Annotated in this window: 32 protein-coding genes; 18 read left to right on the forward strand and 14 right to left on the reverse strand. The window is 48.1% G+C overall.

The window, feature by feature from the left end; genetic code table 11:
- Window positions 1-537: 537 nt before the first annotated feature.
- The 9 genes from AB1797_02025 to trxA all read left to right on the forward strand — a co-directional run bounded on the left by AB1797_02025 (window position 538) and on the right by trxA (window position 25,140).
- Window positions 538-1,029: a DUF5618 family protein gene (locus AB1797_02025; GenBank protein ID MEW5766392.1), complete on the forward strand. Its 492-nt coding sequence runs from the start codon at window positions 538-540 to the stop codon at window positions 1,027-1,029.
- A 195-nt stretch (window positions 1,030-1,224) separates the two neighbouring features.
- Window positions 1,225-5,061, forward strand: coding sequence for a fibronectin type III domain-containing protein (locus AB1797_02030; GenBank protein MEW5766393.1), 3,837 nt, complete (start codon window positions 1,225-1,227; stop codon window positions 5,059-5,061).
- Window positions 5,062-5,550: 489 nt separating this feature from the next.
- Complete coding sequence (locus AB1797_02035) at window positions 5,551-9,447, forward strand: FlgD immunoglobulin-like domain containing protein (protein MEW5766394.1); 3,897 nt, start codon at window positions 5,551-5,553, stop codon at window positions 9,445-9,447.
- Window positions 9,448-9,689: 242 nt separating this feature from the next.
- Window positions 9,690-10,817, forward strand: a complete 1,128-nt coding sequence (locus tag AB1797_02040; GenBank protein MEW5766395.1) for an ATP-binding protein — start codon at window positions 9,690-9,692, stop codon at window positions 10,815-10,817.
- 8 nt (window positions 10,818-10,825) lie between these two features.
- A complete protein-coding gene (locus AB1797_02045; protein MEW5766396.1) occupies window positions 10,826-11,026 on the forward strand; it encodes a hypothetical protein in 201 nt (66 codons plus the stop codon).
- Between the two features lie 522 nt (window positions 11,027-11,548).
- Window positions 11,549-22,171: a fibronectin type III domain-containing protein gene (locus AB1797_02050; GenBank protein MEW5766397.1), complete on the forward strand. Its 10,623-nt coding sequence runs from the start codon at window positions 11,549-11,551 to the stop codon at window positions 22,169-22,171.
- Window positions 22,172-22,610: 439 nt separating this feature from the next.
- Window positions 22,611-23,567, forward strand: coding sequence for a hypothetical protein (locus AB1797_02055; protein ID MEW5766398.1), 957 nt, complete (start codon window positions 22,611-22,613; stop codon window positions 23,565-23,567).
- 113 nt (window positions 23,568-23,680) lie between these two features.
- On the forward strand, window positions 23,681-24,610 hold the full coding sequence (locus tag AB1797_02060; protein ID MEW5766399.1) for a PorV/PorQ family protein: 930 nt from the start codon (window positions 23,681-23,683) through the stop codon (window positions 24,608-24,610).
- 200 nt (window positions 24,611-24,810) lie between these two features.
- Window positions 24,811-25,140: a thioredoxin gene (gene trxA, locus AB1797_02065; GenBank protein MEW5766400.1), complete on the forward strand. Its 330-nt coding sequence runs from the start codon at window positions 24,811-24,813 to the stop codon at window positions 25,138-25,140.
- A gap of 12 nt (window positions 25,141-25,152) precedes the next feature.
- On the opposite strand, the gene tsaD is transcribed toward trxA, so the two are convergent.
- The 5 genes from tsaD to AB1797_02090 form a co-directional block, all read right to left on the reverse strand.
- Complete coding sequence (tsaD, locus tag AB1797_02070; GenBank protein MEW5766401.1) at window positions 25,153-26,181, reverse strand: tRNA (adenosine(37)-N6)-threonylcarbamoyltransferase complex transferase subunit TsaD; 1,029 nt, start codon at window positions 26,179-26,181, stop codon at window positions 25,153-25,155.
- Window positions 26,154-27,083 (reverse strand): thiamine pyrophosphate-dependent enzyme, encoded by a 930-nt coding sequence (locus tag AB1797_02075; protein MEW5766402.1) that lies wholly within the window; start codon window positions 27,081-27,083, stop codon window positions 26,154-26,156. Before AB1797_02075 ends, tsaD begins: the two co-directional genes overlap by 28 nt.
- Before the next feature lie 21 nt (window positions 27,084-27,104).
- Window positions 27,105-27,893, reverse strand: coding sequence for a chordopoxvirus fusion protein (locus AB1797_02080; GenBank protein ID MEW5766403.1), 789 nt, complete (start codon window positions 27,891-27,893; stop codon window positions 27,105-27,107).
- A 207-nt stretch (window positions 27,894-28,100) separates the two neighbouring features.
- On the reverse strand, window positions 28,101-29,279 hold the full coding sequence (gene porA / locus AB1797_02085; protein MEW5766404.1) for a pyruvate ferredoxin oxidoreductase: 1,179 nt from the start codon (window positions 29,277-29,279) through the stop codon (window positions 28,101-28,103).
- A gap of 15 nt (window positions 29,280-29,294) precedes the next feature.
- Window positions 29,295-29,708 (reverse strand): hypothetical protein, encoded by a 414-nt coding sequence (locus AB1797_02090; protein MEW5766405.1) that lies wholly within the window; start codon window positions 29,706-29,708, stop codon window positions 29,295-29,297.
- On the opposite strand from AB1797_02090, the gene AB1797_02095 reads away from it, so the two are divergent.
- Entirely contained in the window at window positions 29,673-29,798 is a 126-nt protein-coding gene (locus tag AB1797_02095) for a hypothetical protein (GenBank protein ID MEW5766406.1), read from the forward strand. The genes AB1797_02090 and AB1797_02095 overlap by 36 nt on opposite strands.
- Here the strand turns inward: AB1797_02095 and AB1797_02100 are convergent.
- The 8 genes from AB1797_02100 to AB1797_02135 form a co-directional block, all read right to left on the reverse strand.
- Window positions 29,795-30,097 (reverse strand): 4Fe-4S binding protein, encoded by a 303-nt coding sequence (locus tag AB1797_02100; protein ID MEW5766407.1) that lies wholly within the window; start codon window positions 30,095-30,097, stop codon window positions 29,795-29,797. The two genes, AB1797_02095 and AB1797_02100, sit on opposite strands and share 4 nt — an antisense overlap.
- Complete coding sequence (locus AB1797_02105; GenBank protein MEW5766408.1) at window positions 30,098-30,694, reverse strand: 2-oxoacid:acceptor oxidoreductase family protein; 597 nt, start codon at window positions 30,692-30,694, stop codon at window positions 30,098-30,100. It lies immediately after the preceding gene.
- Between the two features lie 61 nt (window positions 30,695-30,755).
- Window positions 30,756-31,646 (reverse strand): polyprenyl synthetase family protein, encoded by an 891-nt coding sequence (locus AB1797_02110; GenBank protein MEW5766409.1) that lies wholly within the window; start codon window positions 31,644-31,646, stop codon window positions 30,756-30,758.
- 628 nt (window positions 31,647-32,274) lie between these two features.
- Window positions 32,275-32,682, reverse strand: coding sequence for an NIL domain-containing protein (locus AB1797_02115; GenBank protein MEW5766410.1), 408 nt, complete (start codon window positions 32,680-32,682; stop codon window positions 32,275-32,277).
- A 2-nt stretch (window positions 32,683-32,684) separates the two neighbouring features.
- Entirely contained in the window at window positions 32,685-33,842 is a 1,158-nt protein-coding gene (locus AB1797_02120; GenBank protein MEW5766411.1) for a homocysteine biosynthesis protein, read from the reverse strand.
- A 45-nt stretch (window positions 33,843-33,887) separates the two neighbouring features.
- Window positions 33,888-35,195 (reverse strand): M48 family metalloprotease, encoded by a 1,308-nt coding sequence (locus tag AB1797_02125; protein MEW5766412.1) that lies wholly within the window; start codon window positions 35,193-35,195, stop codon window positions 33,888-33,890.
- A gap of 257 nt (window positions 35,196-35,452) precedes the next feature.
- A complete protein-coding gene (locus tag AB1797_02130) occupies window positions 35,453-37,180 on the reverse strand; it encodes a proline--tRNA ligase (GenBank protein ID MEW5766413.1) in 1,728 nt (575 codons plus the stop codon).
- 230 nt (window positions 37,181-37,410) lie between these two features.
- Complete coding sequence (locus AB1797_02135; protein ID MEW5766414.1) at window positions 37,411-38,478, reverse strand: glycosyltransferase family 9 protein; 1,068 nt, start codon at window positions 38,476-38,478, stop codon at window positions 37,411-37,413.
- Window positions 38,479-39,170: 692 nt separating this feature from the next.
- On the opposite strand from AB1797_02135, the gene AB1797_02140 reads away from it, so the two are divergent.
- The 8 genes from AB1797_02140 to AB1797_02175 all read left to right on the forward strand — a co-directional run bounded on the left by AB1797_02140 (window position 39,171) and on the right by AB1797_02175 (window position 46,787).
- Window positions 39,171-39,302: a hypothetical protein gene (locus AB1797_02140; protein ID MEW5766415.1), complete on the forward strand. Its 132-nt coding sequence runs from the start codon at window positions 39,171-39,173 to the stop codon at window positions 39,300-39,302.
- Window positions 39,303-39,360: 58 nt separating this feature from the next.
- Window positions 39,361-40,077 (forward strand): ATPase domain-containing protein, encoded by a 717-nt coding sequence (locus tag AB1797_02145; protein ID MEW5766416.1) that lies wholly within the window; start codon window positions 39,361-39,363, stop codon window positions 40,075-40,077.
- A 122-nt stretch (window positions 40,078-40,199) separates the two neighbouring features.
- Window positions 40,200-40,565, forward strand: a complete 366-nt coding sequence (locus AB1797_02150; GenBank protein ID MEW5766417.1) for a hypothetical protein — start codon at window positions 40,200-40,202, stop codon at window positions 40,563-40,565.
- Window positions 40,566-40,675: 110 nt separating this feature from the next.
- The gene (locus AB1797_02155; protein MEW5766418.1) at window positions 40,676-42,055 is read left to right on the forward strand and encodes an ATPase domain-containing protein; all 1,380 of its coding nucleotides are present in this window, start codon (window positions 40,676-40,678) and stop codon (window positions 42,053-42,055) included.
- Between the two features lie 20 nt (window positions 42,056-42,075).
- The gene (locus AB1797_02160; GenBank protein MEW5766419.1) at window positions 42,076-43,221 is read left to right on the forward strand and encodes a PAS domain-containing protein; all 1,146 of its coding nucleotides are present in this window, start codon (window positions 42,076-42,078) and stop codon (window positions 43,219-43,221) included.
- Between the two features lie 132 nt (window positions 43,222-43,353).
- The gene (locus AB1797_02165) at window positions 43,354-43,638 is read left to right on the forward strand and encodes a nucleotidyltransferase domain-containing protein (GenBank protein ID MEW5766420.1); all 285 of its coding nucleotides are present in this window, start codon (window positions 43,354-43,356) and stop codon (window positions 43,636-43,638) included.
- Window positions 43,635-44,087 carry a hypothetical protein gene (locus AB1797_02170; GenBank protein ID MEW5766421.1) on the forward strand — a complete coding sequence of 151 codons (453 nt, stop codon included), beginning with the start codon at window positions 43,635-43,637 and terminating at the stop codon, window positions 44,085-44,087. The genes AB1797_02165 and AB1797_02170 overlap by 4 nt, the downstream gene beginning before the upstream one ends.
- Before the next feature lie 540 nt (window positions 44,088-44,627).
- Window positions 44,628-46,787: a helicase C-terminal domain-containing protein gene (locus tag AB1797_02175; GenBank protein MEW5766422.1), complete on the forward strand. Its 2,160-nt coding sequence runs from the start codon at window positions 44,628-44,630 to the stop codon at window positions 46,785-46,787.
- A gap of 134 nt (window positions 46,788-46,921) precedes the next feature.
- Here the strand turns inward: AB1797_02175 and AB1797_02180 are convergent.
- Window positions 46,922-47,228: hypothetical protein (locus AB1797_02180; GenBank protein MEW5766423.1), on the reverse strand; the 307-nt coding region annotated here is incomplete at its 5' end.

The following is a 47,228-nucleotide window of genomic DNA, read 5'->3' on the forward strand; positions in this document are numbered from 1 at the left end:
GGCACGAAGACACGAAAATTTGTGTCTCTGTATCTCCGTGGTGAGGTGAACGGTTACTATTTCAGGTAACTACTCAGGAAGATAAACTGAAGGCGATAGAAGGGGGGAAATTGTTTCCGGGGGGGGGATATGTTGAAAAAAATAAACACTGCTTAAAAAAATAGACACGTCCGTATGAGATCAGTGAGGGCAGATAGTTGCACTTATTTTACCCTCAAAAAATCAATTAAATGTTGTTTTTTTTGAACACGAGAGGGAAGGGGAAAATGAGGAAAAGAAGGGATAATTTAAAAATTTATCATCCGTAAGTTTTTGTAAATCAAGATATTGCAGTAGAGGGGTTAAGTTTTTGACCGGATTCTAATTAGTTGGCATAAAATTTGCTATACTAAAAAGAAAAGGGGTTAGTGTCTCCTTAACCCAAGAAGGTATCTCACGATCACTGGCACCTAAGACTAATACAAACTACAGCTATCATCCTACCAGCGATTCCTGAAACGAAAACACCAGTCATCTCGGAAAGTAACCGTTCAGCACATGAGGCTGGATGCTCGATCCTCGATGCTGGTAAAGAATCCAGTATCCAGAATCGAGCATCGAGTTTGTGCCTTAGTGGCTGAACGCCTACAATTTATTTATATGAAAGAGGCATTAAGATATCTGGATAATGCAAAGGAAATATTAAAGTCTATCCCAAGAGAGAACAATACATATACAGACATCAAACCGGTTAGAGAGGTCTTTGGTGTTGCCTATCTTGCTATTCTTGAGGCAATAAACTGGTATCTTATAGAAAAGAAGGGCTTTACAAAAAAGGAACTACCAAGATCAATAGATGCTTATAGGGATGCATTAAAGAAGCATCTATCAGTCCATGATGGGAAGTTAATGATAGAATTTGAGAAGCTCTATGATGGCCTACATATAGCAGGTTATTATAGGGGGCTTATTTATGATACCCAGGCAGTTAAGGATTATCTGAAGGCAACAAAAGCCTTTATTGAGAAGATAGGAGGAGGTATTTTTTAAACCAATTGCTTTTTAGAATATAACTCTTAGAAGAAAGGAGGGGCTCTATCAAAATGAAAACAAGAAGGGAACCGTATTACGGTCGGGCGCCTTAGGGGTAAGGTGGGGTAGTGACCCATTTCTGGAAGTGCGGAATGCAAGTTGGAAAGGGGGTAAGAGAGAACCCCTTAACCTTAAAAAAAGAAGGAGGTTGTAATGACCGATAAGCCAAAAAATTTTTTGATTTCAGCCGTAGCGTTAGCCTCAGTGCTGATATTAGTAGGCGTAGGTTTGGCCCAGGCGGATGTAAGTAATAAGATCATCTGGCAGCAAGATCAGAATCTGGTTCCTGATACTAACTGGGACCTCTATGCCATGACCAACAATGAGAGCGACTCAACCCAAAAGACCGACTCGGCTAATACCAATGAAATCCATCCTTCAGCGGCCTATGATGGGTCAAAGGTCGTTTATGCTAAGTGGGATGGGACAGAGTACGATATTTACTATAAGACGAACGGCGGGGCAGAGACTAAGATAATTGACAACGGTCAATACCCGGCCCTGGGACCCTGTGATCAGGTGGCTTTTTGTCGCAACTTGATGATCTATACCTGTGATCTATCTGGAGGTAACCTATCAGGTGCGAAGGGTGTCGCGGCTGGAAATAATCAATGGCCTTCCATCTCTCCGGACGGCACCTATATCATCTTTGGGACCGATGAAACCAATGACAATCTCAACTGGGAGATTTATTCCATGAACTTCGATGGGACTGGCCTGACCAACCTGACGGTCAACGCGGCTAACGACATCGATCCAGCCTATAGTTTTGACGGCGCCCAGATTGTCTTTGCTTCCAACCGACTTGGTAACTATGATATCCACACGATGCCTGCCGGTGGGAGCCCCACCCCCACTCAGGTCACTACCAACACTGCGGTGGACCAGTATCCTTTTTATTCGCCTGATGGGAGCAAGATAGTTTTCACCTCTTACCGTGATGATAACAAGGGTGAAATCTACACCGTTCCCAGCGGTGGCGGCGCTGTAACGAGATTAACCACCAATAGTTACCATGATCGGTATCCCACCTGGGGAGGCACGGCCAGTGCGCCTGCTGCGCCCACTAATCTTGGCTTAAGTGATGTCACCGACAACTCCATTAAACTCACCTGGACCGACAACTCCTGTAATGAGGATGGCTTTAAGGTGAAGAGGAGCACGGATAATGTAACCTTTAGCGATGTCCTGGATACCCCGGCTTTATCCGGAAAGAACAACGTAATAGACTGGACGGATACGGGCGTGCTTAAGTGCACCCACTATTACTATTATGTCCAGGCTTGGAATGGGCAAGGCACGGCCAATTCCTCTACGGTGGATACCTCTACGCTCGACACCGTCCCGGCCGCACCCACCGGTCTTACAGGCACTACCTCGTGTTGGACCTGTTCGGATACCACCATTAGCCTTAGTTGGACCGACAATGCCCCCACCGGTGGTTGTAATGATGAGGACAGCTTCTCGATTTGGGCCGCCATAAGTGGTAACCCCCTCACCATAATGGATACGGCTCCCCAACACGTAGGGACGGGAGCGGTTACTGATCAGTGTTTTGAGGGGTTAACTTTGGACACCTGGTATGACATCAGGGTGAGCGCTGATAATCAATATGGTTTCTCAGATCTGTCGGATACGATTACGATTCCGACCAAGCCGGCACCACCGTCTGGCTTTATGGCAAATGCCCCGGCGGCTGATAGTAATGGTTGGCGCCAGATCGATCTCAGTTGGTCTGACGTCTCGACGATCAACGATGGTTACTACATTCAGAGGTATATTGTCCAGGGGACGGCAGCTAATGACCCGGTGGAGACGTGTCCGTGTAGTACTTGCGATACGGCTACTCACTACGTCCCGGATGGCTCGGCCATCAAGCTGGTGGGTACGGCTGTTGACAGCTATCCTGATAGTATAGGTCTTTTGCCCAAGACCTGTTACTATTACCAGATAAGGGCTTATGTTGAGTATTACAACGGATCAGATACGACGGAAGCCACCTGCCATTGGGAGGATTCTAATTGCACCAACACCACGGATACGAATCCACTACCACCGTCTGGGCTTTCACTCTCAGAGGTGGATACGGATTCCATCAAGATCAGTTGGACGGACAATTCCGGAACCTACTACTACCAGCAGGAGGACAGCTTCACGGTTTACAGGACGGTTAATAACACCGGCGCCATTGAGGTGGCCGCTCAGGCCGGGAGTGGATCAACCGTAAGCACGACTGATACAGGTTTAACACCGGGAACCCAATACTGCTATACCGTGAGCGCCTGGAATAGTATCAGCGAGGATACAGCTACGGCCACAGTCTGTGCTACTACCTGCGAGACTGACCCGAATAAACCCACCGGCCTCAGCAAGAACGTTATCTCATCCAGCCAGATCGATCTGAGCTGGACCGACAACGCCGATAATGCGGACACGGATGAAATCTGGGCCAGCCAGGATGGAGGCGCATGGGCCAAACTGGGTGATACCACTTCTCTGGTTGCTGCCCTGCCCGCCACTAACACTTACTCGGCGACAGGCCTGGTTGGAGGCAGTAACTACTGCTTTAAGATAACGGCAGTGGCCGACAATACAGGAGGGTGTAGTCCCACGCAACTTACTTCTGACTCGGATTCAGCATGTGCCAGCACCAACGTCTCCAATATTTGGGTTGACGGTCCGAGCAATAATGGCGCTTCTGAGTGCGGACACGATACTGATGGTATACAGGTACCCAGCCAGTTTAGTACTAGGGTGAAGCTGGATTACGTGAAGGATCTGAATACCATCCAGTTCGATGTCACCTATGACAACAGCGTGGTGGAAACCGTATCGGTAAGCCTGGGTAGTAAGTTCAGCGGAGCCTCCATGGTATATAACGATGTTCCGGGGACAGTGAGCGTTAATATCCATATACCGGGTGGTCCCCCACTTCCGAAGGTTGATTGCCCCACGGGATGTGATGTCATCACCTTAGTGCTTAAGACGGTGGCTGGCCTCGCGCCTGACACCTGGACCTTGCTGGATGTAATAAACACCCAGATGTCCGATAATACGGCCCACCCGATCACGGTGGTGAGCGAATGCGGTGACACGCTATATGTGCCGGTGGGGGCTGGTCCCCTACTGGGTGATGCCAACTGTGATGGTGATACCGACGTCACGGATGTAACCTATATGGAATACGCCCTCGTGGGTGACCCTGCCTATCCGGTCTGCAACGTCTTTAACCTGGATACTACAGGGAATGGTGAGTTTAATGAGAATGACATCACCTGTCTGCAGAGGCTGCTGATTGGACTGGATTGCAGCGGCCTGCTGGCTCCGACCCAGTTCCCCGAGGCAGCTACGGGAACGGTCAGAGAGGTGGCCTTTATGGTTGAAGGCATAGCCGACTTAGACGTGGCCTACCTGGATGTAAGCTATGGTAAAGGTATCCAGATCACGGGTATCACGGCTGGAGACCTGACCAAAGGCGCCACGCCGATCTTCAACCTCGAGGACGGCCGGGTACGGATGATCCTGAATATGGCCGGTGTGAGCGGGGTAAGTGGCTCAGGTTCTATCTTCAAGGTCAGCTTTGTAGGCGAGGGAGAGTTCTCCATAGATCAGGTCGCCCTGGGCAGCGCTGAGGCCGATCTTATTTCGGCGGATGTGACCGCGCTGATCGCCGGCGAAGTGATCAAGGCTATTCCTACCAGGACGAAGCTCTACCAGAACTTCCCCAATCCTCTCAATCCAGAGACCTTGATTCCTTTTGATCTGGCTACGGAGGCCCAGGTAACCATCAATATCTACAACCTGTCCGGCCAATTGATCAGGACCTTGGATCTGGGCAAGCGGGAGGCCGGTTCTTATGTAGACAAGGATAAGGCCGCCTTCTGGAATGGAAGAGACAATGCCGGTGCGGAGGTATCCAGCGGCGTCTATCTCTACCAGATCAAGGCGGGTGATTTCACCTCGACCAGGAAGATGATAGTCCTGAAGTAATGGGGGACTGTCACTGTAGGAAGCTGGTGGTGGGTTTATCCACCACCAGCATCGATAAACCAAAGACCCCGGCGCTTCTCTTAGAAGACCGGGGTCTTTGGTTGTAAGGGGTAGTGATCGTCTTTAGCGTGAGATTTTGCTTGTGCCATATCCCGAACTATAAGTAATGTAATCGTTCACCACAGAGACACAGAGACAGGGAGAATGATTTTAGATTTTTCTCCGTATCTCTGTATCTCCGTGGTGAGGTGAACGGTTACCAGATAATTTCTATCTTGACAAGGCTGTAGGGGCACGTTGCAACGTGCCCCTACAGTAAGGGCGATTAGCGAATCGTCCTTGCAAAAGGAGGAGGTAGGGGCGAATAATTATTCGCCCCTACTAAAGAGACTTTACCCATAAATACTAACGTGACAAGGCACTATTGACCCCTAATCCAAAACCAATTTGAAAGGGGATGAGCGAGACTCTTACCCTCTGGAGGTTGTAATGACCGATAAGCGAAAGAAGTTTTTGATTTCAGCCGTAGCGTTAGCCTTGGTGCTGATATTAGTAGGCCTAGGTTTGGCCCAGGCGGATGTAAGTAATAATATCATCTGGCAGCAAGATCAGAATCTGGTTCCTGATACTAACTGGAACCTCTATACCATGACCAACAATGAGAGCGACTCAACCCAAAAGACCGACTCGGCTGATACCAATGAGGTCCATCCTTCGGCGGCCTATGATGGGTCAAAGGTCGTTTATGCTAAGTGGGATGGGATACAGTATGATGTTTACTATAAAACGAACGGCGGTCCAGAGACTAAGATAATTGACGACGGTCAATACCCGGCTTTGGGACCCTGTGGTCAAGTGGCTTTTTGCCGTCGTAAACTTACTGGGGGTGTCTGGTGGTGGGGGATCTATACCACTAATCTATCTGGAAGTGGCCCAGATGGTCCGTATTATGTTTTCTGGGGTGCAAATCATCAATGGCCTTCCATCTCCCCGGACGGCAAGTATATCATCTTTGCGACCGATGAAGAGGGGGACAATGATAACTGGGAGATTTACCAGATGGACTATGGAGGGGGTGGCGAGATTAACCTGACTAACAACTGGGCTAACGATATCGATCCGGCCTATAGTTTTGACGGCACCCAGATTGTCTTTGCTTCCAACCGAAGTAATCCTGATAACAGTAGTAACTATGATATCTACACCATGCCTGCCGGCGGGAGCGGCAGCCCCACTCAGGTCACTACCAACACTGCGGTGGACCAGTATCCTTTTTATTCTCCTGATGGGAGCAGGATAGTTTTCACCTCTTACCGTGATGATAATAAGGGTGAAATCTACACCATTCCCAGCGGTGGCGGCGATCCCGTCAATGTAACAAGATTAACCAACAATAGTTACCATGATCGGTATCCCACCTGGGGAGGCACGGCCAGTGCGCCTGCTGCGCCTATTAATCTTACCTTAAGTAATGTCGCCTACGATTCCATTAAACTCACCTGGACCGACAACTCCTGTAATGAGGATGGCTTTAAGGTGAAGAGGAGCACGGATAACGTAACCTTTAACGATGTCTGGGATTTCCCGGCTGTATCCGGAAAGGGCACCCCCCTGGACTGGACGGATACGGGCGTGCTTAAGTGCACCCAGTATTACTATTATGTTCAGGCTTGGAATGGGGTAGGCACGGCCAATTCGTCTACGGTGGATACCTTTACGCTCGACACCGTCCCGGCCGCGCCCACCGGTCTGAAAGGCACCACCTCGTGTTGGACGTGCTCGGACACCACCATTAGCCTTAGCTGGACCGATAATGCCCCCACGGCTGGTTGTAGTGATGAGGACAGCTTCTCGATCTGGGCCTCAATCAGCGGCGGCGCCCTCACCATAATAGATACGGCTCCCCAACACCCGGGGACCGGAGCGGTTACTAACCAGTGTTTTGATAACTTAGAGCCAGACACCCGGTATTCCATCAGGGTGAGCGCTGATAATCAATATGGTTCCTCAGATCTGTCGGATACGATTGTGATTCCTACCAAGCCGGCACCACCGTCTGGCCTTATGGCAAATGCCCCGGCGGCTGATAGTAATGGTTGGCGCCAGATCGATCTCAGTTGGTCTGACGTCTCGACGATCAACGATGGTTACTACATTCAGAGGTATATTGTCCAGGGGACGGCCGCTAATGACCCGGTGGAGACCTGTCCGTGTACTTGCGAAAAGGCTAACTATGTCCCGGATGGCTCGGCCATCAAGCTGGTGGGTTCGGCTCTTACGGACTATCCTGATAGTATAGGTCTTCTTCCCAAGACCTGTTACTATTACCAGATAAGGGCTTATGTTGAGTATTACAACGGATCAGATACGACGGAAGCCACCTGCCATTGGGAGGATTCTAATTGCACCAACACCACGGATACGAATCCACTGCCACCGTCTGGGCTTTCACTCTCAGAGGTGGATACGGATTCCATCAAGATCAGTTGGACTGACAATTCCGGGACCTTCTACTACCAGCAGGAGGATAGCTTCACGGTTTACAGGACGGTTAATAACACCGGCACCATTGTGGTGGACGCTCATGCCGGAAGTGGATCAACCGTAGACACGACTGATACAGGTTTAACACCGGGAACCCAATACTGCTATACCGTGAGCGCCTGGAATAGTATCAGCGAGGATACAGCTACGGCCACAGTCTGTGCTACTACCTGCGAGACTGACCCGAATAAACCCACCGGCCTCAGCTTGCAGGTCAAGTCATTCAGTCAGATCGACCTGACCTGGACTGACAACGACGATAGTGCGGACACGGATGAAATCTGGGCCAGCCAGGATGGAGGTGCCTGGGCCAAGCTGGGTGATACCATGCCGGTTGCCGCGGGCGCCACTAATACTTACTCGGCGACAGGTCTTGTCGGAGGTAGTAACTACTGCTTTAAGATAACGGCGGTGGCCGACAATACAGGAGGGTGTAGTCCCACGCAACTTACTTCTGACTCGGATTCAGCATGTGCCAGCACCAACGTCTCCAATATTTGGGTTGACGGTCCGAGCAATAATGGTCCTGAGGAGTGCGGGGGCGGTGAGGATGAGATACAGGTGCCCAGCCCGTTTATTAATACTACTAATACTAAGGTGAAGCTGGATTACGTGAAGGATCTGAATACGATCCAGTTCGATGTCACCTATGACACCATCGAGGTGGAAACCGTATCGGTAAGCCTGGGTAGTAAGTTCAGCGGAGCCACCGCGGTATATAACGATGTTGAGACACCGACAGGCCGGGCGCTGAAGGTTAATATCCATATACCGGGTGGTAGTCTCCCACTTCCAAAGGTTGATTGCCCCACGGGATGTGAGGTAATCACCTTAGAGGTTAAATTCGCGGGCGTCAGCCCCCCGTGGGGGGCATCTCTGGGAGTGGAAAACACCCAGATGTCCGATAATACTGCCCAACCGATCACTGTTGTAGGGGAATGCGGTGATTTTCTATATCTATGGGTATATAATCCCCGCCCGGGTGATGCCGACTGTGATGGTGATACCGAGGTTGCGGATGTAACCTATATGGAATATGCCCTCGTTGGCCACCCTGACTATCCGGTCTGCAACGTCTTTAACCTGGATACTACAGGTAATGGTGAGTTTAATGAGAGTGACATCACCTGTCTGCAGAGGCTGCTGATCGGACTGGATTGCAGCGGCCTGCTGGCTCCAATCCAGTTCCCAGAGATAGCCACGGGAACGGTCAGAGAGGTGGCCTTTATGGTTAAAGGCATAGCCGACTTAGACGTGGCCTACCTGGATGTAAGCTATGCTAAAGGTATCCGGATCACTGGTATCACGGCTGGAGACCTGACCGCAGGCGCCACGCCGATCTTCAACCTGGAGGACGGCCGGCTGCGGATGATCCTGAATATGGCCGGTGTGAGTGGGGTAAGTGGCTCAGGCTCTATCTTCAAGGTCGGCTTTGTAGGCGAGGGAGAGTTCTCCATTAATCAGGTCGCCCTGAGCAGTGCTGAGGCCACGCTTATTGGGGCGGATGTGACCACGATAATAACCGGCCAAGTGAGCCGGGCTATTCCTACCAGGACGAGGCTTTACCAGAACTTCCCCAATCCTCTCAATCCAGAGACCTTGATTCCTTTTGATCTGGCTACGGAGGCCCAGGTAACCATCAATATCTACAACCTGTCCGGCCAATTGATCAGGAGCCTGGATCTGGGCAAGCTGGCGGTCGGTTCTTATGTAGACAAGGAGAAGGCCGCCTTCTGGAATGGAAGAGACAATGCCGGGGTGGAGGTATCCGGCGGCGTCTATCTCTACCAGATCAAGGCCGGTGATTTCACCTCGACCAGGAAGATGATAGTCCTGAAGTAATGAGGGACTGTCACTGTAGGAAGCTGGTGGTGGGTTTATCCACCACCAGCATCGATAAACCAAAGACCCCGGCGCTTCTCTTAGAAGACCGGGGTCTTTTGCTGTAAGGGGCAGTGATCGTCTTTAGGGTGAGATTTTGCTTGACATCTCCCCAACTATTTATTATAATAAGTAATCAATATTAGCTTACCATTTAGTAAGCACTATTAAAGGTAAACAAAAGATGCTTACGGGAGAGGATAATGACGCAGCTTCCATTCCCTACAGGGGTTCCAGTCACGGGAGAAGACTTAATAGGTCGAGAAAAGGATGTGGCGGATATTTGTGATCTGGTAAAATTAGGGCAGAGTGTAATTCTTATTGCCCCTCGGAGATTTGGAAAAAGTTCTGTTTTACTGGAAGTCCTTCGGCGTTTGAAAGGGGCGGGTGTTTTGGTGGGGTTAGTGGATTTGTTTGATGTCTTATCTAAGAAGGAACTGGCTGAGAAGATTGTTGATTCAACCCTTGAAAATGTTAGGATTAAGCATTTTATTCGTCAGTTAAAGGAGGATGTAGTTAATGCCCTGAAGCAGATTGAAATAAAGCAGACCATTTCTGAGTTTGAATATACCATAGCTTTTTCAAATATGCAGAGAGACGAGAATGAGCTTCTGGAGAGTAGTCTGGACTTTCCTGAGGAATTTGCGGTCAAAAAAGGCAGACGGCTCGTCTTTGCTTATGATGAATTTTCCGATTTAGTCAAGTTAAACGGAGAATCCCTGTTAAAAAAGATGAGGGCTAAGTTTCAGAGGCACAAGAATGTTTCCTATATCTTTTCCGGGAGTCAGGAGAGTTTGATGAATGAACTCTTTTTGGGTAAGAGCAGCGCTTTTTTTCGATTTGGCAGGATATTTCGTCTAAAAGAGATACCTTTGGGGGCCTTTGCCAGATATATAGGTGACACATTTTCTAAATTAAAGATTAGAGTCCAGGATGAGTTGATTGACAAGATATTAGGCCTGACAGGGTGTCATCCTTTCTACACTCAACTTTTATGTCAAACTATCTACCTGGCGGTTAAGGGAGAGAAAGCTAAGGTGGATGAGGCGGATATAAAAGAATGTCATTACCGGGTAATCTTAGGCGAGAAGGCTTACTTTGAGGACCTTTGGAATAGATTGAGGGAAAGAAAATATGCCCTTTTAGTGTTAAAAAGTGTGGCCTTAGAAGAGGCGTCTCCTTATAAATTGGGACTTAATAAACAAACTGTTTATCGAGCCTTAACAAATTTAGAACGTCGGGGTTACATTTATCGGGGGGAAAACGGTAACTATCGAATGGTGGATCCTTTCTTTCGAGATTATCTTAGATTTCGCCGGCAGGAGCAGTAGGGGCGAAGGTGATAGCCAATAGGGCATTCTTCCCTATTGGCTATTGGCTCTTTAACCCAAAAGGACCAAAAGGACTAAAAGGACCAAAAGGACTAAAAGGACTAAAAGGACTAAAAGGACTAAAAGGACCAAAAGGACCAAAAGGACTAAAAGGACCAAAAGGACTAAAAGGACCAAAGGGACTATTGCCTATTGCCTTTGTGTCTTAGAGCCTTACTGGCTGAATAGTTACAAATAAAAAAGGAGGGAGATGAATGCGGTCGAAGGCTAAGCTTCATCTGGATGAGGGAGTTTGAGATAGGGAATAGATAGAATAAGAGACAAGAACTCTTACAATCATTGGTGTTTATTTACAGGTGGTATAATCTCCACTTTGATAAATAGTTGACGAAATATTTCCCTCCCCAAGTTAACTGAATTTTACATATCCCTGAAAGATAAAAGCAGGTAAATAGGCTGAAGGCTGAAGGCTTTTAGGAATAAATGCGGAGAACAGATGATTAGCCTTCAGTCTTCAGCCTATTTGCCTGAATAGTTACAAAAAATTTATAGATAGTTGGCACAAAAATTGCTGTATCAATAAGAGGCAGGGAGTATCGAGCATCGAGGATCGAGCATCGAGCTCCGAATTAGAAGGGGAGGCTGATTAATGAAGATTAAGGCAGGGAGTATCGAGCGTCGAGGATCGAGCATCGAGCATCGAGCTCCGAATTAGAAGGGGAGGCTGATTAATGAAGATTAGAAAACCGACGATAATAGCTACCTTATTCTTAACTTTAGGGGTCATTTTTGGTTTAGGGATAGGCGATGCCGAGGCAGGCGTCAATGTCACCTTTAACCCCTCCCGCACGGCTCTCTCACCAGGAGAGACCTTCTGGGTCACCGTGGATGTGGATCAGGTTGACAGCCCTATGTCCAGTGTCCATCTTAATGCCGTGGAGTTTGATGCCACCCGTCTTGAGGTCAAGGCTTACGAGGTGGGAGATCTGATGACCAGACCAGGGACCTATGTAGGCGGTTATGTTGACAATGAGCCAAATTGGCAGGGGAAAGGCTACGCTAACCTTCTTGTCCGTGAGTCGGGAACTTCTCCGGTGGGCGTCACCGGGTCCGGCTCGGTGGTCAAGGTAAAGTTTCAGGTAAGATCTGGGGTTAGCGGAACCGCCAAGATAGGTCTGACGGCAGAGCCTCAGAACCCTCTTGTTTCCTACAGGATTTTTCTAAAGGAGGTCTCTGGTAAAGAAATACCGGTCGATTCTATAACGCCTACTACGGTTCAGATTATGGGCCCACCTTCGCCGCCAACCAATCTGACGGCCACCACCGTGTCGAGCAGCCAGATCAGACTAAACTGGACAGACTCCTCGGATAATGAGGACGTCTTTGTTATTGAAAGGAAAGCTCCCGGGGCGTCATCCTATAGTGAAGTGACTACTGTCTCTGCTAATACGGAAGAATGGTTTGATACGGGTTTAGCTCCCAACATTCAATATTGTTACCGGGTAAAGGCCCGTAATGCGGTGGGTGATTCAAATGCCTCCAACGAGTCATGTGCCACCACCCAGGACGTGGCCCCCTCCAACCCTACCGGGCTGACGGCTACCTCTAAATCAACCAGTCGAATCGATCTGGCCTGGAATGATCTTGCTAATGAGGCGGGCTATGCCATTCAGGCCAGAACAGCCACAACTTCCTTTGCCGACATAGATACTGTTTCGGCCAACACCACTTCTTACTCTCATACCGGCCTTTCTACCAATACTACTTACTATTACCAGATACGGGCCTTTAATGCTATTGGTGTTTCCGGGTATTCCTCGACCGCGGAGGCCACCACTTACGATAATCCGCCCACCGCACCAACCGGCCTGGTTCTTTCCGGTGTTACGGCTAACAAGATAGATTTCAACTGGACGGATAATTCAAATAATGAAGCCGGCTTTGAGATCGAAAGAAAGACAGAGACCCAACCCTCTTACAGTTTGATAGATACGGTGGGCGCTGGAGTAACCAACTTCAGCAACACCGGCCTTGATCCTAATACCCATTATTACTACAGGGTCAGGGCCTGGAGTGTGAATATCGCCGGAGATAAGAATTGGTCCCCTTATTCCAATGCGGCTGATACCACCACCCTAGATATCCCACCTAATGCCCCCAGCGGATTGAGGGCCACCCCTAATTCAAGCAGCCAGATCACCCTTGATTGGACCGATAACTCGAATAATGAAACCGGTTTTAAGATCGAACGCCGAACAGCCGCTACCTCCTTTACGGAAATAGGCGCTTCTTCAGCTAATGTGAATCAATTTATTGATACAGGTCTTTCTCCAAATACAATTTACTACTATCAGGTCAGGGCCTATAACAACGCTGGGAATTCAGGTTATTCTAATACGGCCTTGGCTACGACTAACGATGTCCCACCTGCCCCACCCGGCAACCTCCAGGCGGCGGCTATTTCAGACAGTCGAATTGATCTTTTTTGGGCAGACAACTCCGGTAATGAGGATGGCTTTATTATTGAGAGGGGTTCGGCTGAGGGCGGTCCTTTTTCTAAGGTTGGCGAGGTAGATACGGGAACAACTACTTACAGCAATACGGGGCTTACTCCCAGAACCACTTATTACTACCGGGTAAAAGCCTATAATGGCCTCGGCCACTCGGCTCCCTCGAATGTGGCCAACGCCACGACTAATGACACCTTTCCCGCGGCCCCGTCCAATCTTAGCCTTTCTGATACTGGCATTTACTCCCTCAGGCTTAATTGGTCGGACAATGCTAATAATGAGACCGGTTTCCGGATCGAGAGAAAGACGGCCGGGGGTGCCTATATTCCAGTAGCCGAGATACCGGCGGCCAATACTACCACTTATCTTGATACGGGCCTTAATCCGGAGACAACTTATACCTACCGGGTCAGGGCCTATAATGGGGCGGGCAACTCGGGTTATTCCAACGAGGCCTCAGGGACTACCCTTCCCTCTCACTACACCCTTACGGTCAGCTCTATTTATGGAAGTCCGGCGCCGGGTGTAGGCCCTCATTCTTATGCTTCAGGGGCCTCAGTCACGGCTTCGGTTAGTTCGCCAGTTATTAATGGCACCACCCGCTATGTCTGCACCGGTTGGACCGGCACAGGTTCAGTCCCGGCCAGCGGAGGTGGCACCACCGTTACTTTCAATATTACCCAGACTTCGACTATTGCCTGGCAGTGGCGGGTTGAATACCAGCTCCTCACCGCCGTAAACAACCCTGAGTGGGGAGAGATATCACCAACCTCTGGAGGGTGGTATGAAGCCGACACCCAGGTCACTATCACCGCTACCCCAAAGACAGGCTATACTTTTTCGGGTTGGGCTGGCCACCTTTCTGGTTCGACCAATCCTGCTTCTCTGACTATGAACGGTCCCAAGTCAGTCGCCGCCAATTTCACCTCAGGCGGAGGCCCAACCGGTCAATGCGGGCTGACGGTCGTTTCTATCTATGGGAGCCCTTCGCCTGGTGTGGGAACTCATTCGTATGACAGTGGCACTTTTCTCACTGCCTCGGTTACCTCACCAGTAAGTGGCGGAGCCGGGATTCAATATGTCTGCACCGGCTGGACCGGAACCGGTTCTGTCCCGGCCAGCGGCGCTGACACAAGTGTTTTCTTTAACCTCACTCAAGATTCTACCATCACCTGGAACTGGAAGACAGAGTACTATTTGACCACCTCAGTTAATCCGTCAGGGGCCGGAGGTGTCACTCCCTCTTCTGGTTGGTATAAGGCGGGGGAGACGGTTAACTTGGCGGCTGTGCCTGAGGGATGCTTTACCTTCTTGGGGTGGACGGGCGACCTCTCCGGCCCAACCAATCCAAGCCCTCTGAGTATGAACGGCCCCAGGTCAGTCGCCGCCAACTTTAGCGGCCGCATGTGTCACGGGGCTGACGATAACTGTGATGATCAGATAGATAACTGGGAGCTGTTAGACCATATTGACCGGTGGGCGAATAACCAGGTGGATAATTGGGACTTACTTGATGCCATTGATATCTGGACCAGAGGGAGTGGGGCTTGTTCGGCCCCTGCCTCTGTTCCTGCCTTCTCTCCACCGCTTTTTAGAAGTCCTCCAAGGGCTTCATCGAACCCTCAGGTTACCGTTATCAGAACCCTGGATTGTTCCTCTGAGACCGCCATAGGGGGAGAGCTGGCCGTGGATGTTGATGAGTCTAACAAACCTAAGGGGATCATCATCGAGGAGTATATCCCGGTTAACTGGACTCTAATTTCTTCCAACCCTGACCCTGATGTCTTTAACCCCGCCACTGGCAAAGTGAGCTGGGTTTTCTATGGTTCCGGAATAACTGATCGGACTATCACTTACCAGGTTCAGGTAGGAAGTGGCAGCAAGGGCTTCAGGGGGCAGGTGTTTTACAATGACCCGACCGGGACCCCAATAACCAGGGATATCGAGGGAGATACCTCCTGCGAAGAAGAAGTTACCCTGACCGTTGTTTCTCCCTACGACAGCCCCTCGCCTGCAGCCGGAGTCCATTCTTATTCCCCGGGGACATCGGTGACCGCTTCGGTGACCTCTCCCGTAAGCGGCCCGGCCGGCACCCGTTATGTCTGTATGGGTTGGATAGGCACTGGCTCAGTGCCGAGCAGTGGCAGTAATACCAGCCTCACTTTTACCATTAATCAGGATTCCACTCTAACCTGGAACTGGAAGACAGAATACTATCTGACCACCTCGGTTAGTCCAGCCGGGGGAGGGACCATTAGCCCTTCCTCAGGCTGGTATGAAAGTGGTCAATCGGTGGCCCTAACGGCTGTGCCGGCGAGCGGCTATCATTTTTCCGGCTGGAGCGGTGATCTCTCCGGGATGACTAATCCGACTAGTCTAATTATGTCCGGTCCTAAATCAGTTACCGCTAACTTTAACCGTCCGCCGGTGGCTAATGCCGGTTCGGATCAAACGGTTGGTCTTGGGAGCCTGGTTGTTTTAGATGGTTCCTTAAGCAGTGATCCGGATGGTAATCCCCTCACCTATCAATGGACCCAAACCGCTGGACCAGCAGTTACCCTTTCTAATCCCACTGCTCAGAAGCCAACCTTTACCCCATTAACACCCGACCGCTACCATTTTCGATTAGTCGTCAATGACGGTCAACTGGACAGCAATCCGGATGAGGTAATTATCACGGTAACGGCCTGTGTCAACCAGTATGCCCTTACGGTATCTTCCGCTTATGACAGCCCGTCTCCTTCCACAGGGACACATTGTTACCCTCCGGGGACACCGATTACCGCTTCAGTAACCTCGCCGGTCAGCGACGGGACTGGTGTTCGCTATGTCTGCACCGGCTGGACCGGAACCGGTTCTGTCCCGGTCAGCGGCCCCGGAACAAGCATCGATTTTACTATCACTCAAGATTCAACCATCACATGGCATTGGAAAACTGAATATCAGCTAACTACTTCAGTTAACCCTGGCGGGGCCGGGACCATATCCCCGGCCGCCGGCTGGTATGAAGAGGGAATAATTTTAGCGGTCAAGGCCATTCCCTCTACCGGCTATGCCTTTACCGCCTGGAGCGGCGATCTTTCCGGATCAAACAGTTCTACTTCTTTGACCATGAATCTTCCGAAAACCATCACGGCCAACTTTCAACTAGTGCAGCTTATGGTGGTCAGCCTTAATGCCCCGGCTGAGGTTATTTACGACAGCGCTTTCACAGCCGCCGTAAATATAAATCAGATAAGCTCCCTTGATCACGGGAATATCCAGCTTGACTTTGACTCTAATCTTTTTAAACTTCTCTCCTTAGATAAGGGGAGTTTGATCTCGGGGGCCAGTTCAATCAGCAGCCTGTCAGGCGCCTGGTTTTTCTTTGATCTGCCTGAGGGCCCTGGGGTAAGCGGAGCCGGAACCTTGATGGAGGCAAAGTTCAAGGCCATTGGACCGCCCTCCTCGGTAGGTAAGATTGATATCTCGGACATCTCGCTGGGAGATGCGGCCGGTCAGGAGATAGTAGTAAACTCTGTGGTGGGGACGGAGGTGAAGATAAAGATTATTGATGATAAGCCTGCTCCGCCGACTAACCTTAAGGGGGAGGTCATTTCCCTGACCAGGATCGATCTGAGCTGGTCGGATAATTCAACTAATGAAGCCGGCTTTGAGATTGAACAAAAAAAAGGCACAGGCGGATATAGCTGGCTGGCCACTATCTCCGCTGGGGTTACTTTCTATTCTGATCAGCCTTTGTCTCCGGAGACTACTTACTGTTATCGGGTGAGGGCTTATAACAACCATGGCTATTCAGACTGGTCAAATGAGAGGTGTGCCACTACCACCGAGATGCCTCCGCCAAAACCGACCAATCTCAAGGCGGCGGCTGTTTCGCCTAACCAGATTGATCTGACCTGGAATGAAAATTCGGCTAATAACGAGCGGGGGTTCAAGGTAGAACGGAGTCTTACGGGCGGTGGGGCGGGATTTTCTCAAATTGGTGAGGTGTCGGCCAATGTGACCGTCTATCAGGACCAGGGGCTTAATCCCAAGACCACCTATTTTTATCGGGTCAAGGCCTGGAACAATCAAGGCGATTCGCCTTATTCCAGTGAGGCCTCAGCCACTACCCTTAGAGAAACCGGGCTCAAGATTAATGCCCCTGAGACTGTAGTTACTCAGGCCAGCTTTAAGGCCGTGGTAGAAGTGACGGCGGTTGATGATCTGAGTCTGGTCAGCTTCCGGATGAGCTTTGACCCAACTGTCCTTCGGCTTATTTCCACGGAGGCGGGGGATTTGATATCTTCCCTCAATCCAACTATCAGTTCTACTAATGCCTCAGGCAAAAGCACCCTCTGGATCAATATCCCCGGCGGGGTAAGCGGCTCTGGAGGATTGGTCAAGTTCGGTTTTGAGGCCATAGGGGCCGTCGGAGACTCAAGCCGGATCGAACTGGATAGCCTAATGTTAGTAGATAAGGCGGGTAGTAATATTCAGGTTGATTCGGTCCGGCCGGTCCAGGTGACCATAACCGGCAGCCCACCGCCTTCACCCACTAATTTGAGCGTAACTAGATTTGGGCAGAATAGTATCACCCTCGCCTGGCAGGACAACGCCTATAATGAAACAGGCTTTATTCTCGAAAGAAAAACCTCTCCTTATGCGGTGATAGCTATTCTCCCCGCTAACATCACTACTTATACCGATAGGGGTCTTTCTCCCGGTACTCTTTACTATTATCGGGTCAAGGCCTACAATGATTTTGGTGAATCCGGTTATTCCAATGAAGTTACACCTACCTGCTGCCCTTCTTTACCTGTTCCCCCAACCCATCTTACGGCGGCGATTATATCCAGCCGCCAGGTGGAGCTGGGGTGGTGGGACAATTCTGATAACGAAGCTGGTTTTAAGATCGAAAGAAGCCTAGCCACCAGTGGACTATATTCTGAGATAGCCGCTGTTCCCACCAACGTCAAAAGTTACATAGATACGGGCGTATCACCCTGTATCTCTTATTCTTACCGGGTCAAGGCTTACAACGAGGCTGGTGATTCTGATTATTCTAATGAGACCACTATTACCGCTCAGGGGAGTCCTGAATCTCCCTTAGGGCTGACAGGAGAGGCGGTCTCATTTACCCAGGTAAATCTTTCCTGGCCGGATTCAGATAATGAGGCCGGATATAAGATTGAAAGAAGCCAAAAGGGAACCAGCTTTACTCAGATAGGCATAGTGGACGCTAATGTCACTTCTTACAGCGACAGCGGACTTAACCCAGAGGTGGCTTATTGCTACCGAGTTAGGGCCTATAATGAATGCGGAGAATCAAACTATACTAATGAAGTGTGTCTCACCACGGGCGTGATGGTCAAAGTCGTAGCTCCAGCCACTGTTTCCTATGGAACTACCTTTGAAGCCTCAATAGAGGTCAGCCATGTGACCAGCCTGGATATTCTCCGGTTTAAATTGGAATTTAACCCCTCTGTCCTCCAGGTGGTTCCTCCGGTAAACAAAGGAACGTTAACCTCTCCGGTAGTGGAACCTATGGCTAACATTCAAAATGGAGAGGGGTGGCTGATGGCCATCATTAATCTGCCCGGAACGGCGGGCGTAAGCGGAGAAGGTTCAGTGGCCATAATAGAATTTAAAGCGATAGGGACTAATGGAGCCGTAAGTGAGCTTCAATTACCGGAATTTAATATGGGAGATAGTCTCACCAATCCAATCCCTATTGGGGAAATCATTCCAGCCCGGGTGGAGGTAATAGGCGGGCCACCTCAGTCCCCTTACAATCTAAAGGCCACCGCCATATCAGAAACTGGAATTGAGCTTGCCTGGCAGAGCCGCCCTGGAGATAAGCTCGGTTTTATTATTGAAAAGAGAAAGTTAGGTGAGACCTTCGGTGAACTAACCCGGCTGCCGGCTAATGTGACGACTTATACTGACTCCAACCTTGAATCTGAAACGACTTACTGCTATCAAGTCAAGGCCTACAATAACTATGGTGAGTCTGGTCTGTCCAATGAGGCCTGTGCTATTACGCCGGGACCGTTGGCGCCGCCGGATAATCTCTCGGCCGCGGCTGAATCAAGTAGTCAGATCAGGCTCAATTGGATGGATAATTCTACTAATGAGACCGGATTTAAGATCGAAAGGCGAAAAAAGGGCAGTAATATCTGGAATCAAATAGGCGCTACTCCGGCTAATGCCACGACCTATTTAGACAGCGGTCTGGAATCAGAGACCACTTATTACTACCAGGTCAGGGCTTATGAGGGGGCCAGGCATTCGGGGTATTCCAATGAGGCCTCGGCCACCACGCCTGGTTCTCTGCCGGCGGCGCCGGACAATTTGCGGGGACAGGAAGTGCTTCATAACCAGATAAAGATAACCTGGCGGGATAATTCGACTAATGAAACAGGTTTTAAGATTGAGAAGAGAACAGGGGCGGCCGGGTCATTTGACCAAATAGATACTGTCTTTGCCGGGGTGACTGTTTATCAGGATACTGATGTTAATCCGGAGACTTCATATTACTATCGGGTCAGGGCCTACAATCAAGGGGGGGATTCGGCCTATTCCAATATAGTTTCTCTTCAGACCCCGCCGTCACCTCCAGTGCCGCCCAGTGACCTTACGGCAAACGCTGTTTCCAGCAGCCGGATAGATCTTTTCTGGCAGGATAATTCCCTGAATGAAGACGGCTTTAAGATCGAACGACGTCTTGACCTGCCCGATAACTGGGTTCAGATCAAAAAGGTGGGGGCGGAGGTAAATCAATATCACGATATTGAGGTAAGCCATTCTACAACTTATTACTATCGAGTGAGGGCCTCCAGTGATAAAACAGGCGATTCCGAATATTCCAACATAGCTTCGGTTGCCACGTCTCCTTTGCCAGAAATCTCCCCGGTCAAGTTGGCCTTTGCCTCGGATAGAACAGGGGATTATGAAGTCTACCTGATGGATGATAATGGGGGGGCAGTGACTCAACTGACTGATGCACCCGAGGCCCAGGATTGGCAGCCGGCCATCTCTCCCGATGGAACTAAAGTGGTCTTTGTTTCCGATCGAGAAGGTAGTTATGATATCTACTTGATGGGGGCGGGAGGGACCAGCTTGACAAGATTAACCAGTGATCCGGCTGAGGATATTGAGCCTGCCTTTTCGCCTGATGGAACTCAGATAGTCTTCAGCTCCAATCGGGATGGTGATTATGAGATCTATTGGCTGAAGGTGAACGATCCAGAGCCGCCGACCCAGTTGACCCAAAATACAGCCCAGGATCATTCGCCTGCCTTTTCCCCTGATGGCACTCAGATTCTCTTTGTCTCTGATCAGGATGGCAACAACGAGATCTATACTATGGATGTGAATGGCTATGGGGTTTCCCCCTTAACCTCCACTAACTATCCGGTGGATAACTCTCAGCCGTGTTTTTCCCCGGATGGCGCCAGGATCGCCTTTAGCTCTAACCAAAACGGGAATGACGAAATCTATGTAATAGATAGTAACGGCGAAAATCTGGAAAATATAACCAACCGTTCATCGGCTGATATGGATGCCGCCTTTTCGCCCAACGGAAATCTGATTGCCTTCACCTCTGATCGTGACGGCCACCAGGAGATATATCTTATCAATATCGCCCAGGGGGGAGAGCCGAAGAATCTGACTAACCACTCGGCCAGGGATATTCACCCATCTTTTGGCCTGGCTGGTTTACCTATGGCTCCGGCAAATCTCTCCCTCCGGAAGGTAGAGGATAGCCAGGTTGAACTCCAGTGGCAGGATAGATCCATTGATGAGCAAGAGTTTGTCATCGAAAGAAGGATCGAGGGCGGGTCTTACTCTCAGAGAGCGGCGGTCGGTCCTGGGATTACCACTTACCTGGATTCTGTTACTCCAAAGATCGACTACTGTTATCAGGTTAGGGCCAAAAATGAATACGGCGCCTCAGAGCCATCCAATGAGGTCTGCCTTTCTGACTGCTGTTTGGCTCCGAATCCACCGGCCGGTCTTTCAGCCGAGGTTGTATCAGACCGCCGGATTAAGTTGACCTGGACTGATAATTCTGATAATGAGAGCCACTTTAAGATTGAGCGAAGTAGAAACGGAAACGATTACTACACGCTGTCCGTGGTGGGCGCTAATGAGACTACTTACAATGATTCGGATTTTGACCCGGGGTCTGACTACTATTACCAGGTCAGGGCGGTAAATGCTCAGGGAGAATCCGATCCGTCAAACGAAGCCTTGGCTAAGGTCGCTCTCCCGCCTCCCACCAATCTCACGGGGAAGCGTTTATCAGACCGTCAGGTTAAACTAACCTGGCAGGATAACTCGGAAGATCCTGAAGAAGACGGTTTTTCCATTGAAAGAAAGACTGAGGGGGGGAGGTATGCTGAGTTGGCTGCGGTAGGCCGGGATGAGACCACTTATCAGGACACCGGCCTGGAGGCGGAGAAAGCTTATTATTATCGGGTCAGGGCTTACGATAATTTGGGCAGGAGGTCAAAACATTCTAACGAGGTTAAGGTGCCACTTTTCTCAGAGGCGTTGCCAGTATCAAATGGTCTTATGGTTTATCCCAATCCTTTTTTTTATAGGGAACATAACCAGCTTACCTTTGAAGGCGATATTTCAGTCGGCGGTAAGATTTGGATTTATACGCCGGCGGGTGAATTAGCTCAAACCCTCTCTATTGATACCTTAGAAGATAACAATGCCAATGGGCAAAAGGTGTTTACCTGGATTAATCCAACTAATGAACAAGGCGAGAGACTGGCCAGCGGCATTTACATTTACCTCCTCAAAGGTCCAAAGGGTAAGGCCATAGGCAAATTGGCAGTCGTGCATTAATCTCCCCCTGATCAATTAACTTACCGCTTTTTTGACTTTTATCCTTGACAAAGCTGAGTTAAGGTGGTAGACTTAAAACATGTAATGAAAGCGATGGCTATTTTGGTTTCCAGTTTATTTTTGTGGCCACCCCCTGCTTTGGGCTTATCGTTACCCACAAATTGGGTAAAAGGATGGGGTAAACAAGGATAAACCACGAAGGACACGAAGTAAAACTAAAGAGGGGATTAAAAGTGCAAGTTTTTTCCTGCGCCTTGTGGGGGCTTGACTTGATGGAATACTATTATTCCGTAGATTGAAATCTACGGCTAAGATACTGTAGCCCTGCGGGCTTTCATAATGTTTTATTTTAAAATAATGTATTTGATAACCGCACAGGTCGAAAACTTTATTGACTTTAACTATTTAAAATGATACAATTTTAAAGGGAGATAAAAGTATGGCTATTTCATTGATAAAGGAAGAACAAGAGCATATTATCAGAGTATTGCCCATATTATTAAAGAAGGATGAGCAATTTAAAACCTCGCTCTATTCCATCCTAAGTGAGACCTTTGTTAAAAAGGATGACTTTTCTGAGCTTAAGGATATTGTAAGAGAGATTGGAATAAAGGTTTCTGAACTTGCAGAGGCACAGAAAAGAACAGAACTAAGGGTTAAGGAATTAGCCGAGGCCCAGAAAAGAACAGAAGTAAGGGTTGAGGAATTAGCCGAGGCCCAGAAAAGAACAGAACTAAGGGTTAAGGAATTAGCCGAGGCCCAGAAAAGAACAGAAGTAAGGATTGAGGAATTAGCCGAGGCCCAGAAAAGAACAGAAGTAAGGGTTGAGGAATTAGCCGAGGCCCAGAAAAGAACAGAAGTAAGGGTTGAGGAACTAGCCCAAGCCCAAAAGAGAACAGAGGAAGAATTAAAGGCCCTCAGTAAAGAGGTAAAAGCCCTTACAGAAGATGTAAAAGCCCTTACCAAGTCCCATGAAGATCTCACTATATCCCATAAAGACCTTGCCAAGAAGGTAGGTGGTCTTGACCATACTGTTGGTTTTAGGCTTGAAGATGAATCCTTTAAGGCACTACCAGGTCTCCTTAAAAGGGATATGGGCTTGGAGATTATAGGAAGGCTTAAGAGAGACTATATTGAGATAAAGAAGGGGAGATATATAGAGGTGAACATCTTTGGAAAAGGAAAACTGAATGGTAAGGAATACATTATTATAGGCGAAGCAAAGTCCCAGCTTAAAAGAAGGGATGTTGATGATTTTATAAAACATGGAGAAATGGTAAAGAAATATGTAACTCAGGAACAGATAAGGCTCCTTGTAACCTATCAAGCCCATCCAAGTGTTCAGGATTATGTTAAAAAAGAAGGAATATCTCTATATTTTTCATATGAATTTTAAATAAGGAAAAAATTGGCAGAAGTCTTGACTTCTTTAGTTTAGAGAGGTATTACGGATAGAGGGTTTGAATTCATAATCCGAAGTCCGAAATCAAATAAGGGGGATATTTGTAAATGAAGGCCACTGGATTTTTGAAGGGAGGCATAATTCTCTTAATTACCTTAACTCTTGGGGCGGCGACAGGATGGACGAGTAGTTATGAGAAGGCCGGAACGGCTGGGGCTGTCTTTCTCAAGAACAGTTTGGGCGTGAGGACAGCCGGCTTGGGCGAGGCATATTGTGGAGTCCCGACTAATCTTGAAACCATTTACCTTAATCCGGCTGGACTGGCCGGCTTGAACCAGCCGGAATTCGGAGGGGCAATTTATGAGCGTTTCGTAGGCATAAAGCAAGGCTCATTAGCCCTGGCCATTCCCTGGAACCAAAGGACCCTTGGCTTGGCGGTTATTTACTCTAATTCAGGGGATATAGATGGACGTGATGCCCAGGCAAATCCCACAGGCAGTTTTAATGGAATAGATTATGCCTTTTCGGCTTCCTTGGCCGGAGGAATGATGAGCCGCCTTTCTTACGGGGTAAGTTTGAAACTAATCAATCTAAAGATCAAGGATGATGCGGCTAATTTAGGATACGTCCTTGATGTAGGCGGGCTATATCAGACTAACTTAGCCGGTCTTTCCCTGGGCTTTGCCCTTCAAAATCTGGGTAATAAGATAAAGTTTTATGAGGAAGGGGATGATCTTCCGATGAGCTTCCGGATAGGGGTGGCCTATAATCAGGAGGCTCTGACCCTGGTTTCTGATGTGGCTAAGGTTAAAGATAGTGCCATCTCCTTAGGATTAGGGGGAGAATATCGGTTCAAAGAGATGCTTGCGGTTCGAGGCGGTTATCACTTAGAGGATGGCCGAGACAATGAGGGATTAAGTTTTGGTCTGGGTGCCAACTTGGCCCAAGAGACCTATCAAGTTCAATTTGATTACGCTTATATCCCTTACGAGAACCTGGATGACATTCATCGCCTCTCGGCCAAGATAAGATTTTAAGGTAATATTCAACCAATAGCCGTAACTACTCAGCCACTAAGAGCCTATCTCAAAACCTGGGCGCGATGAAAGCCGATAGAAGAGGCAGCTACAATTGCCGATGGATAGATGCGCGCCAGTAGTCGCTTCCCTAACGGCCGCGGCTCATATCGGTTTTGGGATAGGCTCTAATCACTAAAAAGAAAGGAGTATTTACCCGAATGGGCGGAGAAGCTATTATCGAGGTTACTGACCGCGATTTTGATCAAGAGGTGTTGCAATCTTCTGAATTAGTGCTGGTTGATTTTTGGGCACCCTGGTGTGGCCCCTGTCGCATGATGACTCCGGTTATTGAACAGATAGCGGCCCAGTATTCAGACCGAATGAAGGTAGGCAAACTGCTTACTGATAAAAATCAAGCTACCGCCGTAAAATACGGGGTGATGAGTATCCCTACCCTTATTTTCTTCAAGGACGGTAAGGAGGTTGATCGAAGTATCGGGGTTGTCTCTGCACAAGAACTTAAGGAAAGGATCGAAAAGCTGCTTTAGCCTTCTCAGCCTTCAACCTTCGGTCTTCAGCCTAAGATTGGCCACGGCATTCAGGTCTAACGAGGCGAATTTACCCTGGATATATTTGTAATACGCCACTCCGGCGATCATAGCGGCATTATCAGTGCAGAGGCTGGGGGAAGGGAAGTAGACCTTCATCCCTCCTTGGGATACTTCGCGGGCCATACTTTCCCTCAAGGCCGTATTAGCCGCTACCCCGCCGGCCAGAATGATAGTCTTAACTTCTTTGAATCGAGCGGCCTTGATAGTATTTTTTACCAGAACTGAGACGGCTACCCGTTGAAAGCTGGCGGCCATGTCTTTCGGCTCTGTTTCTGGTGCCTTTTTAAGATGATAAATAACGGCTGTCTTGAGACCACTAAAGCTAAAGTCAAAGGGATGTTCATCCTTGAAAATAGTCCTGGGCAAAGAGATAGCTTTAGGGTCTCCTTGGTCGGCTAACTTATTGATAATTGGCCCCCCGGGATAAGGCAAACCCATCACTTTGGCGACCTTATCGAAGGCCTCCCCAGCCGCATCATCTCTGGTCTGTCCTAAAAGCTCATACCGGCCGTGTCCAGTGATATAAATAAGTTCGGTATGCCCCCCTGAAACGATGAGACCTACCGCCGGAAATTCAATATCCGGATGTTCCAGGTGAGGGGCATAGAGATGCCCTTCCAGGTGATTGATGCCAATAAGAGGGATTTGTTGGGTAAAGCTAATGGCCTTGGCGGTGGCGATTCCCACCAGAAGGGAGCCGAGCAATCCTGGCCCATAAGTGACGGCCACCGCATCAAGTTGGTCAAAATCAAGGCCCGCCTGGCTTAAGGCTAATTCAATAATGGAATTTATGGCCTCCAGATGATGCCTGGAGGCCAATTCAGGCACTACTCCGCCAAATTCCTGGTGAATATCGATCTGAGAAGAGATGCAGTCAGAGAGGATTTCCTTCCCATCAGCTACCACCGCGGCCGCGGTTTCGTCACAGGAGGTTTCAATGCCTAAAATAATTAGCCTTGGGCCAGAAGCCCTTCCCAATCCCGATCAACCCTTTCCTGGAGTTCGGCCATAAATTCTTCGCGGTTAGGCGACTTAAAGAGATGGGCGAACCTTGTCTGGAGCTTTAGCCACTCCACTAAAGGTTTCTTTTCTTTAGGACGATAATTCACCTTCCATTTTCCATCCTCGACCTCGTAAAGGGGCCAGAAGCAAGTATCGACAGCTAATTGGCCTATTTCCAGGGTCAGCTCCGGTTTATATCCCCAGCCGGTGGGACAGGGTGAGAACACATTAATGAAGCTTGGTCCATCAGTGGCTAAGGCCTTTTCAACTTTATTGGTCAGATCCTTCCAATTGCCGGCTATGGTCTGGGCGACATAAGGGATGCGATGAGCCACCATACAAGCGGTTAGATCCTTACGATGTTGTTGCTTGCCAAGAATTACCTTGCCCGCCGGGGCAGTGGTGGTATGGGCCCCTTTAGGGGTGGCTGAAGATCGCTGGATGCCGGTATTCATATAGGCCTCATTATCCAGACAGAGATAGAGCATCCGATGTCCCCGTTCGGCTGCCCCAGAAAGGGACTGAAATCCTATGTCATAAGTCCCGCCATCACCACCCATAGCGATGAATTTCACCTCTTTATCGTATTTACCCTGTTTCTTCAGAGCCCGGTAGGCTGCCTCGATGCCACTCACGGTGGCGGCTGAGTTCTCAAAGGCGGAATGAATAAAAGGCACCCGCCAGGCCGTGTAAGGGAAGATAGTAGTAGTTACTTCCAGACACCCGGTGACACAACCGACTACGACCGGCTCTTTAGCCGCCAATAATGTCTGGCGAATGATGATCGGATGGGCGCATCCCAGACAGGAGCGGTGCCCTCCGCTAAGAAGTTCTCCTTTTTCTTCGGCTCTTGCCGCTAATTCCTTTAACGTGGCCATTTCTTACCCCTTTCGTTGGCATTACCTAAAATCATAGGAATAATAAAGGGTAATACCTTTTTTCTTTGCATATTCCTCAACATCAGGCTGTTGTATCATATAGGTTATTAAGAGGGGAAATACCTCTTTATAATTTAGCCTTTCAATCTTCTTTTTTATAAAATCATCAACATCTTTCTTTGAAAGTTGACTCTTTCCTTCGCCGATTATTGTAATCTTCTTTCCATTTTTTGTTGCCTCACCAATAATGTTTATTTCAATATATCTTCCATCTTTGCCTTCTACCCATCTTCTTTTTAGCCTATCTTTTATGTTAATTCCAAAGTCTCTTTTAAGTAGTCCTGGCAGGGCAACAAATGCTTCATCCTCAAGCCTAAAGCCAACTGTATGGGAAAGATTACCTACATACTCTCTAAGATTTTCATGAGATTTTGTAAGAGCTCTTACATCTTCCGAGAGGGCTTTTACTTCTTCGCTGAGGGCTTTTAATCCGGCCTCTGTTTTTTTCTGGGCTTTGCTGAGGGACTTTACTTCCTCGCTGAGGGCCTTTAATCCCTCCTCTGTTTTTTTCTGGGCTTTGCTGAGGGCTTTTACCTCTTCCGAGAGGGCTTTTAATCCCTCCTCTGTTCTTTTCTGTGCTTCAGCAAGCTCCTTTACAATACCCTTAAGTTCAGAGAAGTCATCCTTTTTAACAAATGTCTCAGAGAAGATGGTATAAACAGACCTCCTGAATTGTTCATCCCTTTTTAGCAATATTGGAAGGACTTCAAGGATATGCTTTTCTTCCTTTTTTATCAATGAAATAGCCATCGTTTTATTTTATCCTACAAATCTTATATTGTCAAGCAAAATTTTCTGAAACTTGACTGCGCATTATCCACCGGATAACTACCCTCCTCTTTTACAAAATTACCACCAATGGATAGGCTTCTGTATTGGTTAAACTTGACCACCACCCCTGGTTCAATGCTTTAATGTTGAGGGGTAGATGATCCCCCTGACAGGTGTTCTGTCATCTTATTCTCTAACCCCCAGGTAGTTGACCATCCGCTCGGTCTTCCCGGTTTCAGCAATTCTTTCCAGATCAGTAAAGACGCTCTGGATTTGAGCCAGGTCAATGTTTCTCCCACCCAGTCCGTAGACATAGTTAACTATCCTGGGCCGCCTATCGAGGTCATACAGGGTCGATCGGACTTCGTTGAAGACCGGGCCACCCATGCCGGCCAGGCCGTCAGAGCGGTCAAGGACAGCCAGCGCTTTCACCGAAGAGAGGGCCTTGATAATCTCTTCAAAAGGGAAGGGCCTAAATACCCGCAGCTTAAGCAGGCCTACCGGGTGGCCTTTCTCTCTCAGTTCATCGATGACTACCTTAGCTGTCCCGGCCGTAGAGCCTAAGACAAGAATAGCCACCTCCGCATCAGAAAGGCGATATTCTTCTATGGCGGCGTATTTTCTGCCAAACCTTTCTCCAAACTGATGCTGAACCTGAGAGATAATGCCTTTGGCTTCGACCATAGCCTCTATCTGGGCCCGCTTGTGTTCAAAGTAGTAATCAGTAAAATCTATGGCCCCTATGGTAAAAGGATGGTCCACCTCTAAGAGCGAGTAAGCAGGTTTGTATTCGCCGATAAAATCAGTTACTTCCTCATCGGGGATCATCTCCATTGACTCCATCCCATGGCTGATGATAAAGCCATCAGTAGTCACCATGGCGGGCAGTTTGGCCTCCTCAGCCATAACTACTGCCTGAATGATATTATCATAAGCCTCCTGGACATTCTCGGAAAATATCTGAATCCAGCCGGCATCCCTGGCCCCCATAGTATCTGAGTGATCACAGTGGATATTGATCGGAGACGACAATGTCCGGTTTACTTCAGCCAGAATAATAGGCAGCCTTAGTCCGGCGGCGATGTAAAGCATCTCCCACATCAGGGCCAGTCCCTGAGAGGCCGTCGAGGTCATCACCCTGGCCCCGGCCGCCGCCGCTCCAATACAGGCGCTCAGGGCCGAATGCTCACTTTCGGTGGCCACAAATTCAGTCTTGACTACACCATCAGCCACAAACTGGGCAAATATCTGAACGATCTCTGTGGCCGGAGTAATCGGATAGGCCGCCACCACATCTGGCCTAATCTGCCTCATCGCCTCAGCCATCGCCTCATTTCCTGTTTTAGCCACAAACTTCTTTCCCATACTTCACTCCTTTCTTTACTTGGGAAGTATCCCCAGAGGTTGCCCTAATAGGTCTAAGATTTTGGGGTTAGTAAAGATAATCAACCCTGCTATACCATACAGATAGAACTGCATCTGCGATTTGAAGGCAAGAAATTCTTTCTCCAGCCTGATGGCATCTTTTTTTACCTCAGCAATCTCTCTATGCAGCTCTTCTCTTACCTCAGTGATGTCTTCCTTAGTAGCCACCCCTTTGGAGATCTCTTCCCGCACCAGATGCACACTTTGCTCCTCAATGAAATGGAGCAAAGACTTAGACTCTTGTTCGCCAATTCTCGGTTTCAACAGATCGTAAACATCGACGGCGTTGGCTGTTAACATGCTGGCCTCCTCTCTTCTGTATTCGGATGCTCGATGCTCGATGCTGGCAAAGGATCGAGGATCGAGCATCGAGCATCGAGAATCGAGCATCGAGCGTCGAGGATCGAGGATCGAGTATCCAGAATCGTTTGGTTGCGGCCTTGCCAGACTATGCTCTAAGAGGCTTCAGCCTCGTCGATCATACTAATAGCGCCTATTTTGGGCGGGCAGATTCGAGCGCAAATACCGCAGCCCTTACAATAACCGTAATCAATCCCAATCATCTTCTTATCCTTAATCAGGATAGAAGAATCCGGACAGTAGACCCAACAGAAGAGACAATCTTTGCATTTCTCTTTATCCCAGACCGGTCTCCGACTTCGCCAGTCACCGGTCTTATACTCTTCAGCCGTTCCTCCCTCCGGGATAAGACCGGCCATAGGCAACTCTCTCCAGGTAGCCTCGTGTTTGATCTTCATTTAGGTCTCCTTTCTTAATTCTTCTCCTTTAACTTCCTGGTAGGCCCGTTCGATAGCCCTGAGGTTTCCTTCAATAATTTCAGGCCGGGAGGCAAATTTCTTAGAAAGCTTGGCCCTAGTATCGTTGATCATCCTGTCAAAGTTCAATAAACCGCTCGCTTTAACGACCGCCCCTAACATAGGGGTATTGGGTATATCCCGGCCAATGGATTCCAGCGCAATAGAAGAGGCATCAACCGTGAATATCCTTTTTCCTGAAAGACCGATTTTTTTTCTCATCGCCTCTGGTGAAAGTGGGGTATTAACCAGCAGGATCCCATTTTCAGGCAACCCCTTAGTTATATCTACCGTATCAATTAAACTGGGGTCAAGAACAATAACGACGACCGGTGAAGTAACATTGCAATGGAGAGTGATGGGCTTATCACTCAGCCGATTGAAGGACTGCACCGGAGCACCCATTCGTTCCGGTCCGTATTCAGGGAATGCCTGGACAAATTTCCCCTCCCCCATAGCCGCATCGGCAAAAAGTAGGGCGGCTGTCTTGGCCCCCTGGCCACCGCGTCCATGCCAACGAATCTCGGTTAAATCTTGCATCTTTGCCTCCTTTTTTATCAGAGGTCAGAAGTCAGGTAGTATCTGTCTTCTGCCTTCTGGGTTAATAGCTTCTCTCACTTATAAATCGAGCCATCTCTCTTAATGGATCCGCCTTTGAATCAAATCCCTTCAAGAAAGAAACGGCCTCTTCCACCAGGTTTCTGGCCCGCTCCCTGGATTCACTAAGGCCGTAAACAGAGGGGTAAGTCAGTTTTTTAGCGGCCAAATCACTCCCTTTGGGCTTACCCATCTTAGCTTCATCTCCATCCAGATCAAGGATGTCGTCAACAATTTGAAAGGCAAGGCCGATACGTTCACCATACTGGGTTAAAGAATTCAGCTCATCTTCGCTGCTTTCAGCCAGGATAGCCCCGCTCCTTAGAGAAGCACAGATAAGACTTCCGGTTTTATGGGTATGGATATATTGTAACGTCGGGGGATCTGGATCCTTGCCGGCACATTCCAAATCAACTACCTGCCCACCAATCATACCAAAGGTGCCGGCACTGGAGCCTACTTCGTTTATAACCTGCAATACCGATTCTGATCTTATCCCTGGTTCCTCAGCGTTTTTAGCGATAAGCCAAAAGGCCAGAGTTAAGAGGGCATCACCCGCCAGGATAGCGATGGCTTCCCCAAATTTTTTATGGGAACTTGGTTCCCCCCGTCTATAGTCGTCATTATCCAGGGCCGGCAGATCATCGTGTATCAGTGAATAAGTATGGATAAGTTCGATAGCGCAGGCCGCCGGTAAGACCCTTTCACCCTCTTTACCTACTGCTTCAGCCGCGGCTATAACCAATATGGATCTGAGTCTTTTACCCCCACTCAAGACGCTGTAGCGCATAGCCTCATGAATAAGAGGCGGATATTCACCTTCGCCCGGCAGATATCGCTCCAAAGCCAACTCTATTAGTCTTCTCTTCTCTGAGAAGTAGTCTCCATATTTCATAGATATATAGTGTAACAGCTACCACATCTTTTGTCAAGAATTTTCGTTGTTGTTACGGAAATATCATTTATGGTAACCGTTCACCTCACCACGGAGACACAGAGACACTGAGAAAAATCTAAAGGATAAGTCTCTTAATTCCGTCCTTCAAAACAGGCTTAATGCATTTATATTCAAGGGGAAGAGGTCTTTGTCGTCTCCGTGTCTCTGTGTCTCTGTGGTAAACGATTACAAAATTACCTCTTGGGAAAAGAAGTAGGAAGACAGAAGAGGTGTCTCTATTGTGGTAGATACTTCAGGCCTGATTATCGTGTAGGAAAGAGGCGGAAGGCATGTAAGAACAAAGCCTGTCAAGCCAGACGTAAGAAGGAGAGCCAGAAGAGATGGCTAAAGACAAACCCTGGATATTTCGAAGGGCGGTATGAGTATGTAAAGGAGTGGCGTAAGGCACATCCTGATTATCAGCGAAGGTGGAGGGCACAACGGAGGGCAAAAAGGTGTGAGATACAAGACGAGATAACCCCTTCAAAGCCAGTAATTGCAATACGTCTGGTGATACCGGCCAAACTTTTAAAAAAAGCAACTCGCTAATATTGACCGTGAACCGTGGACCACTGACGGCTCTCTACTAAAAGGTGCTTTCTATTACCCGATAAGGGCAGGCTGGGATACAGTGTTCGCAGAGGAGGCATTTGTCACGATCAAAGACTACTTCCCACGTAGTCCGATTCAAGAAGAGTGCCCCGGAAGGGCAGACAGCCGTACATGCCCCGCAATGGGTGCAATCCTCTTCTCTCAACTTAATATCCTGGGCCATAGATTCGACTTCTACGCCGCTCTCTTTAAGGTATTTTAATCCTTGATTTATTTCTTCCTTAGAGCCGGTGAGTTCCATCACTAACCGGCCAACTTCTTTAGGCATAACCTGAGCCCGGAGGATATTCATTACCAGATCGTAATCCTTAGAAAGCCGATAAATAATCGGCCGCTCTACCTGATCTTTGGGGAAGGTCAAAACAATTCGTCTTTTAGCCATTTTTACTCCTCCTTAACCTCAAGAGGCTTAAAGGTTGTCTCCAAAGGGAGCCTCCTGACCGGTTCAGTCAGCAGGAATTTTCCGGAGGCAATCCATTCCTTCAATGTTTGGGCTATTTCTCTTGCCTTGCGATAGCTGGATAGGGGGGCGGCGGGTACTTTTTTCCCCTCGATCTCGATTTGTCCACTTTTAAGCTGGGCATAGCTAAACCGGCCAATGGCCGGTCTACTGCGGCTGGGAACACTGTAATCAAGCACAGAGGTGTAGATATCGGCATCAGCCACAGAGACATAGAAGGCCATTTCTTCGTCTAAAACAGGGATGGGTATCCCTATCCCCACGGCCAGGCTGACTCCATACCGGGTAAAGGTTGCCCCGCGCAGGTAATTACGGTTCATCCCCTTAATATCCCCTATCAAGGCCAGGGTTCCGGCCGGACCAAGGGGGATACCATTATCCGCCCTTTCCCGAATCGGATTGTGTTGGGTTCCTTCCCAGGCTACATATCCTTCTCCTCCACCCAGGAAAATCCGGGTGCCCACGCCAATGGTTCGGTAGCAAGGGTCGTTAAGAAGCGGACTCAGTTGACCGGCGCTGCAGTAAGTTACATTGCCAAAGCGGGGGAGAAGGATACCCATATAGGTATGAAGTATCTTGTCTGATGAATTAGTGGCGGCCGCATAGTTTTGGTAGGCATTTCTGGGATTGAAGAGAACCGCCTGATTGATCGAGTTCAGGTCGATAAAGGTCGTAATCTCTTTCCTGGGATAGCAGTCAGTAGCGTATGCCGTAGCGTGAAGTTTAATTCGCTTGCCGGCCACCAAATCCTCAATAAGGTGGCCTCCACCATAATCAAATCCCCTAACCGTGCTTATCTCACTCGCCCCGACATAAGCATCCACCGCCGCCAGACCGGCATAGGCCGGGACATCATTAAGCCAGACCTTACTCATCTTGATAGGCGGTTCAGAGTGACCGAAGTTCAGTATCAGGCCAGAGGAACACATCGGGGCAAAGGTGCCGGTCGTAACTACATCTACCTTTTTAGCCACTTCGTCTGTTCCCTTCTCTTTGGCCAGATCAATAACCTCCTCAGCCGTGAGCACCACGGCCTCACCCTTCTTAATTCGCTGGTTAATCTCTTGGTAGGTCTTACTCATTTCTCCCTCCCTATCGAATGGCGGATTTGATAGTTAGGCAAAAAGTCAAATATACCCCCACTCTACTAACCGCTGGTAAGCATACTTGGCCTTTTCTCCCTTGTCAGTCAGTTTCAAGACCTTCTGGTAGTAATCAGCCGCTGTCCGCCGGTCGCCTTTTTCTTCATAGTTTCTTCCCAGATAAAAAACCACGGTAAGATTGTCCGGGACTAAACGGTCAGCTACCTTTAACTCCTCGATAGAAGCATTAAACTTTTCCGTTTCATGATAGACCAGCCCACCCAACAGTCTGGTGAGAAATAAATCAGGGTAAAGCGAAAGCGAGTGTTTAAGCGTAGCCAGGGCATCATCATAGCGCTGCTGTCCCAAATAGGCCGCCGCCAAAGTAGTATGAATAAGGGCCTCTTTTGGGGCCAATTTGGCTGCCGCCTCCAATTCTACGGCGGCCTCATCAAATTTTTCTTTGTTGGCCAGTTCATTTCCTTTATCATAATGCTCATAAGCCTTAGATAGAGAATTTAGGTGGGCGGTCTTATTCTTAAACCCTTCCTGTTTGAAGGGCAATCCCTTATGCTGAGGAGGGATACTGGCTTTCGCTGCTTCTACCCTCTCTGAAGGCAGCGGATGGCTGCTGAACATCGTCTCCAGCTTTGACGGCTCTTTTTTACTGAGACTTTGAAGTATCTCCATCGTCTGCACCATGCCTTCCGGATTGTAACCGGCCTGGATCAGATACTCCATCCCATATTTATCCGCCTCTCTTTCTTGATTCCGGCTATATTTAAGAAAGATCAGATTAGCGGCCAAGGCCCCGGCTGTGGCATAGTATTCCCGGTACTTGACATTCTTGGCCTCCAAATAATACTGTCCCAGGGAAAGGAGTAAATTAGCGGCCACACTTCGGGTGTAACCCTGAGCCGTATGCATGGCCGCCACATGGGTTATTTCATGACCTAAAACTGCGGCCAGTTGGGCCTCATTTTCCATGCGAGATAAAAGCCCTCTGGTAATACTGATCTTACCCCCGGGCAAGGCATAGGCATTGACGATGGAGCTGTTGACCACATTGAATTCATAATCCAAGTTAGGCCGGTGGCTTAGCTGAGCGAGCGTCTGACCTACCCTGTTTACATATTCCTGGAGATTATCATCTTGAAAGAGACCGTAAGATGCCTGGGTATAAATAGGGTAGTATTGTTTTCCTATGGCTCTTTCCTGGCTTTCAGACATAATAATAAATTGTTTCTTTCCGGTAACAGGGTTGATGGCGCAGCCAACTAAAAAAGCCAACAGAGCGGCCAGCCAACTCAGCCGGATGTAATGATAACGCCTTTGAACGGAAGCGGCAGGCATATTATTAACCTCCTGGGCTAACTGAGGTATGACGATTATGGTAAAATAATAGCATAGAATACCTATTAATGCAACTATATTTTGTCAGGCCTTGATCATTGTTTCGGCCAGTCGGGATAGAGTCCACTCTGCCCATACCATACCGTCCACAGAGTCCACCGTCCACAAAAGGTAGCTCGCCGGCTATTCACCGTCGACCGTCTTAGAGTGGCCGAAACGATGACCATTACCGAATAACCACGCCTGACCACCGCTTTTCAGTAAGGCGAAACCCTGGGTTCAAGGGTTGAGATAAGTCTTTTTATTTCATTGATTAAGTCTTCAAGGGGCACAAACCGTTTTTCCCGGCTCCGGCGGATGGATATTTCGATTCGGCCGGTCTGTTCGGTCTGGCTGCCAATAACGATCTGAAGGGGGATGCCGATTAATTCAGAATCGGTGAACTTTCGGCCAGGCCTTTCCTCCCGGTCATCAATTAGGACCTCTATTCCTTCCCTTTGAAGCATCTGGTAAATCTTTAAGCTCATGTCCCATTGGGCTTCATCTTGCACATTTATCGGCAGAACAAGCACCTGGTAAGGAGCAATGGACATCGGCCAGATGATGCCGGCTTCATCATGGCTTGTCTCAATAACCGCCCCGATTATTCGGCTTACCCCAATACCAAAGGTATCCATAATAAACGGCTTCTCCTGTCCATCTTCATCAATAAAAACAGCCCGCATGGCCTGACTGTATTTGGTGCCCAGCTTGAAGACGTGTCCGACTTCTATCCCTCGACGTATCTCCAGACGGCCGGAACATCGCGGACAGCGGTCATTTTCCTGAACCACTTTAATATCGGCCCAGAGGTCGATCCGGAAGTCACGATCGTAGTTGGCTCCGGTATAATGGGCATCCGCCTTGTTGCCGCCCACCACTAAATTGGCCTGGCCTTTGATGGAATGGTCGGCTATGATCTTGATCCCGGTAAGACCGATCGGGCCGGCAAACCCTACCGGAGCGCTGGTTACAGAAGAAATGGTTTCCGGATCAGCCAATTCCAGGTCTGTTTTTTGGCATACCTTAGCCAGCTTGGTCTGGTTAAGTTCCTGATGCCCTAAGATCAAGGCCGCCACCACCTGGTCTCCGGCTTTGTAAATAAGGGTCTTAACTAACTGCTCTGGTTTAACTCTTAGAAATTGACTCACCTCATCCACCCGCTTCATTCCCGGGGTATCGACCAGGGTGAGTTCGGTCAGATTACCTCGTAGAACTTCTTTGGGCTGCCCACACTCGGCTCTTTCCAGATTAGCCGCGTAATCACAGCCGTGGCATAAGGCCATCAGGTCCTCGCCGGCCTCCGCCGGGACCATAAATTCGTGGGAGACACTACCGCCAATCAAACCGCTTTCCGCCTCTACCGCCCTGAAGCTAAGTCCGCACCGGGAGAATATCCTGCCGTAGGCCTTATAGAGTAAATCGTAAGTCTTATTGGCCCTCTCCTCATCCCCATCAAAACTGTAGCCATCCTTCATCTGAAATTCCCTGGCCCGCATAAGCCCGAACCTGGGCCGAATCTCATCCCTGAACTTGGTCTGAATCTGGTAGAGTAGGAGGGGAAGCTGCCGGTAAGACCTAACCTCACTCCGAACCAGGTCAGTGATGATCTCCTCATGGGTAGGGCCGAGGCCGAAATCCCTGCCCCGGCGGTCACAGAGTTTAAACATATCAGGACCATAAGCCGTCCATCGGCCCGTTTCTTCCCAAAGTTCCTTCGGATGCAGGGCTGGCAAAAGCACTTGCTGTCCGCCAATGGCATCCATTTCTTCTTCCACTATCCTGGATACCTTGGTCAAGACCCGATACCCCAGGGGCAGATATGAATATATCCCCGAAGCCAAACGTCGAATAAGCCCAGCCCTAAGCATCAGCTTATGGCTGATAAGCTCTGCCTCATGGGGCTCCTCAAATAGGGTAGGCAAAAATAATCCGGACATCTTCATCAGAAAATAACCTCCTTTTCTTATTACCGATTGCAGGTTTCAGATTTGATGGTTAGGCAAAAAGGTCTCTGGGGCTTTTGTTCCCTTGGGACTTTTTACCGGATCATCAGGATATGAGCCGTTTAAAATTGGAGTAATGCTCTAGTGCTTGTCTTTATGCCAAAGGGTTAAATAATTACCCAAATAAGCAATCATAAGGGTTACCCCATTAAAGCAAGCTTGCCAAGGCGCTACGCGGTATCTTTAATTACCTGCTGGCAGGCCGCCCAGACCTGATCAACTTCTAACTCCTTAAGACATCTGTTATCTTCGCATCCGGAAGCCCCACAGGGAGAACAGTCCATTTCTTTACGGACAATATAGCTATACCTTCCCAAGGGCTGCCAGAGGGCAGGATTAGCTGGGCCAAAGATGGTCAGAATAGGTATATTCAAGGCGGCCGTAATATGGCTCGGCCCAGTATCGTGGCCAATATAAAGTCTGAGATAGGTTACCACTACCGCAAACTGGTTCATAGAACCCTTGCCCGCTAAATTGACCGGTTTTATCTTCATCAACCGGCTTATCTTCTCAGCCGCCATCACCTCATCTGCCCGGGAATCATCTTCTTCAGCGGTCCGGATATATCTGGAACCAAAGAGTATAATCCTGGCCCCGTAAGTCTCTACCAACCGGTCAGCCAGTTCGGCAAATTTCTCAGGGGCCCATCGGCGATTAACCACCCCGCATCCAGGATGGATGCCGATCAGGGTTTCATCCGGGCGAAAGTTCAGCTTCATAAAGGCCGCCACATCTTTTTTATCTTGCTCGGGCGGCCAGACAGGAGGGGGGAAGGCCGCAGGTATACCTATCTCCAGAAGAGAGAGAAACTTCAGGTACTGGTAAATAATATGCTCGTGAGAATTTTTTTCGATCAGGTCCGTATAAAAACGGTCGGCCGGACCTCCGCCTTTGAAAGACATCCTTCGTCGCGCCCGGCAGGCGATAGTGATCAGGGTGCTCAGAGGCGGACAACCGAAATCAAGAAGCAGATCGTAGCGCTCCTTGAGATTAATAATCTTGGCAAAGCCTGTGCCTACGTCAGAGGCGTGCTGAAGGCATTGCTCCCTCATTTCCTCTGGCACAAGCAGCTCGTCTATATAGGGACAATTAACCGCCAAATCTTTAGTTACCAGCCAATTTAACAGGGTAATATGGGCCTCTGGATAGCGTTCCCTTACGGCCTTTAAAACCGGGGTATAGTAAACAAAATCCCCCATTCCATTTAGCCCATTTATGAGTATCCTTTCATAATCCATTTTTCTTGAGGTTAAAGATGCAAGGCCATACCGCAAAAGTCACCCCGACAACTTATCTTTGGTGATGGGTAGTCTGGTTTATTTTGAAGTGTTTTGTAAACTGATAGAAAACTGATAGAAATTTGTTTTTAGGGTGTTTTAGACTGTTTATCCTATCCGTTCTTTTATCTTATGAGAAGATTTTAACAGAAATTTTATCTTATGTCAACAAAAATTTCGGTTGATGTTACTATATCAAAATGCAAAACTTAATTACTACTATACTTTTGCACTTTTTGTCATTCCTGCGCAAGCAGGAATCCAGAAGTCTTGATATTACTGGATTCCCGCTTTTGCGGGAATGACGAGAGGTTATTGTAAAATATTTGTATTTCAAGTAGTTACAAAAAAGTGCGAAAGTATAGTTACTATTAAGTGTTCAGCCACAAAGACACTAAGACACAAAGATTAAAGAATTATTTCTTATTCATGTCTTCGTGCCTTGGTGGCTGAACGGTTACAATTACTAAATGAAAATGAAATATTTTTGAAAATATAGTTGTAGGGCTGTGGGTATGTGAGCAACCCCGAAGGAGTTGGTCAAGTGCTCGAGGCTTGAGCGAGGATCATTCTGAGTGGTGGATGGTTACTATTATTTTAACGAATGTCAAGAATTTTAGCCCCATTTCTTGACTATGTTCCCCAGAAAATTTATGGGAAATGATAAAGGGGCGATTAGTCTGCACCGTTTCTGGTCTTTGGGAACAATGGTGGGTGAGAGCCAGTCAGGCCAATCGCTTGATCAAATAATTTTCTTGACTTATCCGTCTTTCTATGATATATAACGAAGGAGGGCAACTACATAGGGGTTGTTAATCAGATCGCTGTTTGGAGGTTAGGTCTATGAAAAATCAACAAAAGGTAAGTTTTCTCCCCTTGGCCAATATCCTGAGTGAAGAGCTTTCTTTTGGCACCAATTGGTTGGTTAGGGGGGATCAAGGGGCAGGTAAAACTACCTTTGCCTTTCAGTTTCTCTCTCAAGGTCTAAGGAAAAGGGAATCAGCCCTTTTTGTGGCGGCTGATGAGCCGGTAGACCGGGTGAGAAGCAATCTGACCAATCTTGGGTTTGGGACGTTAGCTTATGAGCGAAGCAAAAAAATTGTTTTTATTGATGCCTGCTCTATAGATAGTAAAGAAGAATACTTTGTGACTGACCTGTCTGATCCGGAAGAGCTTATTTACACCTTAAATCAGGCTATATTAAAGCTGGAAAAACCCGTCAGGGTAGTCATTGATTCCCTCAGCTCCCTGGCGGTCCATTACTTACCTCAAGACTTTGTAAGTATGGTCCATGAGAAAAATCGTCGTATGCGGACCGAGGGGATCGTGCTTATGGATCTCTATTTAGCCCATACCCTGGAATCAAAGGAAAGATATTCCCTAACCAATGCCTATGATTTAAGTGTAGACCTTTATTTGGCTGAAGAAAAGGGAGGAGTGCCGAAAAAATACCTCCGATTACTAAAAGTTCGAGGCTGCTCTTACGACCCCCGGCCTTTTCCCTATACCGTTATAGCTAAGCAGGGGATTGTGGTTAATAAGGCCTATTATCAGGAGTGAAAATCACTGGATGCTCGATCCTCGATGCTGGATCTTGGATCCTTTACCAGCCTCCAACCTCGAGCCTCGAGCCTCGAGTATCGAGCATCGAGGATTGTTTGGTTGCAACGGGAGACCAGATTATGTCATCTACCTTAGAAAGAGAAAGTCTGATTAAGATATATCAAGATTTGATTAATCGTATTTGGTCAAGTTCATCCAGGATGATAGGTGTAATGACTAATAATGCCTTGATGGAAGCGGCTATTTATGATACAGAAGGGAAACATCCTTTTATCGGCCGGATAGAGCTTTCGAATGACGGAATAGGTATAGAAAAGCTGTTAGAGAACTGCTCGGATCTCACTATTACCCAGATCAAAGAGGGTTTTGAGGATTTTCTGGCCCAACTTTTTGGTATCTTTGCCTCTATGACCGGAGATGTGATCATTCAACAATGGAAACCAAAGGTAGAAGAGGTAAGAGAGAAAGCGAGGCACATAGGCTAAATCAGAACCCAAAGCCCAGAACACAGATTGCAGAATACATCGTAAGATTTGCTTTCATTTGTGTTCTGTGTTCTGTATTCTGTAATCTGTTTTAAGGGAGGCGAAACTGAATGGATAGAATCAAGACGGGGATAGATAACCTAGACCTTATCTTTGGAGGGGGAGTGCCGCTTTATTCGGTCAATGTTATAGCTGGAACGCCGGGGACGGGCAAGACCATCCTTCTTCAACAGATGATGTTTCACAATGCTACCCCGGAAACCAAAGGACTGTATATTACTACTCTCTCAGAACCCACTGTCAAGGTAGTGAGATATCAACAGCAGTTTAAATTTTTCGCCCCTGAAAAAGTGGGTAAATCCGTTTTCTTTACTGATATTGGAATGACCATCAGAAACGAAGGATTACCTAAGACCATTGAGGTCATTGTCAATTTCATCAAAGAGATTCGGCCGACTTTTGTAGTTATTGACAGTTTTAAGGCCATTCATGATCTGGCCCCTTCCACTCACGGTTTAAGGGAATTTGTCTACGACCTGGCGGTCAAGATGGCCGTTTGGAAATGCACCACTTTCCTGATAGGAGAATATACCCATCAAGATTTGGAAAAGGAGCCGGAATTTGCCGTAGCGGATGGGATTATCCATCTTGAAAATGTGAGTGATAGTGAGCAGCCGATGCGATATTTGAAGATAGTCAAAATGAGGGGAAGTAATTTTCTCCCCGGTCAGCATTCTTATGTAATTAGTGAAGAAGGAATAGAGATCTTCCCCAGACAAATATCCATGCCTGAGACCACGGAAAGAGGTAAAGAGGTGCTTAAGACAGGCATGTCTGGTGTAGATAAGCTGCTGGGGGGAGGAATCCCTTCTCAAACCGTCTTCCTTTTAGCCGGGACGGCCGGCACAGGGAAAACCACTTTTTCTCTAAAGTATCTTTACAATGGGGTCACTAAATACGATGAGCCAGGCATCCTCTTCCTGTATGAAGAATCCGTGGAACAAATTATAGATATAGCCCGGGGATATGGTTGGGATTTTGTCCCCTTAATAAAAGAGGGTAAGATTAAGATCGTCTATTCATCTATTTCTGATCTTAATCTTGATGAGCATCTTCTGAAGATCAAAAAGATAGTGACTGAGACAGGGGCCAAACGGGTGGTGATTGATTCCCTCCCGTCCCTTCTCCACCAGGTTAGTGAACGGCCGTATCTCATTACGGAGAAGACGTCCCAGTTAACCAGTCTCCTGAAAGGACTTGGGACTACCTCTGTTTTTATTAGCCGGACCCCGATGGGGACAAGTCAGGTGAGTAAATTTGGGGTGGAAGAATCGCTGGTTGACGGAATTATTATACTAAGGATAATTGAGGATAAATCGAAAAGGAAACGGAGTATAGAGGTCTATAAGCTCCGTAATGCCAAACATGTGCTGGGTGAACACAGAATGATCATCAGTAACGAAGGTCTTGAGGTCTTCTATACCGGGTAGGTAATAGGGAGGTGAAAGTGATGGATAAGCAAAAAGAGAAAAAGACAATGAACATAGTCATAGTCGGAGCCGGAAGAGGTGAAAAAACCAGCGTTATTGGCGGAGCCCAACTCATAGAGTTACTTAAAGATGAGCCATATATACATATCCTGGGGGTTGCTGATCTGGATGAAAATGCCCCAGGAATAGAATTGGCCCGAAGGCTCAATATCCCGACCTCCACGGATTTCTATGATTTTCTGAACCTTCCTAACTTGAATGTCGTATTTAATGCCACCGGGCTTTTCGAAGTAGAACAAAATCTTTTTAAAGCCAAGCCGGCAGGTATAGAGATCATGGGTGGCTGGAGCACAAAGTTGATGGAAGACCTGCTCAAGGAAAGGGAAGATAAATTATCTTTAGTTCCGAGACAGTTTCTGGGTGACATCTTAAGAGATTTTGCCTCCGAGGTCAACCTGTCAGAAATAGCTATGGTCAAAGCCGGCGAGAGATTTGCCGAGCGGGTAGATGGTGATTTAAAGGATTATTTAACTATCTTTAAAAGCCAGGGGCTGGGTGAACTTAATTTGCTTAAGGTAGACCGGAAAAATTTTGAACTTATCTTTACCGGTTCCGGTTTGATCGAGAGTTATAACGAAAGCAAGTATCCTCAGGATAATTTCACCCGAGGATATCTGGCCCGGGCCGTATCCAGGGTCAGCCGGGCCCCTATGGGTTGTGAAGAGATGGAATGTCAGGCCCGGGGAGATGAGCTTTGCCGATTTGTGGTTTATCCCACCCAACCGATAGACTCTCTGAATTTGACCCGGGGGACGGGTGAGAAAAAGGTTTCGGTGGAGACCATTCTTGACTGTATCCCCGATGGTATATTTACCACTAATAAATGGATGATTATCACCAGTTTTAATAAAGCAGCCGAGAGAATAACCGGCATACCGGCCGAAGAAGCTATTGGTATGCCCTGCCGGAAGATATTTAAAAGCGAGCTGTGCGGAACCTTGCAATGTGAGTTGAAACGGGCTATTGAGAACCAGGAGGATGTGATCGATGAGTCGACCACGATGGAGGTAAAGGGTATACGGGTGCCTATTACTTCCAGCACTTCTCTGCTTCGGGATGAAACCGGCAAGGTGGTCGGGGGAGTAAAGACTTTCCGGAAAAGGTAAGGTAAGCGTTCAGGTATCAACAGTCAGGTAAGGCCGGGAAAATCAGGGTGGTAGAGAATATTGGAATGATGCTCGAGGCTGGTAAAGGATCCAGTACACCTATCGAGCATCTTGAGAAGGGAGATATTATCTATGCGCCTGAAAGAAAAAGAGAAACAGGTTATCATTCAAGCTGTTAGATCCATAGACCCCGAAGCCCAGGTTTACCTCTTTGGATCACGAGTCGATGAAAGTCGTAAGGGAGGGGACATAGACCTTTTGGTTTTCTCTAGTAGAATGACATATGGTGACAAGCTCAAGATTAAGAAAAATATTTTTGCCCTCCTTGGGGAGCAGAAAATTGATCTTCTTGTGAGTCAGGATGCAGGCAACCCCTTTGTCCGAACGGCATTAGAACAAGGAGTTCGACTGGTATGAAAAATATGGAGGATAATCTCAAACAAGAACTACGTGATTTAGAAAAGGCGAGGGATATCCTGCACTATTCATATGAAAAATGTCGGGCGATAGAATTGATAGAGGGACTCTCTTACGAGGAACAGGATAACTTTGAAGCTTTGACCAGCAGATTTGCCAGGCTCAGTGATATTATTATCCAAAAAGTTTTCAGATTGTTGGATATTTTAGATCTTGAAGATAAGGGAACTATCCGAGATAGGATAAATAGAGCCGAAAAAAAGGGGATTATTCATAATGCTGATGATTTTATTGAAATTCGTATATTACGCAATGAAATAGCTCACGAATATAAATCAGAGACCATTTATGCGATATTTGAGAAGGTGTTAGAATACACGCCAAAACTTCTGGAATGTGTGGATGCGATAGAAATTTATGCACAAAAATATCTTAAAGATACAGCGTAATTGTTTAGCGATCAACTGTCTAGAGCGTGGCAGTAAACTGGGAAAACAACCTCCTGCCGGTTTGAAACCTGCGGGAGGTTGTTTTGTCCTTACTGATATGCTATACAGCTAAGTAAATAGAATGAAGAAAATAGATCTCCGGGAAAGAATTGTTGTAGTTGCCGTTTTGCCGGCTGTATTTTTGGGATTATCCATTATATTTGTTATTAACTATCTATACTTTTGCACTTTTTTGTAACTACTTGAAATACAAATACCTTGTAATAACCTCTCGTCATTCCCGCCAAAGCGGGAATCCAGTAATATCAAGGCTTCTGGATTCCTGCTTGCGCAGGAATGACAAAAAGTGCGAAAGTATAGAAGTATAGTTAAGTGCTTTTTTCTAAAATCATTCTCCGTGTCTCTGTGTCTCTGTGTCTCTGTGGTGAACGATTACAAAATAGGGCAACCCTCGGTAGACGGGTGTCTAGTCGTCTGGTGAGTGGCCGCCTGGTATTTACCAGACTACCAGAATTCCGAAAGAGATAGAGCTGTTCTGCCATGAAAGAAATCGAGAAGACCTTTGGTCCGGAAGGGCTGATCGCTTCTAAGCTGGCAGGATATGAAACCAGGCCGGGGCAGATCAAGATGGCCTCTGCTGTCTGGCAGACGGTTGAAACTGAAGGCACCTTGATTGTGGAGGCCGGAACAGGGACAGGTAAGAGTTTGGCTTATCTTGTCCCTTTTATTTTCTGGGCGGTCAGAAATAAAAAGAGGGTGGTGATATCCACCTTTACCAAGGCCCTGCAGCAGCAGTTGATCGATAGCGATCTCCCCTTTCTGGCTGAAACCCTGTCTAAGGAGTTATCTTTCTGCTGGGCCTTGTGCCTGGGCGGGCAAAATTACCTCTGCCTGCGTCGGCTGGAGCAAACCCGGCAGCTTGGAATGTTTGAGAGCCAGGAGGAGGAGATAACTCATATCCTGGACTGGCGCAAAAAAACAGAGACCGGGCTGCGGGTTGAGCTTGAGTTTGAGGTCTCGCCCGATGTCTGGTCCCAGATCTGTCGGGAAAGCGACCTCTGCCTGAGTGGGAAATGCGCCTACGGGAAGGACTGTTTTTATCAACGAGCCAGGTTTACCCAATATCGGGCTCAAATCTTAGTGGTCAATCATCACCTCTACTTTGCCCACCTGGCTTCAGGGGAGCAGGTTCTGCCTGAATTCAGCGGACTTGTCTTTGATGAGGCCCATACCATAGAAGACGTGGCCACTGATTTCTTGGGGCTGGAAGTCTCCAATTCGGGTGTGAAATATGTGCTGGATAATATCCATAATCCCAGGACAGAAAAAGGACTGCTCCGCCGGCTTAAGAATCTAACCTCAAAAGAGTTTTCAAGGTTGGATGCCTTGAGGACTGAGACTCAGACAGCCTCTGAGGCCTTCTTTTCCAACCTGGCGGATCAATTTGGAAGAGAAAGCAGATCGCTAAGGCTGAGAAAGCCTAACTTAATCTCTAATATTCTTTATGAACCTTTAGCGGGGCTGGCTTCCGGCCTTCGTGAGATGATAAAAAAGGCGGATAGCCAGGAGGAAGAGATAGAGATAATGGCTGCTTCTCAGCGATGTGCGACCGTCAACCATTCATTAAAACACATCCTGGAACAGGACCTGGCTGATCATGTCTACTGGCTGGAGATTCAACGCCGGCTGAGATTCACCCGCTTTACCCTCAAGGCTTCTCCTCTCAATGTCGGAGAAGAGTTAAAAGAGCGGGTTTTTTCAGTCATAAAACCGGCTGTGCTTACTTCAGCCACCCTGACCACAGCCGGTCGCTTCGATTACATCCGAGACCGACTGGGACTTGACTCCTGTAAAGAACTGGTGGTCTCTTCTCCCTTTGATTACGAAAAGCAGGTCATCCTCTACCTGCCCCAGGGAATGCCTGATCCAAAAGAAGGCAGCGCCTATCTTGATTCATTAACCGAATGTCTTAAGACACTGCTGCCTCTAACTTCAGAACACAGAGTTCAGAACATAGAGCCCAGAGCCCAGAAGAAAATCCGCCTTCCGCATTCTGAAGTCTGCCATCCCGGGTACCCACGAAGTGGGTGCGCCATCCGCCAGGGAAAAGGGGGGACTTTTATCCTCTTTACCAGCTTTGCGGCCCTTAATCAGGTCTACCAGAAGCTAAAGGACAGCCTTACTGACAGGGATGTCTTTAAGCAAGGGGAGTTACCCACTGCACGGATAATTGAGAAATTCAAGGAGGGGAGGCATTCGATTCTCTTTGGCACCAATACCTTCTGGCAGGGGGTGGATGTTCCGGGAGAGGATCTGATCTCGGTAATTATCACCAAGTTACCTTTTGCAGTTCCTGACGAACCAATAACTCAAGCCAGAACCGAGTATCTGACCGCAAAAGGTAAGAATCCCTTCTGGGACTATCAGGTGCCCCAGGCGGTTATTTTGTTGCGACAGGGATTCGGCAGGCTGATCCGCACCCAAAAAGACCGGGGGCTGGTAACTATCTGTGACCCCCGGATCCGGACCAAAAGCTACGGCCGGATTTTTCTTGATTCCCTGCCTCGATGCCGGGTAACCTCGGATCTGGAAGAGGTCAAGAGATTCTTGGATCTTCTTACAGAAAGGACAGAAAGGACACCAAATATCTTTGGGGGTAACCGTTCAGGTATAGCTGCACGGATTAGCACGGATAAATAACACAGGACAGAAGGCGGAAGTGTAAGGGACAGGGCTTGTCCATGTCCGTTCCGTAGACGGACAACCACAAGGGTTGTCCCTACAGCCTAAGGACAGACCCGAATCACGGACACGGCTCACGGATTTTCCGTGTTTCATCTGTGTGCATCTGTGGCTGAACGGTTACCTTTGGGGAAGGTCAGTAATCGGTGATCGGTGATCGGTGATCGATAATCGGTGATCGGTGATCGGTGATCGATAATCGGTGATCGGTAATCGGTGATCGATAATCGGTGATCGGTAATCGGTGATCGGTAATCGATGATCGGTAATCGGGGCATCGTTTCAAAATGCTGAAATAGCAGCTTTACACTTTTAGCAATTTTAGGCAACGTGTGCAGCAAACATAAACAGCCTTTTCCCGCTCTGAAAGCCAGTTTGGGACTTTTTTGTGTTCCGGTT

It is taken from the genome of bacterium (assembly GCA_040753085.1).
Lineage (GTDB): Bacteria > UBA9089 > JASEGY01 > JASEGY01 > JASEGY01 > JASEGY01.

Bases quoted from the DNA above. Each gene is read 5' to 3' on its own strand.
- AB1797_02025 (MEW5766392.1), top strand. From the start codon at position 538: ATGAGGCTGGATGCTCGATCCTCGATGCTGGTAAAGAATCCAGTATCC.
- AB1797_02030 (MEW5766393.1), top strand. From the start codon at position 1,225: ATGACCGATAAGCCAAAAAATTTTTTGATTTCAGCCGTAGCGTTAGCC.
- AB1797_02035 (MEW5766394.1), top strand. From the start codon at position 5,551: ATGACCGATAAGCGAAAGAAGTTTTTGATTTCAGCCGTAGCGTTAGCC.
- AB1797_02040 (MEW5766395.1), top strand. From the start codon at position 9,690: ATGACGCAGCTTCCATTCCCTACAGGGGTTCCAGTCACGGGAGAAGAC.
- AB1797_02050 (MEW5766397.1), top strand. From the start codon at position 11,549: ATGAAGATTAGAAAACCGACGATAATAGCTACCTTATTCTTAACTTTA.
- AB1797_02055 (MEW5766398.1), top strand. From the start codon at position 22,611: ATGGCTATTTCATTGATAAAGGAAGAACAAGAGCATATTATCAGAGTA.
- AB1797_02060 (MEW5766399.1), top strand. From the start codon at position 23,681: ATGAAGGCCACTGGATTTTTGAAGGGAGGCATAATTCTCTTAATTACC.
- trxA (MEW5766400.1), top strand. From the start codon at position 24,811: ATGGGCGGAGAAGCTATTATCGAGGTTACTGACCGCGATTTTGATCAA.
- AB1797_02075 (MEW5766402.1), bottom strand. From the start codon at position 27,083: ATGGCCACGTTAAAGGAATTAGCGGCAAGAGCCGAAGAAAAAGGAGAA.
- AB1797_02080 (MEW5766403.1), bottom strand. From the start codon at position 27,893: ATGGCTATTTCATTGATAAAAAAGGAAGAAAAGCATATCCTTGAAGTC.
- porA (MEW5766404.1), bottom strand. From the start codon at position 29,279: ATGGGAAAGAAGTTTGTGGCTAAAACAGGAAATGAGGCGATGGCTGAG.
- AB1797_02095 (MEW5766406.1), top strand. From the start codon at position 29,673: ATGCTCGATGCTGGCAAAGGATCGAGGATCGAGCATCGAGCATCGAGA.
- AB1797_02090 (MEW5766405.1), bottom strand. From the start codon at position 29,708: ATGCTCGATCCTCGATCCTTTGCCAGCATCGAGCATCGAGCATCCGAA.
- AB1797_02100 (MEW5766407.1), bottom strand. From the start codon at position 30,097: ATGAAGATCAAACACGAGGCTACCTGGAGAGAGTTGCCTATGGCCGGT.
- AB1797_02105 (MEW5766408.1), bottom strand. From the start codon at position 30,694: ATGCAAGATTTAACCGAGATTCGTTGGCATGGACGCGGTGGCCAGGGG.
- AB1797_02110 (MEW5766409.1), bottom strand. From the start codon at position 31,646: ATGAAATATGGAGACTACTTCTCAGAGAAGAGAAGACTAATAGAGTTG.
- AB1797_02115 (MEW5766410.1), bottom strand. From the start codon at position 32,682: ATGGCTAAAAGACGAATTGTTTTGACCTTCCCCAAAGATCAGGTAGAG.
- AB1797_02120 (MEW5766411.1), bottom strand. From the start codon at position 33,842: ATGAGTAAGACCTACCAAGAGATTAACCAGCGAATTAAGAAGGGTGAG.
- AB1797_02125 (MEW5766412.1), bottom strand. From the start codon at position 35,195: ATGCCTGCCGCTTCCGTTCAAAGGCGTTATCATTACATCCGGCTGAGT.
- AB1797_02130 (MEW5766413.1), bottom strand. From the start codon at position 37,180: ATGAAGATGTCCGGATTATTTTTGCCTACCCTATTTGAGGAGCCCCAT.
- AB1797_02135 (MEW5766414.1), bottom strand. From the start codon at position 38,478: ATGGATTATGAAAGGATACTCATAAATGGGCTAAATGGAATGGGGGAT.
- AB1797_02140 (MEW5766415.1), top strand. From the start codon at position 39,171: ATGGGAAATGATAAAGGGGCGATTAGTCTGCACCGTTTCTGGTCTTTG.
- AB1797_02145 (MEW5766416.1), top strand. From the start codon at position 39,361: ATGAAAAATCAACAAAAGGTAAGTTTTCTCCCCTTGGCCAATATCCTG.
- AB1797_02150 (MEW5766417.1), top strand. From the start codon at position 40,200: ATGTCATCTACCTTAGAAAGAGAAAGTCTGATTAAGATATATCAAGAT.
- AB1797_02155 (MEW5766418.1), top strand. From the start codon at position 40,676: ATGGATAGAATCAAGACGGGGATAGATAACCTAGACCTTATCTTTGGA.
- AB1797_02160 (MEW5766419.1), top strand. From the start codon at position 42,076: ATGGATAAGCAAAAAGAGAAAAAGACAATGAACATAGTCATAGTCGGA.
- AB1797_02165 (MEW5766420.1), top strand. From the start codon at position 43,354: ATGCGCCTGAAAGAAAAAGAGAAACAGGTTATCATTCAAGCTGTTAGA.
- AB1797_02170 (MEW5766421.1), top strand. From the start codon at position 43,635: ATGAAAAATATGGAGGATAATCTCAAACAAGAACTACGTGATTTAGAA.
- AB1797_02175 (MEW5766422.1), top strand. From the start codon at position 44,628: ATGAAAGAAATCGAGAAGACCTTTGGTCCGGAAGGGCTGATCGCTTCT.